This window comes from Vibrio injensis (assembly GCF_001895205.1).
GTDB classification, from domain to species: Bacteria; Pseudomonadota; Gammaproteobacteria; order Enterobacterales; family Vibrionaceae; genus Vibrio; species Vibrio injensis.
In genome coordinates this window covers 57,672-113,404 of the sequence record NZ_BDJF01000025.1, presented here as the reverse complement: position 1 = coordinate 113,404, position 55,733 = coordinate 57,672, and the positions used below count along the sequence as shown (strand labels likewise).

The 55,733-nt window shown below is 45.4% G+C and carries 66 protein-coding genes and 3 pseudogenes (2 of these 69 cut by a window edge); 56 read left to right on the top strand and 13 right to left on the bottom strand.

Annotation, left to right across the window (positions count from 1 at the left end; all coding sequences use genetic code 11):
• The 13 genes and pseudogenes from aroB to BSR11_RS11215 all read left to right on the top strand — a co-directional run.
• Positions 1-744 carry the 3' portion of a 3-dehydroquinate synthase gene (gene aroB, locus BSR11_RS11270; protein WP_072670457.1) on the top strand. 342 nt of this gene lie to the left of the window's left edge, so 744 of the gene's 1,086 nt are visible here — the last part of the coding sequence; the start codon falls outside the window, past its left edge; it ends in the stop codon at positions 742-744.
• 150 nt (positions 745-894) lie between these two features.
• Positions 895-1,290, top strand: a pseudogene (locus BSR11_RS17660) (ATP-binding protein); the annotation flags it as partial.
• 777 nt (positions 1,291-2,067) lie between these two features.
• Positions 2,068-2,346 carry an SPOR domain-containing protein gene (locus tag BSR11_RS17655; RefSeq protein WP_422636405.1) on the top strand — a complete coding sequence of 93 codons (279 nt, stop codon included), beginning with the start codon at positions 2,068-2,070 and terminating at the stop codon, positions 2,344-2,346.
• A 69-nt stretch (positions 2,347-2,415) separates the two neighbouring features.
• Positions 2,416-3,243, top strand: a complete 828-nt coding sequence (locus BSR11_RS11260) for a Dam family site-specific DNA-(adenine-N6)-methyltransferase (protein ID WP_072670455.1) — start codon at positions 2,416-2,418, stop codon at positions 3,241-3,243.
• Between the two features lie 112 nt (positions 3,244-3,355).
• Positions 3,356-4,036, top strand: a complete 681-nt coding sequence (gene rpe / locus BSR11_RS11255) for a ribulose-phosphate 3-epimerase (protein ID WP_072670454.1) — start codon at positions 3,356-3,358, stop codon at positions 4,034-4,036.
• 96 nt (positions 4,037-4,132) lie between these two features.
• Positions 4,133-4,813, top strand: coding sequence for a phosphoglycolate phosphatase (locus tag BSR11_RS11250; protein ID WP_072670453.1), 681 nt, complete (start codon positions 4,133-4,135; stop codon positions 4,811-4,813).
• 250 nt (positions 4,814-5,063) lie between these two features.
• On the top strand, positions 5,064-6,080 hold the full coding sequence (gene trpS, locus BSR11_RS11245; protein WP_072670452.1) for a tryptophan--tRNA ligase: 1,017 nt from the start codon (positions 5,064-5,066) through the stop codon (positions 6,078-6,080).
• 134 nt (positions 6,081-6,214) lie between these two features.
• On the top strand, positions 6,215-6,991 hold the full coding sequence (locus tag BSR11_RS11240; RefSeq protein WP_072670451.1) for a substrate-binding periplasmic protein: 777 nt from the start codon (positions 6,215-6,217) through the stop codon (positions 6,989-6,991).
• 103 nt (positions 6,992-7,094) lie between these two features.
• Positions 7,095-7,673 (top strand): aminodeoxychorismate/anthranilate synthase component II, encoded by a 579-nt coding sequence (locus BSR11_RS11235; protein ID WP_072670615.1) that lies wholly within the window; start codon positions 7,095-7,097, stop codon positions 7,671-7,673.
• Between the two features lie 376 nt (positions 7,674-8,049).
• Positions 8,050-9,261 carry an aspartate aminotransferase family protein gene (locus BSR11_RS11230; protein WP_072670450.1) on the top strand — a complete coding sequence of 404 codons (1,212 nt, stop codon included), beginning with the start codon at positions 8,050-8,052 and terminating at the stop codon, positions 9,259-9,261.
• Between the two features lie 97 nt (positions 9,262-9,358).
• Complete coding sequence (gene astA, locus BSR11_RS11225; protein ID WP_072670449.1) at positions 9,359-10,378, top strand: arginine N-succinyltransferase; 1,020 nt, start codon at positions 9,359-9,361, stop codon at positions 10,376-10,378.
• A gap of 19 nt (positions 10,379-10,397) precedes the next feature.
• Positions 10,398-11,858, top strand: a complete 1,461-nt coding sequence (astD, locus tag BSR11_RS11220) for a succinylglutamate-semialdehyde dehydrogenase (protein WP_072670448.1) — start codon at positions 10,398-10,400, stop codon at positions 11,856-11,858.
• Between the two features lie 91 nt (positions 11,859-11,949).
• Positions 11,950-12,747 (top strand): DUF1338 domain-containing protein, encoded by a 798-nt coding sequence (locus tag BSR11_RS11215; protein WP_072670447.1) that lies wholly within the window; start codon positions 11,950-11,952, stop codon positions 12,745-12,747.
• 98 nt (positions 12,748-12,845) lie between these two features.
• Here BSR11_RS11215 and crp read toward each other — a convergent pair whose 3' ends face one another.
• The 6 genes from crp to BSR11_RS11185 all read right to left on the bottom strand — a co-directional run bounded on the left by crp (position 12,846) and on the right by BSR11_RS11185 (position 18,395).
• Positions 12,846-13,478 carry a cAMP-activated global transcriptional regulator CRP gene (crp, locus tag BSR11_RS11210; protein WP_072670446.1) on the bottom strand — a complete coding sequence of 211 codons (633 nt, stop codon included), beginning with the start codon at positions 13,476-13,478 and terminating at the stop codon, positions 12,846-12,848.
• A gap of 290 nt (positions 13,479-13,768) precedes the next feature.
• Positions 13,769-14,638: a phosphoribulokinase gene (locus BSR11_RS11205; RefSeq protein WP_004394498.1), complete on the bottom strand. Its 870-nt coding sequence runs from the start codon at positions 14,636-14,638 to the stop codon at positions 13,769-13,771.
• 94 nt (positions 14,639-14,732) lie between these two features.
• Complete coding sequence (locus tag BSR11_RS11200) at positions 14,733-14,942, bottom strand: YheU family protein (RefSeq protein ID WP_072670445.1); 210 nt, start codon at positions 14,940-14,942, stop codon at positions 14,733-14,735.
• A 70-nt stretch (positions 14,943-15,012) separates the two neighbouring features.
• Positions 15,013-15,981: a hydrolase gene (locus BSR11_RS11195; protein WP_072670444.1), complete on the bottom strand. Its 969-nt coding sequence runs from the start codon at positions 15,979-15,981 to the stop codon at positions 15,013-15,015.
• 24 nt (positions 15,982-16,005) lie between these two features.
• Positions 16,006-16,476: a TIGR02444 family protein gene (locus BSR11_RS11190; RefSeq protein WP_072670443.1), complete on the bottom strand. Its 471-nt coding sequence runs from the start codon at positions 16,474-16,476 to the stop codon at positions 16,006-16,008.
• Positions 16,473-18,395, bottom strand: coding sequence for an ABC transporter ATP-binding protein (locus BSR11_RS11185; RefSeq protein ID WP_072670442.1), 1,923 nt, complete (start codon positions 18,393-18,395; stop codon positions 16,473-16,475). Before BSR11_RS11185 ends, BSR11_RS11190 begins: the two co-directional genes overlap by 4 nt.
• A 257-nt stretch (positions 18,396-18,652) precedes the next feature.
• On the opposite strand from BSR11_RS11185, the gene kefG reads away from it, so the two are divergent.
• From kefG to rplQ, 37 genes are all read left to right on the top strand, one after another.
• Positions 18,653-19,237 (top strand): glutathione-regulated potassium-efflux system ancillary protein KefG, encoded by a 585-nt coding sequence (gene kefG / locus BSR11_RS11180; RefSeq protein WP_072670441.1) that lies wholly within the window; start codon positions 18,653-18,655, stop codon positions 19,235-19,237.
• Complete coding sequence (gene kefB / locus BSR11_RS11175; protein WP_208604789.1) at positions 19,230-21,029, top strand: glutathione-regulated potassium-efflux system protein KefB; 1,800 nt, start codon at positions 19,230-19,232, stop codon at positions 21,027-21,029. Before kefG ends, kefB begins: the two co-directional genes overlap by 8 nt.
• Positions 21,029-21,229, top strand: coding sequence for a YheV family putative zinc ribbon protein (locus BSR11_RS11170; protein WP_072670439.1), 201 nt, complete (start codon positions 21,029-21,031; stop codon positions 21,227-21,229). Before kefB ends, BSR11_RS11170 begins: the two co-directional genes overlap by 1 nt.
• 91 nt (positions 21,230-21,320) lie before the next feature.
• A complete protein-coding gene (gene slyD, locus BSR11_RS11165) occupies positions 21,321-21,911 on the top strand; it encodes a peptidylprolyl isomerase (RefSeq protein ID WP_072670438.1) in 591 nt (196 codons plus the stop codon).
• A 138-nt stretch (positions 21,912-22,049) separates the two neighbouring features.
• Positions 22,050-22,991: an isoaspartyl peptidase/L-asparaginase family protein gene (locus BSR11_RS11160; protein WP_072670437.1), complete on the top strand. Its 942-nt coding sequence runs from the start codon at positions 22,050-22,052 to the stop codon at positions 22,989-22,991.
• A 149-nt stretch (positions 22,992-23,140) separates the two neighbouring features.
• Positions 23,141-24,439, top strand: coding sequence for an adenylosuccinate synthase (locus BSR11_RS11155; RefSeq protein ID WP_072670436.1), 1,299 nt, complete (start codon positions 23,141-23,143; stop codon positions 24,437-24,439).
• Positions 24,440-24,665: 226 nt separating this feature from the next.
• The gene (gene motX, locus BSR11_RS11150) at positions 24,666-25,301 is read left to right on the top strand and encodes a flagellar protein MotX (protein ID WP_040903975.1); all 636 of its coding nucleotides are present in this window, start codon (positions 24,666-24,668) and stop codon (positions 25,299-25,301) included.
• Positions 25,302-25,628: 327 nt separating this feature from the next.
• Positions 25,629-28,076 (top strand): ribonuclease R, encoded by a 2,448-nt coding sequence (gene rnr / locus BSR11_RS11145; protein ID WP_072670614.1) that lies wholly within the window; start codon positions 25,629-25,631, stop codon positions 28,074-28,076.
• A 7-nt stretch (positions 28,077-28,083) separates the two neighbouring features.
• Positions 28,084-28,824, top strand: a complete 741-nt coding sequence (rlmB, locus tag BSR11_RS11140; protein WP_072670435.1) for a 23S rRNA (guanosine(2251)-2'-O)-methyltransferase RlmB — start codon at positions 28,084-28,086, stop codon at positions 28,822-28,824.
• 370 nt (positions 28,825-29,194) lie between these two features.
• Positions 29,195-29,506 (top strand): 30S ribosomal protein S10, encoded by a 312-nt coding sequence (rpsJ, locus tag BSR11_RS11135; protein ID WP_001181007.1) that lies wholly within the window; start codon positions 29,195-29,197, stop codon positions 29,504-29,506.
• Between the two features lie 14 nt (positions 29,507-29,520).
• Positions 29,521-30,150: a 50S ribosomal protein L3 gene (gene rplC, locus BSR11_RS11130; protein ID WP_004394520.1), complete on the top strand. Its 630-nt coding sequence runs from the start codon at positions 29,521-29,523 to the stop codon at positions 30,148-30,150.
• A 16-nt stretch (positions 30,151-30,166) separates the two neighbouring features.
• Entirely contained in the window at positions 30,167-30,769 is a 603-nt protein-coding gene (rplD, locus tag BSR11_RS11125) for a 50S ribosomal protein L4 (protein ID WP_004394521.1), read from the top strand.
• Positions 30,766-31,068: a 50S ribosomal protein L23 gene (rplW, locus tag BSR11_RS11120; RefSeq protein WP_004394523.1), complete on the top strand. Its 303-nt coding sequence runs from the start codon at positions 30,766-30,768 to the stop codon at positions 31,066-31,068. Before rplD ends, rplW begins: the two co-directional genes overlap by 4 nt.
• A 16-nt stretch (positions 31,069-31,084) precedes the next feature.
• Entirely contained in the window at positions 31,085-31,909 is an 825-nt protein-coding gene (gene rplB / locus BSR11_RS11115) for a 50S ribosomal protein L2 (RefSeq protein ID WP_004394524.1), read from the top strand.
• 21 nt (positions 31,910-31,930) lie between these two features.
• Positions 31,931-32,209: a 30S ribosomal protein S19 gene (gene rpsS, locus BSR11_RS11110; protein WP_004394525.1), complete on the top strand. Its 279-nt coding sequence runs from the start codon at positions 31,931-31,933 to the stop codon at positions 32,207-32,209.
• 10 nt (positions 32,210-32,219) lie between these two features.
• On the top strand, positions 32,220-32,552 hold the full coding sequence (rplV, locus tag BSR11_RS11105; protein WP_004394526.1) for a 50S ribosomal protein L22: 333 nt from the start codon (positions 32,220-32,222) through the stop codon (positions 32,550-32,552).
• Between the two features lie 19 nt (positions 32,553-32,571).
• Positions 32,572-33,270: a 30S ribosomal protein S3 gene (gene rpsC / locus BSR11_RS11100; RefSeq protein ID WP_004394527.1), complete on the top strand. Its 699-nt coding sequence runs from the start codon at positions 32,572-32,574 to the stop codon at positions 33,268-33,270.
• 11 nt (positions 33,271-33,281) lie between these two features.
• Positions 33,282-33,692: a 50S ribosomal protein L16 gene (rplP, locus tag BSR11_RS11095; RefSeq protein ID WP_004394529.1), complete on the top strand. Its 411-nt coding sequence runs from the start codon at positions 33,282-33,284 to the stop codon at positions 33,690-33,692.
• On the top strand, positions 33,692-33,883 hold the full coding sequence (gene rpmC, locus BSR11_RS11090; protein ID WP_072670434.1) for a 50S ribosomal protein L29: 192 nt from the start codon (positions 33,692-33,694) through the stop codon (positions 33,881-33,883). The genes rplP and rpmC overlap by 1 nt, the downstream gene beginning before the upstream one ends.
• On the top strand, positions 33,883-34,137 hold the full coding sequence (gene rpsQ, locus BSR11_RS11085) for a 30S ribosomal protein S17 (protein WP_072670433.1): 255 nt from the start codon (positions 33,883-33,885) through the stop codon (positions 34,135-34,137). Before rpmC ends, rpsQ begins: the two co-directional genes overlap by 1 nt.
• A gap of 160 nt (positions 34,138-34,297) precedes the next feature.
• A complete protein-coding gene (gene rplN, locus BSR11_RS11080) occupies positions 34,298-34,669 on the top strand; it encodes a 50S ribosomal protein L14 (protein ID WP_004394532.1) in 372 nt (123 codons plus the stop codon).
• Positions 34,670-34,682: 13 nt separating this feature from the next.
• Positions 34,683-35,000 (top strand): 50S ribosomal protein L24, encoded by a 318-nt coding sequence (gene rplX / locus BSR11_RS11075; protein WP_004394533.1) that lies wholly within the window; start codon positions 34,683-34,685, stop codon positions 34,998-35,000.
• A gap of 22 nt (positions 35,001-35,022) precedes the next feature.
• Positions 35,023-35,562 (top strand): 50S ribosomal protein L5, encoded by a 540-nt coding sequence (gene rplE, locus BSR11_RS11070; RefSeq protein ID WP_004394534.1) that lies wholly within the window; start codon positions 35,023-35,025, stop codon positions 35,560-35,562.
• 17 nt (positions 35,563-35,579) lie between these two features.
• Positions 35,580-35,885: a 30S ribosomal protein S14 gene (gene rpsN / locus BSR11_RS11065; protein WP_004394535.1), complete on the top strand. Its 306-nt coding sequence runs from the start codon at positions 35,580-35,582 to the stop codon at positions 35,883-35,885.
• 29 nt (positions 35,886-35,914) lie between these two features.
• Positions 35,915-36,307, top strand: a complete 393-nt coding sequence (rpsH, locus tag BSR11_RS11060) for a 30S ribosomal protein S8 (protein WP_004394536.1) — start codon at positions 35,915-35,917, stop codon at positions 36,305-36,307.
• Between the two features lie 16 nt (positions 36,308-36,323).
• Entirely contained in the window at positions 36,324-36,857 is a 534-nt protein-coding gene (gene rplF / locus BSR11_RS11055; protein ID WP_004394537.1) for a 50S ribosomal protein L6, read from the top strand.
• A gap of 9 nt (positions 36,858-36,866) precedes the next feature.
• Complete coding sequence (rplR, locus tag BSR11_RS11050) at positions 36,867-37,220, top strand: 50S ribosomal protein L18 (RefSeq protein ID WP_004394538.1); 354 nt, start codon at positions 36,867-36,869, stop codon at positions 37,218-37,220.
• 14 nt (positions 37,221-37,234) lie between these two features.
• Positions 37,235-37,738: a 30S ribosomal protein S5 gene (gene rpsE / locus BSR11_RS11045; RefSeq protein WP_004394539.1), complete on the top strand. Its 504-nt coding sequence runs from the start codon at positions 37,235-37,237 to the stop codon at positions 37,736-37,738.
• Positions 37,739-37,744: 6 nt separating this feature from the next.
• A complete protein-coding gene (gene rpmD, locus BSR11_RS11040; protein ID WP_000201159.1) occupies positions 37,745-37,921 on the top strand; it encodes a 50S ribosomal protein L30 in 177 nt (58 codons plus the stop codon).
• A 5-nt stretch (positions 37,922-37,926) separates the two neighbouring features.
• Complete coding sequence (rplO, locus tag BSR11_RS11035) at positions 37,927-38,361, top strand: 50S ribosomal protein L15 (protein WP_072670432.1); 435 nt, start codon at positions 37,927-37,929, stop codon at positions 38,359-38,361.
• A 20-nt stretch (positions 38,362-38,381) separates the two neighbouring features.
• The gene (gene secY, locus BSR11_RS11030) at positions 38,382-39,716 is read left to right on the top strand and encodes a preprotein translocase subunit SecY (RefSeq protein WP_004394541.1); all 1,335 of its coding nucleotides are present in this window, start codon (positions 38,382-38,384) and stop codon (positions 39,714-39,716) included.
• 38 nt (positions 39,717-39,754) lie between these two features.
• The gene (gene rpmJ / locus BSR11_RS11025) at positions 39,755-39,868 is read left to right on the top strand and encodes a 50S ribosomal protein L36 (protein WP_000868186.1); all 114 of its coding nucleotides are present in this window, start codon (positions 39,755-39,757) and stop codon (positions 39,866-39,868) included.
• Positions 39,869-40,017: 149 nt separating this feature from the next.
• Positions 40,018-40,374 (top strand): 30S ribosomal protein S13, encoded by a 357-nt coding sequence (gene rpsM, locus BSR11_RS11020; RefSeq protein WP_004394544.1) that lies wholly within the window; start codon positions 40,018-40,020, stop codon positions 40,372-40,374.
• Between the two features lie 19 nt (positions 40,375-40,393).
• Positions 40,394-40,783, top strand: a complete 390-nt coding sequence (gene rpsK / locus BSR11_RS11015; protein WP_001118870.1) for a 30S ribosomal protein S11 — start codon at positions 40,394-40,396, stop codon at positions 40,781-40,783.
• Between the two features lie 27 nt (positions 40,784-40,810).
• A complete protein-coding gene (gene rpsD / locus BSR11_RS11010; RefSeq protein WP_072670431.1) occupies positions 40,811-41,431 on the top strand; it encodes a 30S ribosomal protein S4 in 621 nt (206 codons plus the stop codon).
• Positions 41,432-41,455: 24 nt separating this feature from the next.
• Entirely contained in the window at positions 41,456-42,448 is a 993-nt protein-coding gene (locus BSR11_RS11005; protein WP_004394549.1) for a DNA-directed RNA polymerase subunit alpha, read from the top strand.
• Between the two features lie 26 nt (positions 42,449-42,474).
• Entirely contained in the window at positions 42,475-42,861 is a 387-nt protein-coding gene (rplQ, locus tag BSR11_RS11000) for a 50S ribosomal protein L17 (protein WP_001216361.1), read from the top strand.
• Positions 42,862-43,014: 153 nt separating this feature from the next.
• On the opposite strand, the gene BSR11_RS10995 is transcribed toward rplQ, so the two are convergent.
• Both BSR11_RS10995 and bamJ read right to left on the bottom strand, forming a co-directional pair.
• A complete protein-coding gene (locus tag BSR11_RS10995) occupies positions 43,015-43,506 on the bottom strand; it encodes a DUF2780 domain-containing protein (protein ID WP_072670430.1) in 492 nt (163 codons plus the stop codon).
• Between the two features lie 177 nt (positions 43,507-43,683).
• Positions 43,684-44,304, bottom strand: a complete 621-nt coding sequence (gene bamJ / locus BSR11_RS10990) for a BamJ family beta-barrel-assembly machinery protein (protein WP_072670429.1) — start codon at positions 44,302-44,304, stop codon at positions 43,684-43,686.
• 230 nt (positions 44,305-44,534) lie between these two features.
• Here bamJ and BSR11_RS10985 point away from each other — a divergent pair, with 230 nt between their 5' ends.
• Positions 44,535-45,164, top strand: coding sequence for a LysM-like peptidoglycan-binding domain-containing protein (locus BSR11_RS10985; RefSeq protein ID WP_072670428.1), 630 nt, complete (start codon positions 44,535-44,537; stop codon positions 45,162-45,164).
• An 18-nt stretch (positions 45,165-45,182) separates the two neighbouring features.
• Here the strand turns inward: BSR11_RS10985 and BSR11_RS10980 are convergent, their stop codons facing one another.
• On the bottom strand, positions 45,183-45,635 hold the full coding sequence (locus BSR11_RS10980; protein WP_072670427.1) for a GNAT family N-acetyltransferase: 453 nt from the start codon (positions 45,633-45,635) through the stop codon (positions 45,183-45,185).
• Between the two features lie 289 nt (positions 45,636-45,924).
• On the opposite strand from BSR11_RS10980, the gene dbpA reads away from it, so the two are divergent.
• Positions 45,925-47,310 carry an ATP-dependent RNA helicase DbpA gene (gene dbpA / locus BSR11_RS10975; protein ID WP_072670426.1) on the top strand — a complete coding sequence of 462 codons (1,386 nt, stop codon included), beginning with the start codon at positions 45,925-45,927 and terminating at the stop codon, positions 47,308-47,310.
• A gap of 132 nt (positions 47,311-47,442) precedes the next feature.
• On the opposite strand, the gene cpdB is transcribed toward dbpA, so the two are convergent.
• The gene (gene cpdB / locus BSR11_RS10970; protein ID WP_072670425.1) at positions 47,443-49,404 is read right to left on the bottom strand and encodes a 2',3'-cyclic-nucleotide 2'-phosphodiesterase; all 1,962 of its coding nucleotides are present in this window, start codon (positions 49,402-49,404) and stop codon (positions 47,443-47,445) included.
• Between the two features lie 346 nt (positions 49,405-49,750).
• Between cpdB and cobA the strand changes: the two are divergent.
• The 4 genes and pseudogenes from cobA to cysC form a co-directional block, all read left to right on the top strand.
• Positions 49,751-50,542 (top strand): annotated as a pseudogene (gene cobA / locus BSR11_RS10965) (uroporphyrinogen-III C-methyltransferase); the annotation flags it as partial.
• Positions 50,543-50,608: 66 nt separating this feature from the next.
• Positions 50,609-51,520: pseudogene (gene cysD, locus BSR11_RS10960) on the top strand (sulfate adenylyltransferase subunit CysD); the annotation flags it as partial.
• A 17-nt stretch (positions 51,521-51,537) separates the two neighbouring features.
• Positions 51,538-52,971, top strand: coding sequence for a sulfate adenylyltransferase subunit CysN (gene cysN / locus BSR11_RS10955; RefSeq protein ID WP_072670422.1), 1,434 nt, complete (start codon positions 51,538-51,540; stop codon positions 52,969-52,971).
• Positions 52,972-52,979: 8 nt separating this feature from the next.
• Positions 52,980-53,588 carry an adenylyl-sulfate kinase gene (cysC, locus tag BSR11_RS10950; protein WP_375152957.1) on the top strand — a complete coding sequence of 203 codons (609 nt, stop codon included), beginning with the start codon at positions 52,980-52,982 and terminating at the stop codon, positions 53,586-53,588.
• Positions 53,589-53,658: 70 nt separating this feature from the next.
• On the opposite strand, the gene BSR11_RS10945 is transcribed toward cysC, so the two are convergent.
• The 3 genes from BSR11_RS10945 to BSR11_RS10930 all read right to left on the bottom strand — a co-directional run.
• Complete coding sequence (locus BSR11_RS10945) at positions 53,659-54,555, bottom strand: TIGR03899 family protein (RefSeq protein WP_072670420.1); 897 nt, start codon at positions 54,553-54,555, stop codon at positions 53,659-53,661.
• 299 nt (positions 54,556-54,854) lie between these two features.
• Complete coding sequence (locus BSR11_RS10935) at positions 54,855-55,310, bottom strand: DUF3299 domain-containing protein (RefSeq protein ID WP_240004066.1); 456 nt, start codon at positions 55,308-55,310, stop codon at positions 54,855-54,857.
• 58 nt (positions 55,311-55,368) lie between these two features.
• Positions 55,369-55,733: the 3' end of an ABC transporter permease gene (locus BSR11_RS10930; protein WP_072670417.1), read on the bottom strand. It continues 895 nt past the right edge of the window; the window shows 365 of its 1,260 coding nt (coding positions 896-1,260); the start codon falls outside the window, past its right edge — the gene reads right to left on this strand; its stop codon occupies positions 55,369-55,371.

Sequence of the window (55,733 nt, the reverse complement as noted above, 5' to 3'; positions counted from 1 at the left end):
GCGTGTTATCAGCGTGGCGTGGATTTTATTCAAATTCCAACCACATTATTAGCCCAAGTAGACTCATCGGTTGGTGGCAAAACGGCGGTGAATCATCCGTTGGGTAAAAATATGATTGGGGCATTCTACCAGCCTCAAGCGGTAATTATTGATACCGACTGTCTCGCGACACTGCCAGCGCGTGAGTTTGCTGCTGGCATGGCTGAAGTGATCAAATATGGCATCATTTACGATCATGATTTCTTTGTGTGGCTTGAAAACCATCTCGATGATTTGTATGCCTTAGAGTCATCGGCATTGTCTTATGCGATTGCTCGTTGTTGCCAAATTAAGGCAGAGGTCGTAGCTAAAGATGAGAAAGAGTCAGGCATTCGCGCATTATTAAATTTAGGCCATACTTTTGGTCATGCCATTGAAGCTGAGTTAGGTTATGGCTGCTGGTTGCATGGTGAAGCGGTAGCGGCAGGTACAATGATGGCCGCGGTAACGGCTAAGTTGCAAGGTTTGATCACCGAGCAGCAGCAACAGCGTATTCATGCCATACTGAAAAAAGCGCGCTTACCTGTACATACGCCGAGTAGTATGAGTTTTGACGATTTCATCAAACATATGATGCGTGATAAAAAGGTTTTGGCGGGTGAGTTACGTTTAGTGTTGCCTACCGGTATCGGGACGTCTGAAGTGGTAAAAGGTGTTTCGCAAACGGTGATTAAGCAAGCGATAGACGATTGTCGTAACCTATAGATATTCTGCCTATTTAGCGCTACAGCGGCGTGGGTGAGATGCTCTCATTGATAGTTTTTCAATCTCGATTAGAGTGAACGTCTGACCGCTGTACCGTTTCCTTGGTCAGTTTGGGTATCAGTATTAGCCATTAAACCATTAGGATCGTTGATGAGTGTGGAACATGAACTAGAGTTAGATTCGCAAACAGAACTGTTGGAGCGACTACAGTTATTAACGCGTTTTGGTTCCAATCTAGTAAGTGTGTTTGGCGGTCTAGGTGCGGGAAAATCTTGGTTAGCCCAACGTTACCTTGAGTACTGGGCGGCCGATAAAAATCAATCTTTACTCTTATGTCATCCTAATCAAAGTGATGAGCAGCATCGAACCACCATTCTCAGTCAAGTTTTGTCAGAGCCGCTCTTTAATGCTAAAGATGCGCTGCTCGATAGTTTTTCGCGTTTAATTGATGAGCGCATGACATGTGATATTGTTGTGGTGATTGATGATGCTCATCTCCTGTCTGATACGTTACTCTCCGAATTGTGGATGTGGGTACTTGAAGCCCAGACTAATCCTCGTTGGACCATTAATGTCGTATTATTTGCTCAAGCGAATCGGCTTGATGCGTTATTAACGCGCTTAACTTATGGTCAAGAGCATAAGCCGATTGAACTCGAAATCGAGCCATTATCAGAGTATGAAGCGGATCGATTATTTGAGCAGCGAGTGATGCGTTATGTTGATCCTGCCCTTGAGCGTCAAGCTCGCATCGCATATAAAAAAGTGAATTATCTTCCGGGAGAGATCATGGCGTTAGTTGATCAAAAGCGTGAGAAACGCATTATTATCCGCTCGATTATTGGTTCACCGTTGAATATTGGCTTGCTGGTGCTGTTATTGATGTTGTTTATTGGAGGCGGTTATTGGTGGTTGTGGTCTCAACCTGCCCCTAACGAGGCTTTACCTTTATTGACTCAACACGCTGAACAAACGGTCATTCCAACGTTGCCTTCTCAACAAGACAATGCTCGTGCTTATCAAAATGTCGCTGTGACGCCTTCACAACCGAACACATCCAATGCGATGGCTGATGACGCCATTGCTTTACCTCCCAAAGTGGTTGAGAGTTTAGATGGGGTCGGTATCGCTGATAGTGCTCAGCAGCGCGTAGTGATCACCTCGGATGTGGTTGATGCGCTACTGGATGGGCGTTCAGGGGCCATCGATGCTACTGAGAATCGATCTTCGACTACTCCAACGACTCATAATGATTCACCCATAACGGATGGCTCTTTGCCATCATCGGGGCCTATTCGTTTCTCCTTTGCCAGAGAAGAGTTAATGGCGATGTCACCCCGTAGTTATACCCTGCAATTAGCGGCGGTAAATTCTTTGCAAGAAGTACAAAATTTCATGGATCGTTACTCTCTGACAGAAACGCTATACGTCTATCCGACAGTTCGTGATGAGGTGGATTGGTATATCGTTACTTATGATAACTATCCAACCATCCAGTTAGCTCGTGACGCGGTGGCTACTTTACCGCCAGCGGTACAAGCGCTCGGCCCTTGGGCAAAATCACTGAGCCAAGTTCAGCGTGAAATTCAACGTGCGAAATAACGCTGAGATTCGGTGGAAAATATGTTACATTCCGCACCCTTATTTTTTGGTGATTGATTAGAGCAGTAGATGAAAAAGCAGCGTGCCTTTTTGAAATGGGCTGGGGGAAAATTTGGCCTAGTCGAAGAGATTCAACGCCATCTGCCACCTGCAAGTCAGTTGGTTGAGCCTTTTGTCGGTGCTGGTTCGATTTTCCTCAATAGCGATTTTGACCATTATTTATTGGCGGATATTAATCCGGATTTAATCAATTTATACAATTTATTAAAGCATCAGCCGCAAGAGTATATTCGCGAAGCTAAACGCTGGTTTACACCGGAAAATAATCGTAAAGAAGCTTATTTAGACGTACGTAAGCAGTTTAATGACTGCGATGACGTGATGTATCGCTCGCTGGCTTTTTTGTATATGAATCGTTTTGGCTTTAATGGCTTATGCCGTTATAACAAAAAAGGTGGGTTCAACGTCCCGTTTGGCTCGTACAAAAAACCCTATTTCCCTGAAGCCGAACTGGAGTTTTTTGCGCAGAAAGCGCAGCGTGCCACGTTTATTTGCGCGAGTTACCAACAAACTTTCCATCAAGCCATGGCATCGAGTGCTATTTACTGTGATCCTCCTTATGCGCCGTTGTCGAATACCGCGAATTTTACGGCTTATGCGGGGAATGGATTTAGCCTTGATGACCAAGCCGCTTTAGCCGATTTGGCTGAGAAAACCGCCCAAGAGCGGGGTATTCCGGTCCTTATTTCCAATCACGATACGATTTTAACTCGTCGCCTTTACCATGGTGCGCAACTGAATGTGGTTAAAGTTAAGCGCACGATCAGCCGTAATGGCGCTGGGCGGAATAAAGTCGATGAGTTATTAGCCTTGTTTACACCAGAGTCAATGAGGTAATGCTCACTCTCTGAGGGAGTGAATATCGCTTCCGGTTAGGATCTTTGTCACCCCTAGGTTAGAATGCTCAGCATATTTTGTTTGCTATGTTCTATCACCGAAGAGGTCAGGTATGAAAGATTTTCTTATTGCTCCGTCCATTCTCTCTGCAGATTTTGCGCGTCTTGGCGACGATGTTGATAAAGTGCTTGCCGCTGGAGCGGATGTGATTCACTTTGATGTGATGGATAATCATTACGTACCCAATCTGACCTTTGGTGCGCCGATTTGTAAAGCGCTACGTGACTATGGTATTACCGCACCAATCGATGTACATCTTATGGTTGAGCCGGTTGATCGAATTATTCCTGACTTTGCTAATGCAGGTGCGTCGATGATCACCTTCCATGTGGAAGCCTCGAAGCATGTCGATCGCACCTTACAACTGATCAAAGAGCATGGTTGTCAGGCTGGGGTGGTATTGAATCCCGCCACACCACTCAGTCATCTTGATTACATTATGGATAAAGTTGATTTGATTCTCCTAATGTCGGTCAATCCAGGGTTTGGTGGTCAATCTTTTATTCCGCACACGTTAGATAAGCTACGTGCGGTGCGTGAGCGTATTACGCAAAGCGGTCGCTCTATTCGTTTGGAAATAGACGGTGGTGTGAAAGTCGAGAATATCCGTGAAATCGCTCAAGCTGGCGCGGATATGTTTGTTGCCGGTTCAGCTATTTTTGGTGAGCCAGACTATAAAGCGGTGATTGATGCTATGCGCAGTGAACTAGCTGGCGTTGAATACCGTAAATAACAAAATATTTATTATTCCTTACCGCTGAGCGCCGATGACGTTAATCGGCGAGCGACTTTGATTCGTCGGTAGGGAGAGCACAAATAGGACAGAGTTTTGCAATCAATAAAATTAATCGCGTTTGATCTCGATGGCACACTGCTTGATAGTGTGCCGGATCTTGCTGTTGCAGCTGATCAAGCGGTGCGCGCTTTGGGCTATCCTGGAGTAACGGAATCTCAGGTACGTGACTATGTTGGTAATGGTGCCGATGTGTTAATCGGTCGCTGTTTAAGTCAAAGTCTCAATATCGATCCCAAGTTGAATGATGATACTCGCCAGCAAGCGCGTTTGTTATTTGATGAGTATTATGCGCAAACCGGCCACCAATTGAGCCACCTCTATCCGAATGTAAAGCATACCTTGGCAGAACTGCATCGCGCGGGGTTTATTTTAGCGTTGGTGACCAATAAGCCGAGTAAATTTGTGCCTGATGTTCTTGCTCAACACGGTTTAGCTGAGCTATTTAGTGACGTGATTGGTGGCGATACCTTTAGCCATAAAAAACCCGATCCCATGGCGCTTCATTGGTTGCTTGAAAAGCACCAATTAAAAGCTGAGCAAATGCTGATGGTCGGTGATTCGAAAAACGACATTTTAGCCGCCCAAAATGTGGGTTGTGCTTCATTTGGCTTAACCTATGGTTATAACCACGGTGAGCCAATCGCCAATGCCAAGCCTGATGTAGTGGCGGATGATATCGTTCAACTCCTCGATGTTGTTATGGTTTGCGCGTAAAAATTATCACTTGCCTCTGGTAAAATACTCATCAATGAGTACACTGCTAAACTGCGCCTATTCACTGTAAGCGCAGTTTTTTATTGGTTTCATATCCATCCTACTTGAAGCTACTGCGGTGTTGGCGATGTTTGTTCACCCCAAGCATAGAACTTATCTATGCTCATGGGATTGATTTGCCACCGACTAGCTATGCTCAGTGGTGTGGGTATCGCCTTCCCTTATTTTGAATCACAAGGAAATTATATTCATGAGCAAACCCATCGTATTGAGTGGCGTTCAACCATCTGGTGAACTCAGCATTGGTAACTATTTGGGTGCTCTGCGTCAATGGCAACAGATGCAAGATGATTATGATTGTCAGTACTGTGTGGTTGATTTACATGCGATTACCGTACGTCAAGATCCAAAGGCGCTATATGAAGCAACACTCGATGCGTTGTCTATTTGCCTTGCCGTTGGTGTCGATCCACAAAAAAGCACCCTGTTTGTTCAATCTCATGTGCCTGAACATACTCAACTTGGCTGGATTCTTAATTGTTATACCCAAATGGGTGAACTCAGTCGCATGACTCAGTTTAAAGATAAATCGGCTCGTTATGCTAACGATGTTAATGCTGGGTTATTTGGTTATCCAGTATTGATGGCGGCCGATATCTTGCTCTATGGCGCGCATCAAGTTCCCGTAGGCAGCGATCAAAAACAGCATCTCGAACTTGCTCGTGATATCGCGACACGTTTTAACAATATTTACAGTCCGGAACAACCGATCTTCACCATTCCTGAACCGTACATTCCGCAAGTGAATGCACGAGTCATGAGCCTGCAAGATGCGACCAAGAAAATGTCAAAATCGGACGATAATCGTAAAAATGTGATTACCTTATTAGAAGATCCCAAGTCGATTATCAAGAAGATCAATAAAGCGCAAACGGATACCGAAACGCCACCGCGTATTGCCTTTGATACTGAGCAAAAAGCTGGTATCTCGAATTTAATGAGCCTATATTCAGCGGCCACAGGCAAAACCTTTGCTGAGATTGAAGCACAATATCAAGGCGTTGAAATGTACGGTCCTTTTAAAAAGGACGTCGGTGAGGCATTGGTCGCGATGCTTGCTCCGGTACAAGCGGAGTACCATCGTATTCGCGATGATAGAAACTATCTCGATGCGGTAATGAAAGCTGGAGCTGAAAAAGCCTCCGCTCGCGCTGCACTGACATTGAAAAATGTTCAGCAAGCGGTTGGATTTGTGCCTCGTCCATAAGCTGTTCCTTGATTCTACGACACTGAATAAGCCCAAAGCGAATGACTCACTTTGGGCTTATTTGTCTACTGGCGACTACAAGATAAATCAACCCGGTCTACACTTAGTGGGAGTGGTACAGTAAGGGGATCGCGATGAAATGGTGGTTACTGTGTGGATTGCTGATCATCAGCAATGGGTTAGCTGCGAGCCCTTTACGGGTTTGTGTGGGCAATATGAATGTGTGGCCGCCGTTTACTTATTGGCAAGGCGCTACCGATGAAGAAAAAGCTCAATCACTAACCGGCTCAGCCACGACATTGGTATTGCAATCCCTTGAACACTTAAACGTTGATTATCAGCTTTTGTTTATGCCGTGGGCGAGAGTGCAGCATGAGCTAGCTCAGGCGAATGGACGTTGTGATTTGACGTGGAATGCCAGCTATCGTCATGACAGAGCGGAGTATAGCCACTTTTCAGTCACTCTGTATCGTATTCAACTCGGTTATTTTACCCTCGCTGATTCGAATAATCTCCTCAGTCATCATCAAGATTCTGGTGTATTGTGTGGTGTACACGGTTTTAACTATCAAGACTTTGGCTTATCTCGCGAGCCATCGCTGCGTGTAAACACCGTGCAACAAGCGTTAGATATGTTACAAAAGCAGCGCTGTGATTGGTTTTTAAGTGAAATTGAGCCAATTTATGGTGGTATTCAGCTTGGTCTTTATCAGCTTGAACGGCCAATTACGCCCCATTTATTGGGTAGAGATAAGCAGTTTCATGTGCAAATTCGCCGTGATTTACCAGAGGCATTACCCCTACTCAATGGTATTAACCAGTATTTGTTAGATGCCCAGCAAAGTGGACATGCACAAGCTGTATTTGATCGTTTTTTATTGTTCAATGCGGCGGAACATCAAGACCCTTAATGTCGATGACTCTTATTCTACTCAAGTAAAGCACTTGCCTTTCTACAACGGTGCTGCACAATATCGCCCTCTGTTTCTTCAACTGACTGGCGCGGCTGACATTATGTTGCTTCTCATCGATAACTACGATTCTTTTACCTACAACTTATATCAATATTTTTGTGAATTAGGTGCAGAGGTTAACGTTGTACGTAATGATCAGATTGATATAAAGGGGATTGAAGCCCTTAATCCGAGCCATTTAGTGATTTCTCCCGGACCTTGTACGCCGAATGAAGCGGGGATTTCTCTTCAAGCTATCGCTCATTTTGCCGGGAAACTACCGATATTAGGGGTATGTCTTGGTCATCAGGCGATTGCGCAAGTGTTTGGTGGACAAGTGGTGCGCGCCAGACAAGTCATGCACGGCAAAACATCACAGATTAAGCACAATGGACGCAGTGTATTTGTTGGCTTAAATAACCCATTGACGGTTACTCGTTATCACTCATTAGTGGTTGAGGCTCATTCATTACCAGCTTGTTTTGAGCTCACGGCGTGGACGGAATTAGACGATGGTTCTGTCGATGAAATTATGGGTTATCAACACCGAACGTTACCGATTGATGCGGTGCAGTTTCATCCCGAATCGATTAAAACTGAGCAAGGGCATCAGCTACTGGCCAATTTCTTAAATCGTTAAGCCAATCATTACCGATCTTGATCACTTTTCTTAACATTTCTTTGTGCTAAATGGCGCTTGATTGTGATGTGCAATTTTATGCGCCTTTATAGCCTCTCTTCTTATTGAATCCCTTGCCTTGCAATGGTTATCTATTCTATTTTGCATGCGAAGGTAAAAAATACTTCATAAAAGACAACGGTTAGTGCATAAATAATCAGAGGCGATATCAAGTATACTGATATTGATGTCGTGAAAAGAATATTTCGCTATTGAATTGGTTAATATTTTGTAAATACAATGCTGTATTAGTGGTAATGCCATACAAAATCTTACATTAGGGTTTTGTTGCCAAATGGCTGAGCAACTTGGCATGCGGTATAAGAAGGAATGGGTAATGACAATGGAAAAACAGATACAACGTGGTTTATTTGATGAGGTAATGGTGCCTTGTTATAACCCGATGGCGTTCATCCCAGTAAAAGGACAAGGCTCCCGTGTGTGGGATCAGCAGGGGCGAGAGTACATCGATTTTGCTGGTGGTATCGCCGTTAGTTGTTTGGGGCACTGCCATCCTGCCATGGTTAATGCCTTAACCGAACAAGCCAATAAATTGTGGCATTTGAGCAATGTGATGACCAATGAGCCGGCATTGCAACTTGCTAATAAATTGATTGAGTTGAGTTTTGCTGACAAAGTTTTTTTTGCCAACTCTGGCGCTGAAGCTAATGAAGCGGCCCTGAAATTAGCTCGTCGTTATGCGGCTGACGTTTATGGTCCAGAGAAAACGGAAATCATTGCCTTTAAACAAGGTTTCCATGGTCGGACTTTTTTCACTGTAACCGTGGGTGGACAAGCGGCTTACTCTGACGGTTTTGGACCGAAACCCGGCGATATTACTCACCTGCCTTATAACGATATTGATGCTTTGCAAGCGCATATATCGGATCGCACCTGCGCGATCATGATGGAGCCTCTACAAGGTGAAGGCGGTATTATTTCACCAACGCCAGAATTTGTTCAGGCGGTGCGTGAACTGTGTGATAAGCATAATGCGCTACTGATTTTTGATGAAGTTCAAACCGGTAATGGGCGTACGGGGCATTTTTATGCTTACCAAGGCTTAGGTGTCACGCCAGATATCTTAAGTACGGCGAAATCATTAGGTGGAGGCTTCCCGATTGGTGCGATGTTAACCACTAATAAGCTTGCCGAGCATATGAAAGTCGGTACCCATGGTTCAACGTATGGCGGTAACCCGTTAGCGTGCGCTGTTGGTCTGGCCGTCGTTGATATTGTTAGTCAACCAGAAACCTTAGCGGGTGTGAAGCAACGTGAAGCTTGGTTTCGCGAGGGATTAACCAAAATCAATGATAAGTACCATGTGTTTTCTGAAATCCGTGGTCAAGGTTTACTGCTTGGCGCAGCACTCAATGAGCAGTGGCAAGGCCGTTCTCGAGACATTTTATTAGCGGCTGGAGAGCAAGGATTAATGCTGTTGGTGGCGGGACCGAACGTGATCCGTATGACGCCTTCATTATTGATCACTCAACAAGAAATCGAACAAGGATTGGCTAAACTCGAGCAAGCGATCGCAACACTCGTGTAGTCTTTCTGCTATTCACACCCACCATGGATAGCGGTGGGTGTTTGCTGTCTTCGCTAGGCCAAACTGGCCTAGTGCTATGCATCTGGAGGGAATATTGATGCTAGTTATTCGCCCTATTGCAACGTCTGACTATCCGGCACTTCATGACTGTGCCATTGAATCGGGTCATGGCTTTACGTCACTGCCCGTTAACCAAGAACTCCTCACCAATCGTATTGAACACTCAGAATACAGCTTTGCCAAACCGTCCGTGACGCAACCAGGGGATGAAGGTTATTTAATGGTCGGTGTAGACAGTGTAACCGGAGAGGTGGCCGGTACAACGGGTATTGAAGCGGCGGTTGGTTGGGATCGCCCTTTTTATTCTTATCATATAAGTACCATTGTCCATGCCTCACATAAGCTTGGGGTCAACAATGTCGTCAAATTACTCACCTTTGGTAACAACTACACCGGATGCTCAGAAATTTGCAGCTTATTTTTGCGAGAGCACTTTCGCCAAGGTTTAAATGGCCGCTTAATGTCGAAGAGTCGTTTTTTAATGATGGCGGAGCATCCAGAACGTTTCTCTAAAACCATCTTTGCTGAGATGCGAGGTGTCTCTGATGCGGATGGTAATTCTCCCTTTTGGCAGTGGCTGCAAGAGCACTTCTTTTCGATCGATTTTACCTTGGCTGACTATTTAACTGGGATCGGTAAAAAAGGTTTTATTGCCGACTTAATGCCCAAGTTGCCGATTTATATCAATTTACTCAGTCCTGAAGCTCAAGCGGTGATTGGCCAAGTGCACGAGAATACTCGTCCAGCCCTCAAGCTATTGGAAGACGAAGGATTTACTTGTCGCAATTACGTCGATATTTTTGATGCCGGCCCAGCCGTTGAATGTGATGTCCGTAATATTGAATCGGTACGTAATTCGGTTCGAGCAAGAGTGGAAGTTGCCCGTCACTCCAGTACTCAACAGTATTTAATGTGCAATACCTCATTTACTCATTTTCGTGCTACCGCTGAAAAAGCGGCCTATAACCCTGAACGAGAAACGGTATTGATTACTCCCGAAGTGGCTCAAGCATTACAGGTTGACCAAGGGGATTGGTTAAGAATTTTGGCTCAATAGTTTAGAGAAGGAAGATAAAATGACTCAGTGGATAGCAGGTCAATGGATTGCTGGACAAGGCGATGCGTTGAGTTCAATCAGCCCTTACGATGATCAAGTGATTTGGCAAGGCAATAGCGCCACGGCAGAGCAAGTTGAACAAGCGATCAGCGCGGCTCGCCAAGCATTCATCGCATGGAAAAATCGGCCATTTTCTGAGCGTGAACAAGTGGTGTTGGCGTTTGCTGAGCAGGTCAAAGCCAACAGTGAAAAAATTGCAGAAGTGATTGCCAAAGAAACCGGCAAACCGCTATGGGAAACGCGCACCGAAGCGGCGGCGATGGCTGGTAAAATTGCGATTTCTATTCGTGCTTATCATGAGCGTACTGGGCAGCAGCAACGTGAGGTGGCAGGCAATACGATTGTATTGCGGCATCGTCCTCTTGGCGTAATGGCGGTATTTGGTCCGTATAATTTTCCTGCTCATTTGCCCAATGGCCATATTGTTCCTGCTTTACTGGCTGGTAATACCGTGGTGTTTAAACCCTCTGAGCAAACACCTTGGACTGGTGAGCTAGCGATGCAATTGTGGCAAGCGGCGGGATTGCCCGATGGTGTGCTTAACCTAGTGCAAGGTGCGAAAGAAACGGGCATTGCGCTCGCGCAATCAAAAAATATTGATGGCTTGCTCTTTACTGGTAGTGCCAATACCGGTCACCTCTTACATCGTCAGTTTGCCGGTCAACCCGATAAAATGTTAGCTCTGGAGATGGGCGGCAATAATCCGATGGTGATTTCTGAGCACTATGGCGATATTGATGCGGCGGTATACACCATTATTCAGTCAGCCTTTATTAGTGCAGGACAACGCTGTACTTGTGCTCGTCGCCTTTATTTACCTGAAGGGAAAAAAGGCGATCAGCTGCTCGATAAACTGCTAAAAGCGACCGATCAGCTGCGCATTGATCAGCCTTTTGCTGATCCTGCCCCCTTTATGGGGCCACAGATTTCACGTGCCGCCGCTGAGTTTATTTTGACGGCACAAGCGAATTTACAAGCGTTAGGCGGAAAATGTTTATTAACCGCGAAGGCTCAACAAGCGGCGTTCGTCACACCAGGGATTATTGATGTCACTGCGATTAATGATTTACCTGATGAAGAATATTTCGGCCCATTATTGCAAGTCATTCGTTATCAAACACTGCCTCAAGCTGTAGCGCTGGCTAATAATACGCGCTTTGGTTTATCAGCAGGGTTAGTGTCGACCGACGATCAAGAGTGGCAATATTTTATTGATCATATTCGCGCTGGCATCGTTAACCGTAACCGTCAACTTACCGGAGCCAGTGGCGATGCTCCCTTTGGTGGGCCGGGTGCGTCAGGTAACTTGCGTCCCAGCGCGTTTTACGCCGCGGATTACTGTGCTTACCCAATGGCGTCGATGGAAGGGCAAACGACAGAATTACCCGCAACACTATCACCAGGGTTTGTTTTGCCTTAAATCGTCAACACAGCTAAAGCGTGTCGATAATGTTTAACCCATAACGTCTCTATCGCGAGAGGCGTTATCCACCCACTGACAAGGAGGCGTCATGACGCCAAGTACGCTTTTTCAATGTTTATGGAATGACTATATTCAGCGTCTTTGCCCTGCGGCAGAAAAAGTCCATCATTTGCTGCAGGAAGACGAAGCACTGATCAATGACCACATTGCTTTACGAACCTTTAATATAGCACCACTGGGTATAGAGACTTTGGCCAAGCCGTTTCTGGCCTTAGGCTACGTTGCTTGTGGTGATTATCTGTTTGAAAGCAAAAAGCTGGTGGCGAAGCATTATGAGCATCCTGATCCTAAGCAACCTAAGGTGTTTATTAGTGAATTAAAGGTGGAGGAGTGCTCCGCAGAGTTACAATCGATAGTCGCTAAGTTAGTGGCTCAAGTGGATACCACTCGCTTTGATAATGTCGATTTTCTTTACGCTGGTCGTCTATGGGATCTCTCGTTTGCGGATTATCAAACCTTAGCTAAAGAGAGCGAATATGCGGCATGGTTGGCGGCTCATGGTTATGGTGCCAATCACTTTACGGTGAGTGTTAATCAGCTCAAGGCATTTAATGAAGTGAAAGCGGTCAATGATCATCTGCGTCAGGCTGGCTTTACTATCAATGAAAATGGCGGTGAAGTGAAGGGCACACCAGAAGTGTTACTAGAACAGTCCTCGACCATGGCTGATAAGGTGCCAGTCTCGTTTAACGACGGTGTTGAAGTAATCCCCGGTGGTTTTTATGAGTTCGCTAAACGTTATCCAATGGCGAACGGTCAACTGTATAGCGGCTTTGTGGCAGCTTCAGCAGATAAAATCTTTGAAAGTACCGATCTTCGTTCTTAATCCTCTGAATAATACCCCATGCTCGACGAGCAACAAAAAAGCTACTTTAGATGTCTAAAGTAGCTTATTCAGATTATTCGCTATGTTCAAACCAGAGGTCAACGAGTGCCGTAGACCACGATGGTTTTACCGTGTGCGGATATCAGGTTTTGCTCTTCAAGCATTTTTAGAATACGGCCAACGGTTTCACGAGAGCAACCAACAATTTGACCAATTTCTTGACGAGTGCTCTTGATTTGCATGCCATCTGGATGTGTCATAGCATCAGGTTGTTTTGCTAGGTTTAACAGAGTTTGCGCAATACGACCGGTTACATCAAGGAACGCCAAATCACCGACTTTTTGGCTGGTCACTTGTAGACGACGGGCCATTTGTCCTGATAGACGCATCAGAATATCGGGGTTAACTTGAATCAATTGGCGGAATTTCTTAAAAGAAATTTCTGCGACTTCACAAGGGGATTTAGCTCGAACCCAAGCAGTACGCTCTTGATCTTCTTCGAATAGACCAAGTTCGCCGATAAAATCGCCTTGGTTAAGGTAAGAAAGAATCATCTCTTTACCTTCTTCGTCTTTAATCAGTACCGCAACAGAACCTTTGACAATGTAGTACAAGGTTTCCGCCTTTTCGCCCGCATGGATCAGCGTGCTTTTGGATGGGTACTTATGAATATGACAATGTGAAAGGAACCACTCTAGTGTTGGGTCGGTTTGAGGTTTACCTAGAACCATAATATCTCACTTCCTCTGCAGGGTACGCTCGCTGCTGTCCGTATATCTTAGCGAAGCCTTAATGGATTAACTAGAATAAGAGGACTTCCTAATGGCTGCAAGCTATCTTGTGTTCGGTAAGGAATAGTATCCTTTTTCGAACGCGATTTCTTGATTTTAATCGTATCAAACCATGGATATTTTACGCAAAAACGTGCACATGATCACGGTATGAAAAGTAATCGTGTTAATTACACTTTAGCCTAACCCATTATGCGAATTTCTTACTCATCAGGTCAAGATGAGGTATCTCAACCAATTTTTCCCGATTCAATTAATTGCTGGAGTAAGGGCTGTACGATAAGTTCCATGGCAAAGCCCATTTTTCCTCCAGGAACCACAATTGTGTTGTGGCGCGACATAAACGAGCCGTCGATCATCGCCAGTAAATAGGGATAATCGACATTCTTTATGCCGCGTAAACGGATCACCACAAAGCTTTCATCCAAACTCGGTATGCCTTTCGCGTTGAGAGGATTTGAGGTATCGACCGTAGGCACTCGTTGAAAGTTAATGTGCGTACGCGAAAACTGTGGGGTAATGTAATTCAGATAATCGTCCATTGAGCGAACGATAGAATCCATGACGGCTTCACGGGAATGGCCGCGATCACGAGTATCGCGCACATACTTTTGAATCCACTCTAAATTGACAATTGGGACCATACCAATTAAAAAATCGACATGTTGCGCGACATTAATGTCACCATCGACCACACCGCCGTGTAATCCCTCATAAAACAAGACATTAGTATCGTCAGGCAGTTGCTGCCAAGGTGTAAAGGTTCCGGGCATCTGATTATAGGGGACGGCTTCATCGAAAGTATGTAGATAACGACGGATTTGTCCTGCCCCCGTTTTGCCATATTGGCGGAAAAAATCTTGCAGAGCAGGGAAGTCATTCGCTTGTGGCCCGAAGTAGCTAATATGTCGACCTTGTTCCCTTGCTTTGCGGATTTCAATATCCATTTCTGGTCGCGTGAAGCGGTGGAAGCTATCACCTTCCACCCAAGCGGGTTTAATGTTCATCATATTGAACATTTTACGGAAAGCTTCTGATGTGGTCGTTGTACCAGCGCCTGATGAACCGGTGACCGCAATAATGGGGTGTTTTGCTGACATGACAAACCTTGTCTAGTAATCCTTGAAGGGCGAAGCCCATGACTGCTTCACTATATCATGGAAAAAACGCAGCAGAAAACGCCGATTTTTTCTGTCAGCGAGTGGTCGTTTTAATATCGATCGTTTCGTGTAACTCAGAATAGACGATCATCGCTTGTCCACTGCGCAGTTGAGCGATAACTTGATCGATTTTATCTTGTAAGCTGATTTCACTTTCACCGTAGTCAGTGCCTTCCCTTAAGACGAACTCACGAATTAAATTGTGTAAAGTTTCACTGGCGATCTGTTGCCAAGGAACGATCATAAATACCTCATGATTTTATGAACTGATAATCTCTGTTTTACGATGTTTCGCTGCAATAGGACGCTAATTTTTATCTCTGTCGCCAATCAGCGTAGTAACTCGGCAAAGCCTGCTCTAGCCAGAACTTAGGTTGACCTAAGCTGCCAGTTAAAAAGCCAACATGGCCACCATGCTCAAACAATTGGTAATTAATCTGCGGGTTTAAAGGACCACGCGGGATAACTGCTTCAGTCATAAACGGATCATCGGCTGCATGAATGATCAGCGTGGGAATGGTAATCGCATTTAATTTGATAATACCTGAGCATTGTTGATAGTAGTCCTGTGCATCTTTAAAACCATGCAGCGGTGCAGTGATCAAATCATCAAATTGGTAGAGTTTGCTCACCCGGCGGATACATTGGGTGGTTAAGCCTAGCTCGTTTTGCAGTAATGGCGCTTTTTTTAAGGCGTTGTTTTTTAATGACGAGAGTAAATAGCGACGATAAACTTTTGAAAAGCCCTGTTCAATACGTTGCGAACACGCGGCTAAATCCAGTGGTGCGGAAATGATGGTTGCCGCATCGACAATAGGATCATCCTGATAGCGCGCCAAATAATTGACCAGCATATTACCGCCTAAAGAGACTCCAGTCGCGATGATGGTACGTTGAGGAAATTGTTCGCGTAGGTATTCAAGTACGAAACGCGCGTCTTCGGTCTCACCGGAATGGTAAGCTCGTGCTAAGCGGTTGGGTTTTCCGCTGCAACCTCGAAAATGCATCATCACCGATAGCCAACCATGTTGGGCAAATGCCCCCATCAATCCATTCGCATAAGGGCTATAAAAGCTGCCCTCTAAACCATGGAATAAAACAAAAATAGGTTTATCGACAGATGGCTTGGCCGATTCACTCCAAGCTAAATCGAGGAAATCGTTATCTGGCGTGGTTAAGGTTTGCCAAACTGGCGTAAAGCAAGCCGCTCGACGAATTAAGCGCGGTAGTAGGGTTTGTAAATGTGGATTGGTTAATCCATTCGCGGCAATAAACGGCGACATAAAAACCTCAATTCTTAATGATCGTTATGTTTGTTCTATTGGGGAAGAGAACAGAGGGATCAAATGTTCAGCGCCAAGTTGAAGACAGTAACGCTCGGTCAATGCGGAGTCTCTGGCTGGGGATAATTTGAACCCCTGGACGCAGTCAACCAGCTCCGCTTGCTGCTGTTTTTCTAACCGTAATTCAAATTGCAGTGCTTCACGGTACAGTGTTTCTGACAGATGAGACTTTAGCTTACGACGCAGCTCACGAAAAGAGTGAACTAAGCTTTCTGAATGACTTAAACGTGCCAATAGCCGTGGCCAATCTGAGTCGCTAATGTCAAGTTGTTGTTCATCTAACCATTTGAGCAGTAAAAGTAAATTTACATTTCCTTGAAACTGGTTTTGCAGACACAAGCACGCCTCTTTCACTTCATTAACCGCATAATAGTCAAGGCTAAATTGCCATAAGCCTTCTAACGTTAATGATGAATGCGCGTGTGTTGGTATCATGATTGATGAAATTCCTGTTCCAGTTGCTCAAGATGTTCTTGCTCGGCCATCCAATCACTTTCTACTTGCTCAAGGGCACTTTTTGCTGTGGCCTGATTAGCAATCACTTCGGTTAATTGGGCTTTATTCTCCGCGTCATACAAACTGGACTCAGAAAGGGTTAACTCGGCTTGAGCGAGAATCGCATTCAACTTATCCATTTTCTCTTCTAACTGTGTCAATTTTTTGCGAATTGGCGCGGTCTGTTTACGAAAATCGGCTTCGCGGCGTTTTTGTTCTTTTTTCGCTGCAGCACTGTTGGTGCTGTCTTTGACGGGTTGAGTGGCTTGGGCTTCTTTACGCGCAATTTTCTGTTGATCGGTTAGCCATTTGTAGTAATCGGTTAAGTCACCATCAAAAGGAGCGACTTGCTGATCATGCACTAAATACAGCTCGTCAGTGGTTGCGCGTAGTAGATAACGGTCATGACTGACGATCACCATCGCTCCCTCAAAGCTTTGTAAGGCAAAGGTCAAAGCTTGGCGCATGTCTAAATCTAAATGGTTGGTCGGTTCGTCCAACAACAACAGATTAGGTTTTTGCCAGACAATCAGTGCTAGTACTAAACGGGCTTTCTCGCCCCCGGAGAAAGGGGCCACTTTTTCTAGCGCTTTTTCCCCCTGAAAACCAAAACTGCCTAAATAATTGCGCAGCTCAAGTTCGGTTTTATCAGGAGCAATCTGCATCATGTGCTGTAACGGCGTTTCTTGTGGATGTAATGTTTCCAACTGATGCTGGGCAAAGTAGCCGATTTTCACGCCTTGAGAGTAAGTGAGATCGCCACTTTGCGGTTTCAGTTCACTGGAGAGCAGTTTGATTAATGTTGATTTACCCGCGCCATTACGTCCTAGCAAACCAATTCGGCTACCCGGGACTAAGTTAAGACGAATCTTTTCGAGGATCAGTCGATCGTCATATCCGGCGGCCACGTTATCCATCATTAAAATCGGATTAGGCAAGGCTGCGGGTTGACGAAACTCAAAGCTAAAGGGGTTATCAAATTGCGCTGGTAAAACTTGCTCCATTTTTTCCAGTGCTTTAATTCGGCTTTGTGCTTGGCGCGCTTTTGAGGCTTTATAGCGAAAGCGATCAATATAGCTTTGCATGTGTGCCATCTGCTTTTGCTGTTTTTGATATTGCGCTTGTTGCTGCATTAGCTTTTGCGCGCGTTGTACTTCAAACGATGAGTAGTTACCGGTGTATTCATTGAGCTGCTGATTTTCAATATGGATAATCCGATTGACGATCGGATCAAGAAAATCGCGATCGTGAGAGATCAGTAATAACGTACCAGGATAGGTTTGTAGCCAACGCTCGAGCCACATGACCGCATCTAAATCGAGGTGGTTGGTTGGTTCATCAAGCAGCAGCAAATCAGAGCGACAAATCAGCGCTTGGGCAAGGTTAAGGCGCATACGCCAACCACCAGAAAATTGGGTCAAATTCCAACTCATTTGTTGCTGACTAAAGCCTAAACCATCCAGCAGTTCGGCTGCACGCGCTTGAATACTATAACCACCAATGGTTTCAATATGACCATGTAATTCGGCGACACGGGTGCCATTATCTTGCTGTTCTGCTTCACGGAGTTGTTGTTCTAAGCGACGATATTCTCGATCACCATCAATCACATACTCTAAAGCTTGTCGCTCTAAAGCGGGCGTTTCTTGGGCAACCCAGGCCAATTCCCAATGAGCCGGTTGATTAAATGAGCCGGCATCAATCGATAGCTCCTCTTTCATTAATGCAAATAGCGTTGATTTACCGCAGCCATTTTTGCCGACCAAACCGACTTTATCGCCGGGATGAATAGTGGCTGAGGCTTTATCAAGCAGCGGTTTTCCGCCACGGAGTAATTGAATGTCAGAGAAGATAATCATAAAAAGTCGAGTCTAGTTAGCCGTGTATGTCGTCGCGAATAGTAGGAGGAATCGGTATAAATGTCGATGATTATACCGATCCATTGCGCGTCTTCCTATGTGGCTCTTCATCGTTTGGATTCGCTGGGTGAGGAGAGGCTTAGCTATCGCTTAGTCGGCTTTCATACTATAATTTTCGTCACGATTGAGCAGTTTACGCTAAGGAAATCCGTTGCTTGCTCTGATAATGGATCGCTTTTATTAAAGAGAGTCAAGGAATGACTAAGGATCGAGAAACGGTTTCTTCCCACCACGCAAGCGCCGCCCACTTACCGAAAGTATTAGTGATTTACGCTCATCCCGACCCGGATCACTCGCTGGCTAATCGTCTGTTGATTGAACGAATTATCGCTTTACCTCATGTCGAAGTGCTTGATCTGTACGCGACCTATCCCGATTTTTTTATCGATGTAAATCAAGAGCATCAACGTTTACTGGCCGTTGATGTGATTGTCTTTCAACACCCGTTATACATGTATTCGTGTCCAGCATTGTTAAAAGAGTGGATTGATAAAGTGCTCGGTAAAGGCTTTGCTTTTGGGCCAGAAAGTGCACTGCAAGGTAAGCGTTGGCGAAGTGTAATCACGACCGGTGGGCATCGAGAGGCTTTTAGTGCTGAGGGATACAATCGTTATCCATTGAGTGAAATTCTACAACCTTTTGAATTAACCGCCTCGTTATGTCGTATGCGCTGGATTGAGCCGTTAGTGATGTATTGGGCAAGGCACATCAGTGATGCTGAACGCAAACAACATGCTGATCAGTATGTCGCTTGGCTAGAAGGGTTACGTCATGATGACTGATTGGCTCTCCAGTTCGGTGATTTTTTTGACGGCTGCCGTTGTCGCAGTACCGATTGCTCAACGTTTAGGGCTTGGGGCTATTTTAGGCTACTTACTCGCCGGGATTGTGATTGGTCCTTGGGGTTTTAAGCTTATCACTGATGTTAATGCGATTTTGAACTTTGCCGAATTTGGTGTGGTACTGCTGCTATTTTTAATTGGCTTAGAGCTAAATCCTAAGCGATTGTGGCAAATGAAAGGACCAATCCTTGGACAGGGTGGGTCACAGATGTTGATCACCAGCAGCGTGCTCGCGAGTGGCTTATGGATGTACGGTTTCTCTTGGCCAGTGAGTATCACTGTTGGGTTGATTCTTGCGCAATCGTCGACGGCAATAGCGCTACGTACTATTGATGAAATGCGGTTAACCTTAAGTGATACGGGACGCACGGTATTTGCCGTGTCGCTGTTCCAAGACTTAGCGGTCATTCCAACGCTTGCTTTAGTGGCCATCTTTGCCGGCCAAACAACGGGTGACAGCTTACCATTAATGTCGATGTTGGCAGGGGTAGCAGGGCTATTGATTGCTGGGCATTTCCTATTGCAGCCTTTATTTCGGTGGGTGGTAAATAGCCAAGTGCGCGAGCTATTTACGGTCGCCTCGCTATTGTTGGTGATTGCGATTGCCTTATTGATGGAAAAGCTTGGTTTGTCGATGGCCTTGGGGGCATTTCTGGCAGGCATGCTGCTTGCGGAAAGTGAGTTTCGTCATGAGTTAAGTACAGCGATTGAGCCTTTTAAAGGTTTATTGTTGGGGCTGTTTTTTATCGCCGTGGGTATGTCGGTTAATATCGCCTTACTGTGGCAGGAGTGGTGGCTGGTCAGTCTGCTGGTGATCGGGCTAATCAGTGTCAAAATGGCGATCATGTATGGTTTAGCGCGTCTAGCTAAAGTGCGTTCGAAAGCACGCAGTCGCAGCGCGTTGATTTTGAGTCAAGGCGGAGAAATTGGTTTTGTTATTTTGACGGCAGCCACGGATGGGTATTTATTAACAGATAGTCAGTCAGCGTTGCTGGTTTTAGTGATCAGTGTCTCGATGATGACGACCCCATTATTGCTCAAACTTCAAACCTTCTATTATAGCCAGACGTTAAATAGCACTGACGAGGAGCCTGACAATACGATTGACCATCAAACTCCGCAAGTGATCATCGCTGGCTTTGGCCGTTTTGGACAGATCGTTGGCCGATTAATGTACGCCAATAAGATTAAAATTACTGTACTAGAGAGTGATGCCAGCCAAATTAAACTGCTGCGTAAATATGGTTATAAGGTGTTTTATGGCGATGCGACCCACCTTGAACTGCTGCGTGCTGCGGGGGCTGCACAGGCGGAGGCGATAGTGATCTGTACCGATGAGCCCGATCAAGTGATGCGGATTGTGACTTTGTGTCAACAGCACTTTCCACAACTGAAAATCTTAGCGCGGGCGCGAAGTCGGGTAGAGGCCTATCAATTGTTAAGCCACGGTATCGCCGGGCATTCTCGAGAGACGTTTCTCGGCGCTTTAGATTTAGGACGACAAGTGCTTGTGCAATTAGGCATGCACCCTTATCAGGCTAAACGAGCAGAAGCGCATTTTCGCCGCTTGGATGTCACCATGCTGAAAGAACTATTGCCGCAGCACAGTGATGATAAAAACTTAACGTTACGGACTAAAGCGGCTCGTAAAGAGTTGGAAGAAATTTTTGGACGAGAGATGGCAAATGATCGCCAAGCTCGTGATTATTGGGAAAAACGTAGGACGAAATAGTGAGCACAAAAAAACGTTTTATTGCTGGAGCCCGTTGCCCAAATTGTAAAACAGAAGACACACTTCGCTGGTGGATAGAGAATAACATTGAGTTGGTGGAGTGTGTGGAATGTGATTACACAGAACAACGTAAACCGCAGTCGGTAGAAAAAAGTCAACATGCCACTGAACAAATGATTGGGATTTTTAAACCAGAGTAATTGAGTTTCAGTGTATAATCTTCATAATATTGCCCATCTCTCTCTTTTAATCTGAGATGAGCAAAACAAAACCAACCTCCTTGGAGCCGTTATGAAAATTGAAAAAAACGTGGTTGTGAGCATTGCCTACCAAGTAAAAATGGAAGATGGCGTGGTCGTAGACCAATCAACAGTGGAAGCCCCACTGGAGTATTTACATGGTCACAACAACCTAATCACTGGTCTTGAGCGTGAGCTCGAAGGTAAAGTTATCGGTGATAAATTTAGCGCAACTATCGCACCAGAAGATGCTTATGGTGAACACAGTGATGCGCTGGTACAACGTGTTCCTGCGGATGTTTTCCAAGGTGTGGATGAGTTGGAAGTCGGTATGCGTTTCTTAGCTGATACTGATCAGGGGCCTATCCCGGTTGAGATCACTGAGGTAGATGGTGATGAAGTGGTGGTTGATGGTAACCACATGTTAGCGGGCCAGACCTTGACGTTTGATGTTGAAGTGATTGCGCTACGTGAAGCGACAGCGGAAGAACTCGAGCATGGTCATATTCATCATGCTGGTGGCTGTGGCCACGACCATGGGCATGACCACGACCACGATGGTTGCTGCGGCGGTGAAGGTCACCACCATCATGGACAAGAAAAAGAAGGCTGCTGCGGTGGCGGTAGCTGTGGCTCTCATTAATCGATAGCCAAAGATAACTTATTACGATGGAAACCAGCGGCTAAGACCGATTGGTATTCGGAAATCGTGTAAGTTTGTCGATGATATTGAAAGCGTTAACTGTTCTACGGTTAGCGCTTTTTTTAAAGGAACTCTACGATGAAATCTCCCTTTGCAATCGCCATTCATGGCGGAGCTGGCACGATAGTGCGTGAGCAGATGAGCGCTTCACTGCAGCAAGAAATAACCCAAACCTTAGAGGCGGCGGTGCGCGCTGGACATCAGCATTTAGAGCAAGGTGGCGATGCGCTAGATGCGGTTGTCGCTGCTGTTACTTTACTTGAAGATTCGCCGTTATTTAATGCTGGCAAAGGTTCTGTCTTGACTCATCAAGAAATGGTTGAGATGGATGCCGCGGTGATGCATGGTCAACAACGGTGCGTTGGCGCGATTGCTGGGGTAAAACACATCAAAAATCCGGTTGTTCTGGCGAGAGATGTGCTGTTGCACAGTGAGCATGTGTTTTTGATTGGTGAAGGTGCTGAGGCGTTTGCTTTTGCGCACGGCCATCCGTATACCGAACAGGACTATTTTTTTACTGAGCGACGTTATGAGCAATTATTAGCCATGAAAGCCAGTGATCAAACGGCGTTATCTGAATCGGTTTATCCAGATGATAAGAAATATGGCACCGTGGGTGCGGTTGCGCTCGATCAACAGGGTAATTTGGCGGCAGCAACCAGTACTGGCGGCATCAGCAATAAGCGTTATGGACGAGTAGGGGATTCACCGATCATTGGCGCAGGTACGCTGGCTGAAAATGGTAATGTAGCGATCTCAGCAACTGGAGTGGGTGAATACTTTATTCGCTATCAGGTTGCAGGAGAAGTGGCTGCTCGAATGCGTTACCTGCAACAAGACCTCGTCACCGCTTGTGAGACGGTTATTCAAGGTGAACTCAAGCAAGTGGGAGGCGAAGGCGGATTGATCGCTATTGATCAACAGGGCTACATTCATTTTGCGATGAACAGTTCCGGCATGTATCGTGCGGCGATTGACCGTGATGGGATTTGCTCGGTAAAAATTTATGCTGATGAATAGAAGCGCTCGCTGTCTCTGTACGAGACGGTTTTTTTTTAATTGGAGTCTCGTTGCGAGTAACCGACAAGCGCAATGCGTTTAAAAAATAACTGCAACTCTAGGGATTCGGTGCTAGAATCCTCTTTTAACTAGCAATCAGACTTGGAAAGATGGGAAATAACGTAGTCGTTCTAGGCACCCAGTGGGGTGACGAAGGTAAAGGCAAGATAGTTGACCTTTTAACAGAAGATGCCAAATATGTGGTTCGCTACCAAGGCGGCCATAACGCGGGGCATACTCTAGTCATCGACGGTGAAAAAACCGTTCTTCACTTAATTCCGTCCGGTATTCTTCGCAACAACGTGAAATGCATTATTGGTAATGGCGTAGTTCTGTCACCGGATGCATTAATCAAAGAGATGACACCGCTTGAACAGCGCGGCATTCCTGTTAAGGAGCGTCTGTTCATTTCTGAAGCTTGTCCTTTGATTCTTCCTTATCATATCGCTCTTGATCAAGCACGCGAGCTGGCTCGTGGTAAAAAAGCCATCGGTACCACAGGTCGCGGTATTGGTCCTGCTTATGAAGATAAAGTGGCGCGTCGTGGCCTGCGTGTTGGCGATTTGTTCAACATGGTTTCCTTTGCTGAAAAACTTAAAGAAGTCATGGAATTCCATAACTTCCAGCTAGAGCATTTTTATAAAGTAGATCCAGTGAGCTATGACGATGTCTTAGCTCAAGTACAAGGCTACGCTGAATTGTTGACCTCTATGGTCATCGATGTGACCGATGAATTGGATGCGGCACGTAAGCGTGGTGACAAGATCATGTTTGAAGGTGCACAGGGTACACTGTTGGATATTGACCACGGTACTTATCCTTATGTAACGTCTTCTAACACAACCGCTGGTGGTGTGGCTGCTGGCTCAGGTTTTGGTCCACGTCATCTAGGTTATATCTTAGGTATCGCAAAAGCCTACTGTACTCGTGTTGGTGCAGGTCCATTCCCAACAGAATTGGATGATGAAGTAGGCAACCACTTAGGTACTAAAGGTCATGAATTTGGCGCGACGACGGGTCGTAAACGTCGTTGTGGTTGGTTTGATGCGGTGGCTATGCGCCGTGCGATTCAAATCAACTCCGTTACTGGTTTTTGTTTAACCAAGTTAGATGTGCTTGATGGGCTGGAAGAGCTAAAAATCTGTACGGGTTATCAAATGCCGGATGGTTCTGTTGCACAGGTATCACCAATGGCGGCGGATGCTTTCGAGGCGGTAACGCCTATTTACGAAACGATGCCAGGTTGGTCAGAAAATACTTTTGGCGCGACATCAATTGAGTCATTACCTCAAGCGGCGATTAATTATATTAAGCGCATTGAAGAGTTAACGGGCGTGCCAATTGATATTATTTCAACGGGTCCAGACCGTAACGAGACGATCATCAAAGTACACCCATTTAACGTGTAACTTTTTGACTCGTTTGACAATTGTTCTATTTTAAAAAGCTGGCGCTTCGCCAGCTTTTTTTATGCTTCATTATTCATACTCTTGGTCTTGGTGGCAAAAAGTTGCCGTAAAGAGGCAATTTATCCTAAAGTGAATGCGAGGGCTGCCGATACAAGAATCAAGCCGAGCCCTTGCGCGCTGTCGCGCTATACTAGTATGGCTATCGGATTCAACCAAGAGTGCAAGTATGAAGCTACGTACGGTAGCCGCTTCTATATTATTCGCATTTCACTCTTCCTTCGGTCACGCCAACGTGGCGGATGTTAAAGAGCCTGTGCCGATTTATTCTGAAGCTGAGCTAATTAAACTGATCGAACAGAACCAACACTTGGAGCGACTGAAAGCCGATCGCTGCCAGTTGGTCGAGGACATTGTTGCTCGTGCAACGCGGATCAGTCTGCCTGCTTATGAATTTTTATATGGTGATATGTTGGCGTGGGGCGTTTGTGTTGAGCAAGATGTTGAGCTGGGCTTGTACTATATGGAAAATGCTGCCCATCAAGGATTAGCCAGTGCCCTAGAGCAGCTTGGTCGTTATTATTCGCGAGGCACGTTAGTCCAGCAAGATAGAGAGCGAGCCATTCCGTACCTTCGTGAAGCAGCGGCGATGGGCAATCTGAATGCTCGGATTCATCTTGCTGAGCTGTTATTACGTGACCATGGTAGCCCGCTAGATTATGAAGATGCCTATCGCTGGTTATACAATTCCGTGACTGCCGATCAGCGAACTCACAATCGAATTACCTTGCTACGACAAGGATTAGAAATGAGGATGCCAGAAAATATCATTGCCCGAGCGAAGCGCCGTGGCAGCTTCTGGTAAATAAAGCTTGTTTATCTTAGCCTTTTTCTCTATGATTCTTTCGCTTACTGGATGATTGTTATGCAGTAAGTGATAGATGTAGAATATTATTAATACTCAATCCTATCTTATTATTTCCTACTTAGCGTTTAACGCTCGCTTTACCACTTTCTCTCAACATCCTGTCATCATACACACGATTCAACTCTTCGTTATTTATTGTGACAACTTGATTCCGGTCACGTAATACACAAAGTTGTTGCGCTTCTGCCGGTTGGGATTAGCTATTAAGCTTAAGAACACAGTAGGATATACTTTATGTACCTTCCTAGAAAAGCAGGTCTGCCTATGTCTGATACTACCCATACTGATCCGTTTGCGGATCGCGAAGCCGATAACTACGATAACCCGATCCCAAGTCGTGAATATATTTTAGAATTCCTCACCAAAGCCAATGTACCCATGAACCGTAACGATCTGTTCGCCGCCCTTGAATTATCGGGTGAGGATCATTACGAAGGTCTACGTCGTCGCCTCAGAGCGATGGAGAGAGATGGCCAATTGGTGTTTACGCGTCGTCAATGTTACGCCCTACCAGAAAAACTGGAAATGATTAAAGGCCATGTCATTGGTCATAAAGATGGCCATGGCTGGGTTCGCCCAGAAGGTGGTCTAAACAAAGAAAACGACATTTTACTGCCACACCATCAAATGCGTACCCTTATTCATGGTGATTTCGTATTAGTGCAACCAACTGGCACCGATAAAAGAGGCCGAAAAGAAGGGCGTTTAGTGCGTATCCTTGAAGCTCGTAATGCACAAATTGTCGGGCGTTTTTTCCTTGAGCAAGGTTATTCGTATGTGGTTCCGGATGACTCGCGCATCCATAAAGATATTTTAATCCCAACCGAACACCGCGAAGGCGCTCGGATGGGCAATGTTGTGGTGATTGAAGTAACCGATCGTGGCACTCGTACCCGAGGCATGATGGGTAAGGTTGTAGAAGTACTAGGTGAAAGTATGGCACCGGGTATGGAGACTCAAATCGCTATTCGCACCCATCAAATTCCCCATGAATGGCCTGATGAAGTCTTAAAGCAAGTCAGTGGACTAAAAGAAGAAGTCCCTGAAGAAGCCAAACAAGGTCGAGTCGATTTACGTCAATTGCCTTTAGTGACCATTGATGGTGAAGATGCTCGTGACTTTGATGATGCTGTGTATTGTGAAGCCAGAAAAGAGGGGGGCTGGCATCTATGGGTGGCCATTGCTGACGTGAGTTATTATGTTCGTCCTGGTAGCGCGTTGGATAAAGAGGCGACCAATCGTGGTAACTCCGTGTATTTCCCATCGCAAGTGGTCCCCATGTTGCCGGAAGTTTTATCTAACGGACTGTGCTCGCTCAACCCACAAGTCGATCGGTTATGTATGGTGTGTGAGATGACCATCTCCGATAGCGGCAAACTTATCGATTACCAGCATTATGAAGCGGTAATGAGTTCTCATGCTCGACTCACCTACACCAAAGTTAACGATATTTTGCAGGGTGATGAAGAACTGCGTGAGCGCTATCAAGCGGTTGTGCCTCATCTTGAGCAGTTACATAACATGTATCAGGTGCTGAAAACCGCTCGTGATCAACGTGGCGCAATTGAATTTGAAACGGTAGAAACCAAATTCATCTTTAACGCTCAACGTAAGATCGAAAGCATTGAGCCTGTGATCCGTAACGATGCTCATAAGCTGATTGAAGAGTGTATGATCCTCGCTAATATCGCCTCAGCATCGCTAGTCGAAAAAGCCAAGGAAGCCGCTCTGTTCCGAGTGCATGAGCCACCGGGTGAAGAACGCCTAATGGGCTTTAGAGACTTCTTGGGCGAACTAGGACTCGACTTGAGTGGTGGACTGGAGCCATCGCCAACCGATTACGCCAATCTAATGAAACAAATCGGTGAACGTGCAGATAAAGAGCTGATTCAAACCATGCTACTGCGCTCAATGAAGCAAGCGGTTTATAACCCCCATAACGCAGGTCACTTTGGTCTAGCATTAAAACGTTATGCCCATTTTACTTCACCGATCCGCCGTTATCCGGATTTACTTTTACACCGCGCAATCAAATATTTGATTGCTAAAGAACATCATCAGACCCAAGATCGCTGGACACCAACCGGAGGCTATCACTACTCGTTTGAAGAGATGGACTTTTATGGACAACAGTGTTCAATGACTGAACGCCGCGCCGATGATGCAACACGAGAAGTATCAGACTGGCTAAAGTGCGAGTATATGCAAGATCATGTTGGGGAAGAGCTCGATGGTGTGATAGCCAATGTGACTGGATTTGGTTTCTTTGTACGACTCACTGAATTACATATCGATGGCTTGGTGCACATCTCTAATTTGGCTAATGATTATTATCAGTTTGACCCTATCGGCCAACGTTTGATTGGTGAGTCATTCGGTCATATTTATCGCTTGGGTGATGCAGTTAAAGTGAAGGTGTTATCAGTCAATTTAGATGATAGACAAATTGACTTTGAATTAGTTGAAACAAGTCGTAAGCTACGCGGCGAAGGTAAAACGGCCAAAAAGCGGGCGGTTGAAGCGCAAGCAAAAGCCAAGAGTAAAAAAGCGGGCACGCGTGGTGGCAAAGCTGTTCCAATGGTTGAGCCAACCAAGCGTCCAGATAAATCAGAGAGCGCAGACTCAGCGAAAAGTAAACGCGCTAAGTCTGATAAAGCCAGTAAAGCGAAATCTCGTTCTAAAACGGCAAAGAGCCGAGCAAAAACGAAATAGGTAAGTAATGAGTAATGAACTGATTTACGGCATTCATTCGGTTAATGCTGTGATGCAGCGTGAGCCGGCCCGTATCATTGAAGTGTATGTTTTGAAAGGTCGTCAAGATGATCGGCTACTTCCGCTATTGAATGAATTGCAGCGTTTAGGGCTATCAATTCAGGAGATGGGGCGTAAGGCACTGGATGACAAAGCTCAAGGAGCTAATCACCAAGGGTTGATAGCTAAAGTCAAGCCAGCTAAAGCCTTAAACGAACATGATCTAGACGCAATATTAAGTCAGCATCAACAACCACTTCTGCTGGTGCTGGATGGCGTGACCGATCCGCATAACTTAGGTGCGTGTTTGCGTAATGCTGATGCTGCTGGTGTGGCGGCGGTGATTGTACCTAAAGATCGTTCAGCACCGATGACAGCCACGGTAAGTAAGGTCGCTTGTGGTGCAGCAGAAACCGTCCCTTTAGTACGTGTGACTAACTTAGCGCGCACGATGCGTGCTCTACAAGAGCAAGGGGTTTGGTTTGTTGGCACGGCTGGCGAGGCGACCCATGATCTTTATCAAAGCAAATTGACTGGACCTTTAGCGATCGTGATGGGAGCAGAAGGAGACGGCATGCGCCGTTTAACTCGTGATACTTGTGATGACCTAATCAAAATCCCAATGGCTGGCAGTGTTTCCAGTTTAAATGTCTCAGTCGCGACCGGGATTTGTTTATTTGAAGCGGTGCGTCAACGCAATAACATTTAATGTTTATACCGATGCTATCGTTAAGAAACCTAGGTCTACTAACCTAGGTTTCTTGTTTCTCGCCTCATTCGTTTATTTTTCCAACACCCCCTTGCAAGTCAATCTGTGATCTGTATAATGCACCCCCACTGGTTAAGCCAGTTGTGAACCAATGAGCAGCGAGGAGCAAGCTTGTGGTAACACAGGTGAGGTAACGTATACTCAGCTTATGTTCGCAGTTAATAGGATTAGCTTTAGTTAATTTAATTAGCTGACAATGTGCCCAATCGGGGTACTACGGTTTCACATAAATCAATCGACATTCACCCGCCATGGCAGGTTCGAATGGCGATATTGTTTGTGTAATTTTTATTTATTGGAGCTCTGTCTCATGCAGAACCAACGCATCCGTATCCGCCTTAAAGCTTTCGATTACAAACTAATCGATGCTTCTACAGCGGAAATCGTTGAAACAGCTAAGCGTACCGGCGCACAGGTTCGTGGTCCAATTCCACTGCCTACTCGTAAAGAGCGTTTCACTGTTCTTATCTCTCCACACGTAAACAAAGATGCACGTGACCAGTACGAAATTCGTACTCACAAGCGTCTGATCGACATCGTTGAACCAACTGACAAGACTGTTGATGCTCTTATGCGTCTTGATCTTGCTGCTGGTGTTGATGTTCAAATCAGCCTAGGTTAAGGGAGATTAGAAGAATGATTGGTCTAGTCGGACGTAAAGTGGGTATGACCCGCGTATTTACTGAAGAAGGCGTTTCTATCCCAGTAACTGTTGTTGAGGTTGAAGCGAACCGTGTTTCTCAAGTGAAAACTCTTGAGACTGACGGCTATGCTGCTATCCAAGTAACAGCTGGAACTAAGAAAGCTAACCGCGTAACTAAGCCAGAAGCTGGTCACTTTGCGAAAGCAGGTGTAGAAGCTGGTCGCGGTCTTTGGGAATTCCGTTTAGAAAACGGCGAAGAGTTCGAAGTTGGTGCTGAACTGACTGTTGAATTGTTCAACGAAATTAAGAAAGTAGACGTTACTGGTACATCAAAAGGTAAAGGCTTCCAAGGTGCTGTTAAGCGCTGGAACTTCCGTACCCAAGATATGACTCACGGTAACTCTTTGTCTCACCGTGCTCCTGGTTCAATTGGCCAATGTCAAACCCCAGGTCGCGTATTTAAAGGCAAAAAAATGGCAGGTCACATGGGTGCTGAGCGTGTAACGACTCAAAACCTAGAGATCGTACGTGTTGACGCTGAGCGCAATCTGCTTCTTATTAAAGGTGCAGTCCCAGGTGCAACTGGCGCTAACGTGATCGTCAAACCAGCTATTAAAGCATAACGTCTAGGAGTAAGTAATGGAATTGATGGTTAAAGGTGCTAACGCACTAACTGTTTCCGAAACTACTTTCGGACGTGAGTTCAACGAAGCTCTTGTACATCAAGTAGTTGTTGCGTATGCAGCAGGTGCTCGTCAAGGTACTCGTGCTCAAAAGACACGTTCAGAAGTTTCTGGCGGTGGCGCTAAGCCATGGCGTCAAAAAGGTACTGGCCGTGCACGTGCTGGTACAATCCGTAGCCCAATCTGGCGTACAGGTGGTGTTACTTTTGCTGCGAAACCACAAGATCACAGCGTTAAAGTAAACAAAAAAATGTACCGCGGCGCTATGAAAAGCATTCTTTCTGAGCTAGTTCGTCAAGAGCGTTTAATCGTTGTTGATAACTTCTCGGTTGAAGCACCAAAAACGAAAGAACTAGCAGCAAAGTTGAAAGAACTTGAGCTAAATGACGTTCTTATCGTGACTGGCGAAGTAGACGAGAATCTATTCTTAGCTGCTCGTAACCTATACAAAGTTGACGTGCGTGATGTTACTGGTATCGATCCTGTAAGCCTAATCGCATTTGACAAGGTTCTAATGACTGCTGCTGCAGTTAAGCAAGTTGAGGAGATGCTGGCATGATCCGTGAAGAGCGTCTACTAAAAGTTCTACGTGCACCGCACATCTCTGAAAAAGCCACTATGGCAGCTGAAAAAGCGAACACTATCGTTTTTAAAGTTGCTAAAGATGCGACTAAAAAAGAGATCAAAGCAGCTGTAGAAAAGCTATTTGAAGTTGAAGTTAAGTCTGTAAATACTCTTATTCTTAAGGGTAAGACCAAACGTCAAGGTCTACGCCAAGGTCGCCGCAGCGACGTTAAAAAAGCGTATGTGACTTTGAAAGAAGGTCAAGATCTTGACTTCGTTGGCGGCGCGGAATAACAGGAGTAGTTGAATAATGGCTATTGTTAAATGTAAGCCGACTTCCCCTGGTCGTCGTCACGTCGTTAAAGTTGTTAACGCAGACCTCCACAAGGGTAAGCCATACGCACCTCTTCTAGAGAAAAACTCTAAGAATGGTGGTCGTAACAACAACGGTCGTATTACAGTACGTCATATCGGTGGTGGTCATAAGCAACACTATCGTTTGATTGACTTCAAACGTACTAAAGACGGTATCCCAGCGAAAGTTGAGCGTCTAGAATACGATCCAAACCGTAGCGCAAACATCGCTCTAGTTCTGTACGCAGACGGTGAGCGTCGCTACATCATTGCACCTAAAGGTCTCCAAGCTGGTGATACTATCCAGTCTGGTGTTGATGCGCCAATCAAAGCAGGTAACACTCTGCCATTGCGCAACATCCCTGTTGGTTCAACGATTCATAACGTTGAATTAACACCTGGTAAAGGTGCACAGCTAGCTCGTTCTGCTGGTGCGTATGCTCAACTTGTCGCTCGCGACGGTGCATACGTTACTATCCGTCTACGTTCTGGCGAAATGCGCAAAGTACTTTCTGAAGGCCGTGCAACAATCGGTGAAGTTGGTAACTCTGAGCACATGCTACGTGAGCTTGGTAAAGCGGGTGCTTCACGCTGGCGCGGCGTACGTCCAACCGTACGTGGTGTAGTAATGAACCCTGTTGATCACCCACATGGTGGTGGTGAAGGCCGTACTTCTGGTGGTCGTCATCCTGTATCTCCATGGGGCGTACCAACGAAAGGCTACAAAACTCGTAGTAACAAACGCACTGACAAGTACATCGTACGTCGTCGTAATAAGTAATCTATTTAAAGAGGAATCGCCATGCCACGTTCTCTCAAGAAAGGTCCATTTATTGACCTACACTTGCTGAAGAAGGTAGAGAAAGCGGTGGAAAGCGGAGACAAAAAGCCTATTAAGACTTGGTCCCGTCGTTCAATGATCATTCCAACAATGATCGGTTTGACCATCGCTGTCCATAATGGTCGTCAACACGTTCCAGTTTTTGTAACTGACGAGATGATCGGTCACAAACTGGGTGAATTTGCCCCAACTCGCACTTACCGTGGCCATGCTGCGGATAAGAAAGCCAAGAAGCGTTAAGGAGTAGATGATGGAAGCATTCGCTAAACATAACTTTGCTCGCATTTCGCCTCAGAAAGCTCGCTTAGTTGCAGATCAAATTCGTGGTAAGTCAGTTGACCAAGCTCTAGAAACGCTAACGTTCAGCAACAAAAAAGCAGCTGAACTGATTAAGAAGGTTCTAGAGTCAGCAATCGCTAACGCGGAGCACAACGAAGGTGCTGACATTGACGATCTACGTGTCGCTAAAATCTTCGTAGATGAGGGCCCAACCATGAAGCGTATTATGCCTCGTGCAAAAGGTCGTGCGGATCGTATCTTGAAGCGTTCAAGCCACATCACTATTGTTGTCGCAGACCGCTAAGAGACTAGGAGAGTAAGCAATGGGTCAGAAAGTACATCCTAATGGTATTCGTCTAGGCATCGTTAAGCCTTGGAATGCTACATGGTTTGCTAATACCAAAGATTTCGCTGACAACCTAGACGGCGACTTCAAGGTACGTCAATACCTCACTAAGGAATTGGCAAAAGCGTCTCTATCACGCATCGTTATCGAGCGTCCTGCTAAGAGTATTCGTGTGACTATTCACACTGCTCGTCCAGGCGTGGTTATCGGTAAGAAAGGTGAAGACGTTGAGAAGCTACGCGCAGCAGTAGCGAAGATTGCAGGTGTACCAGCTCAGATCAATATTTCTGAAGTACGTAAACCTGAGCTAGACGGCCAGCTAGTGGCTGATAGCATCGCGTCTCAACTAGAGCGTCGTGTTATGTTCCGTCGTGCTATGAAGCGCGCGGTACAAAACGCTATGCGTCTAGGCGCTAAAGGTATCAAAGTGGAAGTAAGTGGCCGTTTAGGCGGCGCTGAAATTGCACGTTCTGAGTGGTATCGTGAAGGCCGTGTGCCTCTACATACACTACGTGCTGACATTGATTACGCAACTTCTTCGGCTCACACTACCTATGGTGTGATTGGTGTTAAAGTCTGGATCTTCAAAGGTGAAATCCTAGGCGGTATGCCAGCTGCTAACGCAGTAGAGCCAAAGGCTGACAAGCCTAAGAAGCAGCGCAAAGGCCGTAAGTAAGGAGTCGACAGATGCTACAACCTAAACGTACCAAGTTCCGTAAGGTTCACACAGGTCGTAACCGTGGTCTAGCAAAAGGTACTGAAGTAAGCTTCGGCACCTTTGGTTTGAAAGCTGTAGGCCGTGGTCGTCTAACTGCTCGTCAAATCGAAGCGGCACGTCGTGCTATGACACGTCACATTAAGCGTCAAGGTAAAATCTGGATCCGTGTGTTCCCAGACAAACCAATCACAGAAAAACCACTTGAAGTTCGTCAAGGTAAGGGTAAAGGTAACGTTGAGTACTGGGTAGCCCAAATCCAACCTGGCAAGGTGATGTACGAAGTTGATGGTGTACCTGAAGAATTGGCTCGTGAAGCGTTCCGCCTAGCGGCACGTAAACTGCCATTCAAGACTACATTTGTAACTAAGCAGGTGATGTGATGAAAGCACAAGATCTACGCGAGAAAAACGTTGAAGAGCTTAATGCAGAGCTACTAGGTTTGTTGAAAGAGCAGTTCAACTTGCGCATGCAAGCAGCGACTGGTCAACTACAGCAAACTCATACTCTGAAAGCTGTCCGTCGTGATATCGCACGTGTGAAAACTGTTTTGACTGAGAAGGCAGGCGCATAATGAGCGATAAAATTCGTACCCAACAAGGTCGTGTTATCAGTGACAAGATGGACAAATCTATCGTTGTTGCTATCGAACGTTTCGTGAAGCACCCAATTTACGGTAAATTCGTTCGTCGCACGACTAAAGTACACGCACATGATGAAAACAACGAGTGTGGCGCAGGCGATACCGTTGAAATCCGTGAGTGTCGTCCACTGTCTAAGACTAAGTCTTGGACTTTGGTAAAAGTAGTAGAAAAAGCGAAAATTTAATTGAGCTTTTAATGCGAATACAGCGGCCCCGATTATTTTTGGGGCCGCTTGTTTTTTGACTACCCAATCACAAAAAAGGGTGGTACAATTCGCGTCCCTTTAAAGAGGCAGCCCGACCCGAGATGGGTCTAGTTTTTTTAATATTTAGCGGAGCACTAACATGATCCAAATGCAAAGTATGCTGGACGCAGCTGATAACTCAGGCGCTCGCAGCGTAATGTGTATTAAGGTTCTGGGTGGCTCTCACCGTCGTTACGCCCATGTTGGCGACATCATCAAAGTTACTGTGAAAGAAGCAATTCCTCGCGGTAAAGTGAAAAAAGGTGATGTATTGAAGGCGGTGGTAGTTCGCACCCGTAAAGGCGTACGTCGTCCAGACGGTTCTGTCATTCGCTTCGACCGTAATGCTTGCGTATTGCTAAACAACAATACCGAGCAACCAATCGGTACACGTATCTTTGGTCCAGTGACTCGTGAGCTTCGTAACGCGAAATTCATGAAGATTGTGTCACTAGCACCTGAAGTTCTGTAAGGAGCGGCAAAAAATGGCAGCTAAAATCCGTCGTAATGACGAAGTGATCGTTCTTGCTGGGAAAGACAAAGGCAAGAAAGGTAAAGTAACTAAGGTTCTAACAACTGGTAAAGTTATCGTTGAAGGTATCAATCTAGTTAAGAAACATCAAAAGCCAGTTCCTGCGCTTGGTATCCAAGGTGGTATCGTAGAGCAAGAAGCAGCGATTGATGCATCTAACATTGCTATCTTTAATGCAGCAACCGGTAAAGCGGACCGTATCGGTTTCCGTTTCGAAGATGGTAAGAAAGTTCGTTTCTTTAAGTCTAACAACGAAATCGTTTCTAACTAATAGAGTAATTTGGAGTTCTACTATGGCGAAACTGCATGATTACTACAAGTCGTCTGTAGTCGCTGAACTGGCCAAACAGTTCGGTTACACAAGCGTCATGCAAGTCCCTAGAATTGAGAAAATCACCCTCAATATGGGCGTTGGTGAAGCAATCAACGATAAGAAACTACTAGAAAACGCAGCTTCTGATATGGCGACCATCTCTGGTCAAAAGCCACTTATCACTAAAGCGCGCAAATCTGTAGCTGGTTTCAAAATCCGTGAAGGCTACCCAATTGGTTGTAAAGTAACCTTGCGTGGCGAGCGCATGTGGGATTTCTTAGAGCGTTTGATTTTTATCGCTCTACCACGTGTACGAGATTTCCGTGGTGTTAGCGCTAAGTCTTTTGACGGACGCGGTAACTACAGCATGGGCGTTCGCGAGCAAATCATCTTTCCGGAAATCGACTACGATAAAGTCGATCGTGTACGCGGTCTTGATATCACTATCACGACGTCTGCTGGTACCGATGAGGAAGGCCGTGCTCTGCTGGCTGCCTTTAACTTCCCATTCCGTAAGTAAGGTGAAGGGTTACTGTTATGGCTAAACAATCAATGAAAGCACGTGAAGTAAAACGTGCAAAGCTAGTAGTTCAGTACGCAGAAAAGCGTGCAACACTTAAAGCTATCATCAGCGATGTAAACGCATCTGAAGAAGATCGTTGGAATGCAGTTCTTAAATTGCAATCACTTCCACGTGATTCGAGTGCATCACGTAAGCGCAACCGTTGCAACCAAACTGGTCGTCCACACGGTTTCCTACGTAAATTCGGTCTGAGCCGTATTAAAGTTCGTGAAGCTTGCATGAAAGGCGAGATTCCTGGACTTCGTAAGGCCAGCTGGTAATTGCCACTTAATCATTTGGAGTAAAGTTTATGAGCATGCAAGATCCGATTTCGGATATGCTGACCCGTATTCGTAACGGTCAGGCAGCAAACAAAGTTGCTGTTAAAATGCCTTCTTCAAAGCTTAAAGTTGCAATTGCTGCACTACTTAAAGCTGAAGGTTATATCGCAGACTTCGCTGTTGAAGGCGAAGCAAAACCTGAGCTAGAAGTTACTCTTAAGTACTTCCAAGCTAAACCAGTAATCGAGCAAATCAAGCGCGTGTCTCGTCCAGGTCTTCGTGTTTATAAGAAGAAAGACGAACTACCATCAGTGATGGGCGGTCTTGGTGTTGCTGTTGTTTCCACTTCCAAGGGTCTGATGTCAGATCGCGCTGCTCGTAAAGCAGGTCTTGGCGGTGAAATCATTTGCTACGTAGCTTAATAAATAGGAGTAGAACATGTCTCGTGTTGCTAAAGCACCTGTCGCTATTCCAGCTGGCGTAGAGGTGAAACTAAACGGCCAAGAGATCACGGTTAAAGGTCCTAAAGGTGAGCTATCTCGTGTAGTTCATACTGGCGTCGTGATCGCACAGGAAGAAAACAACCTAACGTTCGGTCCTCGTGAGGGAATCGCAAACGCTTGGGCTCAAGCAGGTACTGCTCGTGCACTAGTGAACAATATGGTTGTTGGTGTTACTGAAGGCTTTACTAAGAAGCTCGTTCTTAAGGGTGTAGGTTACCGTGCTGCTATGAAAGGCAACGCTGTAGGTCTAACTCTAGGCTTCTCTCACCCTGTTGAGCACGAGTTGCCAGCGGGTGTTAAAGCCGAATGTCCAAGCCAAACTGAAATTGTCCTAACTGGTTGTGATAAGCAAGAAGTTGGTCAAGTTGCGGCTGACATTCGTTCTTACCGCGCGCCTGAGCCTTATAAAGGTAAAGGTATTCGTTACGCAGATGAAAATGTGCGTACTAAAGAAGCTAAGAAGAAGTAAGGTAACACTATGGATAAGAAAGCATCTCGCATCCGTCGTGCTACACGCGCACGTCGTAAGATTGCAGAACTGGGTGCAACTCGCCTAGTAGTACACCGTACTCCTCGTCACGTGTACGCTCAAGTGATTGCAGCTAATGGCTCTGAGGTTATCGCCGCAGCTTCTACTGTAGAAAAAGCGATCCGTGAGCAAGTGAAGAATACTGGTAACATCGATGCAGCAAAAGCAGTAGGTAAAACTGTTGCTGAGCGTGCGCTTGAAAAAGGCGTATCGTCAGTTGCGTTTGATCGTTCTGGTTTCCAATACCACGGTCGAGTAGCCGCGCTAGCAGAATCTGCTCGCGAAGCTGGTCTGAAATTCTAAGGTAGGGTTGGAAGATGGCTAAAGAACAACAAGTTCAAGCGAATGATTTGCAAGAAAAATTAATCGCAGTTAACCGTGTTTCTAAAACGGTTAAAGGTGGTCGAATCATGAGCTTCACTGCACTAACAGTAGTTGGTGACGGTAATGGTCGTGTAGGTTTCGGTTACGGCAAAGCACGTGAAGTACCTGCAGCGATTCAAAAAGCAATGGAAAAAGCGCGTCGTAACATGTTTACTATCGCACTTAACGAAGGCACTCTTCACCATCCAGTGAAAGGTCGCCACTCGGGCTCTAAAGTTTACATGCAGCCAGCTGCAGAAGGTACAGGTGTTATCGCCGGTGGTGCGATGCGTGCTGTACTTGAAGTTGCCGGCGTACATAACGTTCTATCTAAAGCATACGGTTCTACGAACCCTATCAACATCGTTCGTGCTACGATCGACGCTCTAGTAGATGTTAAGTCACCAGAAATGGTTGCAGCTAAACGTGGTCTAACTGTTGAAGCGATTTCGGAGTAAGAACACATGGCAACTATTAAAGTAACTCAAACTAAAAGCTCAATTGGTCGCCTACCAAAGCATAAAGCTACTTTGCGTGGTTTAGGTCTTCGTAAAATCAACCATACAGTAGAACTTGAAGATACTCCGTGTGTACGCGGTATGATCAACAAGGTTTACTACATGGTTAAAGTTGAGGAGTAATCAGAATGCATTTGAATACTCTATCGCCGGCTGAGGGTTCTAAGCCTTCTAAGAAGCGTTTAGGTCGCGGTATCGGTTCTGGCCTTGGTAAAACTGGTGGCCGTGGTCACAAAGGTCAAAAGTCACGTTCTGGCGGCGGTGTTCGTCCAGGTTTTGAAGGCGGTCAAATGCCTCTGAAACAACGTCTACCTAAGTTTGGTTTCACTTCTCGTAAGAGTCTTGTGACTGCTGAAATTCGTCTAGCTGAGCTAGCGAAAGTAACAGGTGACATTGTTGATCTAAACAGCTTGAAAGCAGCGAACCTTGTAACGAAGAATATTGAATTCGTTAAAATCGTTCTTTCTGGTGAGATCAACAAAGCAGTGACTGTTAAAGGTCTGCGCGTGACTAAAGGCGCTAAAGCTGCAATCGAAGCTGCAGGCGGTAAAATCGAGGAATAATCTCGAGGATTGAGGTACAGATGGCTAAGAAACCAGGACAAGATTTTCGTAGTGCTCAGAGCGGCTTAGGTGAGTTGAAGTCGCGCTTATTATTCGTAATTGGTGCACTTTTAGTATTCCGAGCGGGCTCTTTTGTGCCGATTCCTGGTATTGACGCTGCTGTACTTGCCGATTTGTTCGAACAGCAAAAAGGTACCATCATAGAGATGTTTAACATGTTCTCTGGTGGTGCTCTTGAGCGTGCATCTATATTAGCACTGGGCATCATGCCGTATATTTCGGCATCAATTGTTGTCCAGTTGCTAACTGTAGTTCATCCAGCGTTAGCCGAGCTCAAAAAAGAGGGTGAAGCAGGCCGTCGTAAGATAAGCCAATATACGCGCTACGGCACGCTTGTACTTGCAACATTCCAAGCTATAGGTATTGCAACAGGCTTACCAAACATGGTCAACAATCTGGTTGTTATCGACCAAACCATGTTTACCCTGATTGCGACCGTAAGTTTAGTAACCGGTACCATGTTCTTGATGTGGTTAGGTGAACAAATTACAGAGCGAGGGATTGGGAATGGTATCTCCATTCTTATATTTGCAGGTATTGTTGCTGGATTGCCTTCGGCAATAGGACATACTATCGAGCAAGCGCGTCAAGGTGAACTGCATGTGCTTCTTTTGTTGTTGATTGCGGTATTAGCTTTTGCTGTGATTTACTTTGTTGTTTTCATGGAGCGTGGTCAGCGTCGTATCGTTGTCAACTACGCAAAGCGTCAACAAGGTCGTAAAGTTTTTGCAGCGCAAAGTACTCACTTGCCATTAAAGATAAATATGGCTGGTGTTATACCTGCAATTTTTGCATCAAGCATTATTTTGTTCCCAGGAACACTCGCTCAGTGGTTTGGTCAAAATGGTGAGAGCCAATGGTTCGGCTGGTTAACAGACGTTTCATTAGCGCTTAGCCCTGGTCAGCCATTGTATGTAATGCTTTATGCTGCAGCGATTATTTTCTTCTGTTTCTTTTATACAGCGTTGGTTTTCAACCCACGTGAAACAGCAGATAACCTGAAGAAGTCAGGTGCATTCGTACCCGGTATCCGCCCAGGCGAACAGACAGCAAGATACATTGATAAAGTAATGACTCGTTTAACCCTAGCTGGTGCGTTATACATTACCTTTATCTGTCTGATCCCTGAGTTCATGATGGTCGCGTGGAACGTACGTTTCTACTTCGGCGGTACATCATTACTGATTGTAGTAGTGGTTATTATGGACTTTATGGCACAGGTACAGACTCATTTGATGTCAAATCAATATGACTCTGTGTTGAAAAAGGCAAATTTAAAAGGCTATGGCCGTTAATACGGTCGCCATTTAAGTTAGATTTACGGAGTTTAGCAATGAAAGTTCGTGCTTCCGTTAAAAAAATCTGCCGTAACTGTAAAGTTATCAAGCGTAACGGTGTCGTTCGCGTGATTTGCAGTGAGCCAAAGCACAAGCAGCGCCAAGGCTAATAAGCAGAAATTTTTACTTGAAAATTAAAGGGTGGTCGAGTATATTTCTCGGCCTACCTTTTGCGTGCAAAAGAAGTAGTATCCCGCAGCGTATCCTCGACGGGCTTTGCTGCGGATAATTCTTTTATAGAAAGTACTAGGAGTGAATAGTGGCCCGTATAGCAGGCATTAACATTCCTGATCAAAAGCATGCTGTGATCGCATTAACTGCAATCTACGGCATCGGTAAAACCCGTTCAAAAGCTATCCTAGCTGACGTGGGTATTGCTGAAAGTGTTAAGATCAGTGAACTAACTGAAGAGCAGATCGATCAACTGCGTGATGGTGTAGCTAAATACACTGTAGAGGGTGATCTTCGTCGTGAAGTTTCCATGAACATCAAGCGTCTTATGGACCTTGGTTGCTATCGTGGTCTTCGTCATCGTCGCAGTCTACCACTACGTGGACAGCGTACTAAAACCAACGCTCGCACCCGTAAGGGTCCGCGTAAGCCGATCAAGAAATAATCGGGAAGGGTAGAGTACAATGGCTAAACAACCAACTCGCGCACGTAAGCGTGTACGCAAGCAAGTTGCTGATGGCGTAGCGCATATCCACGCATCTTTCAACAACACAATCGTAACCATCACTGACCGTCAAGGTAACGCACTAGCTTGGGCTACTGCTGGTGGTTCAGGTTTCCGCGGTTCTCGTAAATCAACACCGTTTGCTGCACAGGTTGCTGCTGAACGTTGTGCTGAAATGGCTAAAGAATATGGCCTAAAGAACCTAGAGGTTATGGTTAAGGGTCCAGGTCCAGGTCGTGAATCTACAGTTCGCGCACTGAATGCTGCTGGTTTCCGTATCACAAACATCGTTGATGCGACACCAATCCCTCATAACGGTTGTCGTCCACCTAAGAAACGTCGCGTTTAACGTTTCTGGGAACATTGGAGAAAGATCATGGCAAGATATTTGGGTCCTAAGCTGAAGCTTAGCCGCCGCGAAGGTACTGACTTGTTCCTTAAGTCAGGCGTTCGTGCGATTGATACCAAGTGTAAAATTGATAACGCACCAGGTGTACACGGCGCTCGTCGCGGTCGTCTATCTGAGTATGGCGTTCAGCTTCGTGAGAAGCAAAAAGTTCGTCGTATCTATGGCGTTCTAGAAAAACAATTCCGTAACTACTACAAAGAAGCTGCGCGCCTAAAAGGCAACACGGGTGAAAACCTACTTCAGCTTCTTGAAGGCCGTTTGGACAACGTAGTTTACCGTATGGGTTTTGGTGCAACTCGCGCTGAAGCACGTCAATTGGTTAGCCATAAAGCTATCCTAGTAAACGGTAGCGTTGTAAACGTACCTTCTTTCAATGTTGCGGCTAACGACGTTGTTGCAATCCGTGAGAAAGCGAAAAAGCAATCTCGCATTAAAGCAGCTCTAGAAGTTGCAGAACAACGCGAAAAACCAACTTGGATTGAAGTAGATGCAAGCCAGATGGAAGGTACATTCAAGCGTTTGCCTGAACGTTCAGACCTATCTGCTGACATCAACGAACAATTGATCGTCGAGCTTTACTCTAAGTAAGGTTTAAACTAAAGAGAGGACACAATGCAGGGTTCTGTAACAGAATTTCTTAAGCCACGTCTTGTTGATATCGAACAGGTCAGCACGACACACGCAAAAGTAACTCTTGAGCCATTAGAGCGTGGTTTCGGCCATACTCTTGGTAATGCACTTCGCCGAATTCTTTTATCATCTATGCCGGGTTGTGCCGTAACAGAGGTAGAAATTGAAGGCGTACTTCATGAGTACAGTACCAAAGAAGGTGTACAGGAAGATATCCTTGAGATTCTTCTTAATCTGAAAGGACTGGCTGTTCGCTTAGGCGAAAACAAAGATGAAGTGTTCATTACATTAAACAAATCAGGCTCGGGCCCTGTGGTTGCAGGTGACATCACCCATGATGGTGATGTAGAGATCGTAAACCCTGAACACGTTATTTGTCATCTGACTGATGACAATGCTGAGATCGCTATGCGCATCAAAGTAGAACGTGGACGTGGTTATGTTCCTGCTTCTGCTCGTATTCATACTGAAGAAGATGAACGTCCAATCGGTCGTTTGCTTGTCGATGCAACATTCAGCCCAGTAGACAAAATTGCCTACTCTGTTGATGCTGCTCGTGTTGAGCAACGTACTGACTTAGACAAGCTCGTCATCGATATGGAAACGAACGGTACTCTAGAACCTGAGGAAGCTATCCGCCGTGCAGCAACAATTCTTGCTGAACAGTTGGATGCGTTCGTAGATCTTCGTGATGTACGCGTTCCTGAGGAGAAGGAAGAGAAGCCAGAATTCGATCCGATCCTACTGCGTCCTGTAGACGATCTTGAACTAACAGTTCGCTCTGCTAACTGTTTGAAAGCAGAAGCGATTCACTACATCGGTGATCTAGTACAGCGCACTGAGGTTGAGCTACTGAAAACGCCTAACCTTGGTAAGAAATCTCTTACTGAGATTAAAGACGTGCTTGCATCACGTGGCCTTTCTCTGGGTATGCGCCTAGAAAACTGGCCGCCAGCGTCAATCGCTGAAGATTAATCGATATTAGTTAGAAGGATTTGGTCATGCGCCATCGTAAGAGTGGTCGTCAACTCAACCGCAACAGCAGTCATCGCAAAGCGATGTTCAGCAACATGGCTAGCTCTTTAGTACGTCATGAAGTTATCAAGACTACTTTGCCAAAAGCGAAAGAGCTGCGTCGCGTCGTTGAGCCTTTGATTACACTAGCTAAGACTGACAGTGTTGCTAACCGTCGTCTTGCATTTGCACGTACTCGTGATAACGAAGTTGTTGCAAAACTATTTAACGAATTAGGTCCACGTTTTGCTGCACGTCAAGGTGGCTACACTCGTATTCTTAAGTGTGGTTTCCGTGCTGGCGATAAAGCTCCAATGGCTTACATTGAGCTTGTTGACCGCCCAGAAGTAGCTGTTGAAGCTGCTGCTGAGTAATCAGTTCGCGAATAAAAGGCCGAGCATTAGCTCGGCTTTTTTATTGCATTGTGATTAATAATTAATCGACAGATCTACTTACCATACAAGACAATTTTATTCTTTTATTTCTTGGCTGTTTTGCCTTTTATTCCGTGATCGACATTCTTATCTTTATTGCCACATACTTTGCAACGCACCAACTAAACTGCTTCCAGCCCCCTGACTTGTTAAATATTGAATAATAATTGGTGTAAATTGTGCGATCATATTGGCATCCAAACCTAATTGATTGAAGACATTCGTTACGTCTTTAAGATGAGTCATCGCTGATGGTGAAACGTTGGTTGTTGATAAGCCTAATTGAGTCAGTTGCCCAAGGTTAGGGATCACGGTGTTAAGTTCAGTTTGATTCTGCTGTGGTAATTGATTATTAGCGAGAGCTAATAATGCTGCAACTCCTCCTCCCGCTTGTTGATCTGAGATTGGGAGTTGGTTTTTTACTTGGTTAATCAGTGTGGTATGTTGCTTGGTTTCCAATAAGCCACTACCAACTAATGTTGCTAGACCTTGATTTGACTGTTCACCAAGTTTGAGGAAGGCCATGCTGGGTGCGCTACTAAGTAACGTTGAGAGCAGTAATGTATTAAGTAAAGTGTGGTTCATAATGCGATTGGTCCCTAAATCATTATTGATGTCAACTTATGACCATCAATGGATGCTACATTTTTAAACAGTGTAGCAAATGCACGATGAATGATTTACCCCTGATGACTAATCTCAGAAAATTCGTATAAAAAAAGCGGTGCATTGCACCGCTTAACAATAGCGTATTAATGATGATTAAAGAATATCAAGCAATTCTACTTCAAACACGAGTGCGGCAAAGGGTGGAATTGCTGCGCCAGCGCCGCGTTCACCATAAGCGAGATCGTGTGGAATATACAGTTTCCACTTCGATCCCACTGGCATCAACTGTAATGCTTCTACCCAGCCTTTGATAACACCAGTCACTGGGAATTCAGCAGGTTGGCCACGAGAAACAGAGCTATCGAAAACGGTACCATCCGTCAGTTCACCATGATAATGGACACGGACAGATTTATCAGAAGTTGGAATTTCACCAGAACCTTGAGTGATCACTTCATACTGTAAGCCTGAGTCAAGCACGGTAACTTCTGAGCGTAGAGCGTTATCTTTAAGGAATGTTTCACCTTCTGCAGCGGCAACTTTAGCGGCAGCTTGCATCGCCTCTTCAGCGCGCATATGCATGGCTTGTAAGGCTTGGTTAATTTCATCGATTTCGATTGCTGGCATATCACCGACAAGCGCTGTCGCGATACCTGCAGCAATCGCATCCACATTTAGCCCTTCAAGACCACTTCCCGCTAGTTGCTGGCCCATTTGTAGACCAATGCCGTAGCTGGCTTTTTGTTCTACAGTTTCAAATTTTACGTCAGACATACACGTCACTCTTTGTCACAAAAATAAAGCCCACAGAATACCAGCTTCAGCGCTATGATGAAATGTTTGGCGAGCATTCATGTTATAAAGGTGCCAAGGTGTGATTCAGATCGAGACTTCGAGCTTTAATCTTCAAGATTGTGTCAACCTTTGGTTGAAGCAGGGTCATGCTCTATACTCTTAGAGCATGAATTTTTATACTGTACCAAGTCAATGAAGGGCGGATAAAAATGAATCGTCGACACAGAAAAAAGCAACAAACATCTTCTTCTCTGAAGCAGATGGCACGGCAATTTTTGCAGCAGTGGGCGGCTATTGATTGGCGATCTTATGCTAAGCGGCTTACTCAGCATCCTATCTGGCAGAGTATAAAAGCATTTTGGGCACAGCTCCCTGTTTATCATCAACGAGCGTTAATGGTTTTGATTCCTTTATTTGTCTTGTTGTTGATTTACCCTTTCTCATCTAAAGAAGATGCTCCAACTCGTGTTTCTGCGCCAGCGAGCACTCGAGTATCCATTCCGGTGAATACCCAAGGGCTAAGTGAGCAACGTGTCGAACAAGCCACAACGGTCACAACTCTGGCTGCTCCTCAGGAAAAGATTTGGCAAGAATATATCGTTAAACAAGGTGATACCTTGTCGCAAGTGTTTAGAAGCAATCAGTTACCCTTAGCTGATCTCAACGCATTAGTGAGGATTGAAGGTAGTGATAAGCCCTTGAGTCAAATACAGCAAGGGCAACGAATCCGTTTTAAGCTGGCCGCAGATGGGCAACTGGATATTTTGCAGTTAGAACGTAATAATCAATCAGTAATGTTTTTCCGACTATCGGATGGTGGTTTCGGACGCAGCCAGTAATTAGGAGCGATAAACACGCTATTTTTCTAACCGCATATCAATATGAGGAATACCATCTTCTAAGTAGACGGCCGAGGTCGGTTGAAAGCCATATCCTTGATAAAAACTCGCCAAATAATGTTGTGCGCCGATTTCTATGTCCTTATCTGGCCATTGATGTTGGCACTCGGCCAATGCTTGTTCTAGTAATTGACGTCCGAGGCCGTTACCCCTAGCTTGCTGTTGAGTGGCGACTCGGCCAATGCTGACTGAAGGATAACTGATTCCAGGAGCCAGCAGTCTCGCATAAGCAATCAAGGACTGATCTTGATAGCCTAATAAATGCCATACGCCAGGTTGAACGTCTTTACTATCGAGCTCTGGGTAAGCGCAGGCTTGTTCGACGACAAATACATCCACTCGTAGTTTGAGTAATTCATACAGTTGGTGAGTGGTTAAACCTGTAAAGGGAAGGCATTGCCAAGTGATCATCGTAATTTTCCTTTAAAAATGAAAAGATGACTGTAGCAAGCTTAAGAATAGGATTCATTAACAAAGGTTAAAGTTGACGAAGAATTTCACCTCTATCTCCTCCCTAATTGAAGCTGCAGGGAGGGGAGGTCGCCAATGACAGAGTCTGTCTATGCTCATGGGGATGAATTCACTTACTGCCTACCTGCAACTCCAAGTTGTTTGGGTACCGATCATTAAATATTCACTAGCCACACGAAGTTAAATAACGATAATGGACGTTTAATTTCGTCTAACCAAAGGACACCCCTTGAGTAATTGTGCATTTTCGACCGTACCACTAAAGCCTGAACTGCTTTCTAACCTTGATACTTTGGGATATACCCAAATGACTCCCATTCAAGCATTAAGCCTACCTACCATTTTAGCGGGCAAGGATGTTATCGGCCAAGGAAAGACAGGCTCAGGGAAAACGGCCGCTTTTGGATTAGGTGTTTTATCCAATCTTGATGTCAAACGCTTTCGCGTGCAAGCGCTCGTGCTCTGTCCTACTCGTGAGCTGGCTGACCAAGTAGCGACGGAAATCCGCACTTTAGGTCGCGCCATCCACAATATTAAAATTCTTACTTTATGTGGCGGTATGCCGATGGGGCCGCAAATCGGTTCATTAGAGCATGGCGCGCATATTTTGGTTGGTACACCAGGGCGTATTTTGGATCATCTTGAAAAAGGACGGATTGATCTTTCCGAGCTGAATACTTTAGTACTCGATGAAGCAGACCGAATGTTAGAGATGGGTTTTCAATATGCGTTAGATGCGATTATTGCTCAAGCGCCAACAGTCAGACAAACCTTACTATTCAGTGCCACTTTTCCTGCTCAAATCAAGCAGGTGGCTGAGCGGATCATGCGTAATCCAGAAATGGTTAAAGTAGAATCCACCCACGCTTCAACGACGATTCAACAGTACTTTTATAAACTGGAAGGTGCGGAGGCGCGTGATAATGCCTTAGCCCAGTTGCTATTACATCATCAACCAGAATCAGCGGTGGTATTTTGTAATACCAAAAGGGAAGTGACCCATGTTGCCGAGCAGTTAAAGCATAAAGGCTTCAGCGTGATTGAGCTGCACGGTGATTTAGAGCAGCGCGATCGTGACCAAGCCTTGGTGCAGTTTGCTAATAAAAGTATCTCGATTTTGGTCGCTACCGACGTTGCTGCTCGTGGGCTGGATGTGGATAACTTAGATGCGGTGTTTAACTTTGAGTTGTCCCGTGACCCTGAAGTGCACGTTCATCGTATAGGCCGTACGGGGCGCGCTGGCAGTCAAGGACTAGTGATCAGTTTCTTTAGCGACAATGAGATGCATCGCGTAGCGATGATAGATGAATATATGGATATGCCCATTGAGCCTGCTCAATTGCCAAATATGAGTGGGCAGAACACTACGCCTTATCAAGCCAAGATGGTAACGATCCAGATCGATGGTGGTAAAAAACAAAAAGTTCGTCCGGGTGATATTTTAGGTGCTTTAACCAGTGATGATGGGATTGATGGCCAGTTCGTTGGTAAGATTAATGTTCTGCCAATGCGTGCTTACGTTGCTGTGCATAAATCGGTGGCTAAGCGAGCGCTGAAGAAAATGGAAACCGGCAAAATGAAAGGCCGTCAATTTCGTGCTCGTTTATTGAAATAAAACCAACCCGGCGCCATGTTGTGATAAAGCCAGCGTTTGTTCGCTGGCTTTTGATTTTCTTAGCTACTCAAAGTGCTAAATCATCATACTCATGCAGCTAATCATTCGATGCATGAGTCAACAATGAAAAACTTATTGAGTCAGGTCAATGCGATAAATGGCAAAGCCGAGTGAGTCGTTAGCCACTTTTTGCATGGGATACTGGCCTTTGGCCTCAATAAATTGTGCCGCTTTTTCACTAGGCGAGGTTTCAAAACGCACATCTAAGCGAGTATCGGTTTTGATAGGCGCAAATGACCAGTTGTTGTCAGCACTAGGGGTAACATGGCCTTGTTCTGCGCTAATGCGAGAAATATAGCTTGCTACCACGGTGCGGTTTTCATCTGGCGAATCAAAGGCAACAAACTCACTGCCCGTACCAGCAAATTTATTGCTGTAAGCACGATAGTTGTTGGTCGCGACTAAAAACGTTTGTTTAAGATCCAGTGGTTGACCTTGATAAGTCAAGCCAACTATACGTTCAGCCTCTTTGTTGATAAGTTTACAGTCACCGTCGTATTTCGCCGGTTGTGTGACATCAATTTGATAATTGACGCCATCGATGACATCAAAATTATAAGTACGGAAACCCTGCCAATTAATTAGGCTTTGCGGGGCCTCACTCTGTGGATCAATTTGGTTAAACTGGCCTGCGCTGCATTCCAACCACTCTTTGACCTCCTTACCGGTCATTTTCAGTGCCACCAGTGTATTAGGATAAAGATACAGATCGGCGGCATTACGGAAGGTCAGTTGTCCAGCTTCGACTTCAGTAAAGCCATTAGGATCATCTTTACGACCTCCGACTTTAAAAGGGGCAGCTGCTGATAAAACGGGTAATCCTGCCAGATTAGCGTCGCCTTGAATAAATTGCTCGACATAGTCTTTTTGGGCTAAGTTAACAATCTGCACCGTTGGGTCGTCTTGCACTAGGGCTAAGAAACTGTACATCACATCATCGGCTTTACCGATAGGTTGATTAACAAATTCTCGCGTTGCTTGATGGTCTTTGGCTAAGGCTTTGACGATGTTTTTATCTGCTGAAACCAGTGCTTGTTGAGTTTTACGATCGAAAATTGGCCGATCTTCTGCGCGTCCATTGACCACTTGCCATTGGCCATTTTCATTTTTTAAGGTTAAATCCATCACGCCGACATGGCTGCCCCAACGACCGGGCATCACCGCAGGAATGCCATTGATGGTACCTTGACTGATATCTGCACCCGGTAAGTTCGCGTAGTCGGCACTTGGGAATACCGCGTGTGAGTGTCCAAAGGCGATGGCATCAATGCCTTTGACTTGAGTGAGATAATACACCGAATTTTCTGCCCCAGCTTGATAAGGATCGGTCGAGATCCCTGAATGAGGGATCGCAATGATCACCTCTGCACCTTGCTTTTTCATCTGGGGGATGAGCGTTTCTGCGGTTTGCTTAATGTCTTTGGCAAACACTTTGCCTGCAAGATTTTTCTTATCCCAGACCATGATTTGCGGAGGGACAAAGCCAATGTAACCAACCTTGACAATCTGCTCTTGGCCATTTTGATCGATAAAAGTATGAGGCTTAATCAAATAGGGTTGGAAATAGTGCTCGCCTGTGTATTGATCAAATACATTGGCATTAATGTAAGGAAAGTCCGCTCCTTTAATCGCCTGCTGGAGAAAATCTAAACCGTAATTAAACTCATGGTTACCAATATTACCCACATCGTAGCCGAGTTGATTCATTGCTTTATAAGCCGGGTGAATCTCGCCTGGAGTGATGCCTTTTGCCGCCATATAGTCACCCATAGGGCTACCTTGCAATAAATCACCATTATCCACCAGAACAGAGTTGGTGACTTCTTGCTGAGCTTGTTTAACTAAGCTTGCTGCACGAGCCAATCCCAATTGTTTCGATGGCATATCTTTGTAGTAATCATAATCCATCAAGTTGGTATGAATATCGGTGGTTTCAATGATTCTCAGTTGGAGTGTTTCCGCCATTGCTGGCCCCGCCATGCTTAAAAGACCCGCTAACACAGCGATGGCTAAGGAGTGATGTTTTGAGTGCATAGGTCATTTCCTGTTGATTATCGGGATTGCTTGTTTGGCTTTCCTCGTTAGCAATAGCGGTGAATGTAACAAATTGTGATGCAATGTGTCGGACTGAACATCACAAAGTGTGAGTTATTCAGAAGCTTTTGCTATTGCAAAGCAAGGCTGACGATTGCTTATCAGCTTTTAGTATAAAAAATGAAATTTTAGAATTTCGAGCAATAACATCTACCACTCATAATAAAGCCATCAATTTGAGTTAAGGATAACAACGATGGCGGGTTTACAAAGCGTTACGACGAAAAAAGCGCATCAAGCAACGCTAGTAGCATTAGATGGAGGGGGAATTTCGAACTCCTATACCCGCTTATCGCGTAGCCAATTACGCACCGGAGAAGTCGCATTAGTTGGTGCTGGTCCTGGCGATCCTGAATTGCTGACGGTTAAAGCACTCAACTATCTACAACAAGCGGATGTTGTGCTCTATGACTATTTAGTTTCAGAAGACATTATGGCGTTGATCCCCAGCAAAACGATTTTGGTCTGTGTGGGTAAACGTGCCGGTCATCATAGTGTTCCGCAAGAAAAAACTAATCAACTGCTGGTGGATTTTGCCCAATTGGGGCATCGCGTGGTGAGGATAAAAGGCGGTGATCCTTTTATGTTTGGCCGTGGTGGGGAAGAGCTGGAAGTGTTAGCGGATGCTGGCATTCCATTTCAAGTGATCCCTGGCATTACTGCTGCGGCTGGAGCGACGGCGTACGCTGGTATTCCATTAACTCACCGTGATTATGCGCAGTCGGCTTTATTTATCACCGGACATTTAAAAAACGACACTATTGATGAGATGGAGTGGCCGACCTTAGCGCGTGGTCATCAAACCTTAGTTATTTATATGGGGTTGATGAACGCCACGATGATCACTCAGCAACTCCTCTTACATGGACGCCATGCCTCGACGCCAATTGCGATAATTGAGCGAGGTACTCAGCAAGCCCAAAAAGTATTTCGAGGCGTTTTGCAAGATTTACCCCAATTAGCGACTCAAGCGCAATCACCGGCCTTAATTGTGATTGGTGAGGTGGTCGCGTTAGCCGATAAATTGGCTTGGTTTGGCGAGCAAACTGAGCGTCCCACCCACTACCACTATGCCTAATTGATTATTTTACTCTTGCCATTTTCTTGTTCGAGATAATGACAAGGCAGCGAAAAGGAAACCGACAGAATGGATCCACAACGTTTAACCCATTTACAGCAACTTGAAGCGGAGAGTATTCATATTCTTCGTGAGGTGGCGGCAGAATTTGCGAACCCAGTGATGATGTACTCGATAGGTAAAGACTCCTCCGTGATGTTGCATCTGGCTCGCAAAGCGTTTTATCCGGGAAAAATTCCTTTTCCTTTACTGCATGTGGATACGGATTGGAAATTTCGCGAGATGATCGAGTTTCGTGATGCGGCAGCTGAAAAGTATGGTTTTGAACTTTTGGTACATAAAAACCCAGAAGGATTGGCGATGGGGATTAATCCCTTTGTGCATGGCTCCTCAAAACACACCGATATCATGAAAACCCAAGGATTGAAACAAGCTCTCAATCACTATGGGTTTGATGCCGCTTTTGGTGGTGCGCGTCGTGATGAAGAAAAATCTCGAGCCAAAGAGCGGGTCTATTCGTTTCGTGATCAAAACCATACGTGGGATCCGAAAAACCAACGTCCAGAGCTATGGAAAACCTATAACGGACAAATTAATAAAGGGGAAAGCATTCGCGTATTCCCTTTATCGAACTGGACGGAATTGGATATTTGGCAATACATCTATCTAGAAAATATCGATATTGTGCCGCTGTATTTGGCTGATATTCGCCCAGTGGTTGAACGAGATGGCATGTTGATTATGGTCGATGATCAGCGGATGCCATTACAACCGGGTGAAGAGGTTCAATACAAGCGAGTTCGGTTCCGAACTCTCGGCTGCTACCCCCTGACCGGAGCCGTAGAATCTGAAGCCGATACGTTGACCGGGATTATTGAAGAGATGTTGGTGGCAACGTCCAGTGAGCGACAGGGGCGGGCGATCGATCACGATCAGTCTGGATCGATGGAACTGAAAAAACGCCAAGGTTATTTCTAAGGATTTGAGGAAAGAAAATGAACAGTGCAGTGCATGCTCAACTTGCTGAGCTGGGTATTGAAGGATACCTCAACCAACATCAACATAAATCATTATTACGCTTTCTAACCTGTGGATCGGTTGATGATGGAAAAAGTACGTTAATTGGTCGTCTGTTGCATGATTCTAAACAGATCTATGAAGATCAGTTAGCTGCCGTTCATTCTGATAGCCAGCGCGTAGGCACCACCGGTGAACGGCCTGATCTCGCACTATTGGTCGATGGCTTACAAGCTGAACGTGAACAAGGCATTACGATTGACGTTGCTTATCGTTATTTTTCCACTCAGAAGCGCAAATTTATTATTGCCGATACACCAGGGCATGAGCAGTACACGCGTAACATGGCCACTGGAGCATCGACTTGCGATTTGGCCATTATCCTGATCGATGCACGCAAAGGCGTATTAGATCAAACCCGTCGCCATTCGTTTATTGCCCATTTATTGGGGATCAAACACTTCATTGTTGCGATCAATAAGATGGATTTGGTGGATTACTCCCAAGCTCGATTTGACGAAATTTGCCAGCAATACGCTGATTTCTCGAAAAATCTTGCCCAAGACATCGCTATTGATTTAATTCCAATCTCTGCGTTGGAAGGTGATAATGTCGTCGAGAAGAGCCAATTCATGCCTTGGTATCGTGGTGAGTCTTTGCTCGAACAGTTGGAAAATGTGCAGATTAAGCCACCGAGTATCAATGCTGATTTTCGTTTTCCCGTTCAGTATGTGAATCGTCCTCATTTAGATTTTCGTGGTTTTGCTGGTACGGTTGCCGCGGGCACAATTCATGTTGGTGATAAGGTCAAAGTGTTACCGTCTGGGAAAACCTCTGCGATTACGCGGATTGTTACCTTTGATGGAGATTTAAGCCATGCCAATGCAGGACAAGCGGTGACCTTAACTCTACAAGATGAGATCGATATCAGTCGCGGCGATCTATTAGTGTTGGCCGATGCGAACGTTTCGCTAACCTCGCAACTCGTCGCGGATGTGGTATGGATGGCGGAGCAGCCACTACAACCCGAGCGTGAATACGATATTAAAATTGCGGGTAAAAAAACTCTGGGTCGAGTAACCCACATTAAATATCAGTACGATATTAATCAGCTCAGTACCTTTCAAACTGAACAGCTACCGCTTAATGGCATTGCCCGTTGTCAATGGCGCTTTACCCATCAACTAGCAGTAGATACCTATCAAGATTGTGCGGATACTGGTGGTTTTATTATCATTGACCGTTTGACTAACGTCACGGTCGGAGCGGGTTTGATTCGTGAGCCATTGCAAGCGTTAGACGCCCCAGTTACCAGTAGATTGTCGGCTTTTGAGTTGGAATTTAATGCATTAGTCAGAAAACATTTCCCCCATTGGGAGGCGAAAGATATCAGCCAATTTAAGGGGCAATAATGCACACTATCGATAATGTTACTAAACCGACGATCGTCTGGCATGAGCACAGTGTTGATAAGACTCATCGAGCACGATTAAAGCACCAGAGCCCAGCCGTTCTGTGGTTTACTGGGTTATCTGGATCCGGAAAGTCAACCATTGCGGGAGCTTTGGAGCAACGTCTTGTTGAGCTTGGTTACCATACCTATTTGTTGGATGGCGATAATGTGCGTCATGGACTGTGTGCCGATTTAGGTTTTTCTGAGCAGGATCGCCGAGAAAATATTCGCCGTATTGGTGAGCTTGCCAAGTTAATGGCCGATGCAGGATTGATTGTTTTAACGGCTTTTATTTCGCCGCACCGTGCTGAAAGGCAACGAGTACGAGCATTAATGCCCGAAGGCGAATTTTTGGAAGTGTTTGTGAACACTCAATTAGCCGTGTGTGAGCAGCGTGATCCAAAAGGGTTGTATAAAAAAGCGCGAGCGGGTGAACTGACTCAGTTTACTGGGATTGATTCGGTGTACGAAGCTCCGTTGGAAGCTGAGATTGATTTACCCGCAGGTGAAGAGCCTGTTGAGGTATTGGTTGAGCGCTGTATTGTTGCGTTACAGCAACGAGGGATTATTCGTTAAAGCGATACGACTTTGCTATTGCTTATTCAAAGCCATTCATTTTGTGAGTGGCTTTTTTATGAGTGCAGGTTTATACCGTGTGATGAATGGTACCGCTCGCGTCACTATGAACAATAAACTTTTGCCCTAATAGAGCGATCAGTTGATCGTAATAACTACTATTGGGTTTATTGCCTAATAGTCGGCAGAGTTCATTGCCTGTGGGGGTAAAGCGATAGTACAGCAAATGTACCCCTTTGGCGGTCACGTTTAACGTGAGCTGTTTACCTTGATAGTTCAGGGTGAGGGGGGGATCAAACTCGATTGCTCCTGATTCTAATTCTGTGGCATGCAGTAAGCCAAGTTCGATTAATACCAGTAAGCTGGAGTAAGGTAATTGGTGGCTACCAATATTTAATGTTGAGGTAATATTGCGTTTACCTAAACTAAAAATACTGTTTTGTACTTTAAGACCAAACAGTAATTTCAAGCTCGGATCGCTGCCAAAGCTGCAACTGAGACCGGCGGCACGCTGTAAAATTTGCGCTTCTTTGGGAGTCATGTTTTGCAAAATACTCAGTGCTTTCATCGAAGTAAACCCTGGGTTGGTCACTTCACGTTTCAGAACTTGAGCCCACAGACGCTGCATGGATGAGTTATGAATATCTTGCGCCATATCGAAGAAACGGTATAGCCAGTCTTGATCAGGATCGCCCGCCGTTTCGTTATGACAAGAAAGGTGCGCCAGACGCACGATCTGTTCAAGGTTTTTTTGTCGTTGCTCTTTTCTCTCTCGTTCACGTTTTAGCGCTCTATCTAACGGCGTTTTTTGCGGTTTTTCATCGAGCAGTAAAGCATCTACCCCATGTTGCTGAGCAATGGATGAGATACGACTCGCGCTATCTTTTAGATAACTGGATTTTTTCTCTGTATTGGAATGGGTTGTGGTTGGATGCTCAATCACAACCGAGGATTTCAGCTCAGCCATGGGTTACCAAATTTTACCATTGAATCATATTCTAAAATGTACCGTGGATTGGCGAAGGTAACCAGTGAAACTCTTGGTGATAGCGCACAAATTTGCGCTATCATAAATGATAATAACTTGTTAAAATTGTTAACAGAGGACTTGGGGGACGCAATGAAGTACGATAAAGAAAATCGCTGGTTTAAGCACCTATCGACCACTTTACTGTTTTTGATCTATTTGGGATTACTAAGTTATTTAGCCAAATACATGATGTAACCAGTAAAGCGGTCTTCAATTAGCAATTATTTAACAACCTGTTACATGTCATCGTAATCTTCGATCGCGGTTCCCTCAATCAGATAGGCGGTTTCCGCCAATTCCGCACTGACCACTTCGGTTTTCAATGTTCCTATCACATACACCACATCCCATAGCTGTTGAATGGGAGCTCCTTGAGGGTATTTGACATAAATGATCTGATTCGGTGGCGGTGGTGGGACATGAATACAAGCCCCAAAGTAAGGAACCAGTAAAAACTCGGTAATGGAGTTTTCGTCTCCCTCAAGAGGAATGACAAAGCCTGGGATTTTTACCTGACTGCCATTGAGCTCACTGCGTACACTGCCCACTTTTATTTGCTGAGCGGGTAAATCGAGGTTGTGATCGATCATCGGCATGCCCATCGCGTTAAATTGGTTGCGCTCATTTTCCGGAATGAGATCAATCCAGTCTAATTGCAGTGGTTCACCATTGGCGTAGACGTTAAAGCTCATCGCCGTAAGTAGTGGCACCAATAAGCTCAGTAACCATTTATACATCTTATTGTTTCTCCTAGAGTCGTATCGTCATACCATCACTGAGTGATTGACGGTAGGCACGCAGCGCAGGAATAAAGCCTATCATGGTGCCAGCCGCTTGCACATAGCCAAGCAGCTGCCACTCATAATGAGTCAGGGCTTGGAGTTGTAGTTGAATACCATATTGACTCGCTACGATAGGGGAAGCGATAGCGAGAACAAGGTATAGGCCAATGAGACCGGTGACAATGCCTAACAAAGTTAAAACACTCGCTTCACTGATCAATAAAGCAAATACGTGTTTGGGTTGAGCGCCCATCGCCCGCAAAATCGACATTTCTCGACGGCGTTCTTGTAGGCTAGTGAGTAAACTACTCAACATGCCGAGTAATCCAGCTA

Excerpts from the sequence above, each read along its gene's own strand:
- BSR11_RS17655 (WP_422636405.1), top strand. The coding sequence starts at position 2,068 with ATGGCGATGTCACCCCGTAGTTATACCCTGCAATTAGCGGCGGTAAAT.
- BSR11_RS11260 (WP_072670455.1), top strand. The coding sequence starts at position 2,416 with ATGAAAAAGCAGCGTGCCTTTTTGAAATGGGCTGGGGGAAAATTTGGC.
- rpe (WP_072670454.1), top strand. The coding sequence starts at position 3,356 with ATGAAAGATTTTCTTATTGCTCCGTCCATTCTCTCTGCAGATTTTGCG.
- trpS (WP_072670452.1), top strand. The coding sequence starts at position 5,064 with ATGAGCAAACCCATCGTATTGAGTGGCGTTCAACCATCTGGTGAACTC.
- BSR11_RS11240 (WP_072670451.1), top strand. The coding sequence starts at position 6,215 with ATGAAATGGTGGTTACTGTGTGGATTGCTGATCATCAGCAATGGGTTA.
- BSR11_RS11235 (WP_072670615.1), top strand. The coding sequence starts at position 7,095 with ATGTTGCTTCTCATCGATAACTACGATTCTTTTACCTACAACTTATAT.
- BSR11_RS11230 (WP_072670450.1), top strand. The coding sequence starts at position 8,050 with ATGACAATGGAAAAACAGATACAACGTGGTTTATTTGATGAGGTAATG.
- astA (WP_072670449.1), top strand. The coding sequence starts at position 9,359 with ATGCTAGTTATTCGCCCTATTGCAACGTCTGACTATCCGGCACTTCAT.
- astD (WP_072670448.1), top strand. The coding sequence starts at position 10,398 with ATGACTCAGTGGATAGCAGGTCAATGGATTGCTGGACAAGGCGATGCG.
- BSR11_RS11215 (WP_072670447.1), top strand. The coding sequence starts at position 11,950 with ATGACGCCAAGTACGCTTTTTCAATGTTTATGGAATGACTATATTCAG.
- crp (WP_072670446.1), bottom strand. The coding sequence starts at position 13,478 with ATGGTTCTAGGTAAACCTCAAACCGACCCAACACTAGAGTGGTTCCTT.
- BSR11_RS11205 (WP_004394498.1), bottom strand. The coding sequence starts at position 14,638 with ATGTCAGCAAAACACCCCATTATTGCGGTCACCGGTTCATCAGGCGCT.
- BSR11_RS11200 (WP_072670445.1), bottom strand. The coding sequence starts at position 14,942 with ATGATCGTTCCTTGGCAACAGATCGCCAGTGAAACTTTACACAATTTA.
- BSR11_RS11195 (WP_072670444.1), bottom strand. The coding sequence starts at position 15,981 with ATGTCGCCGTTTATTGCCGCGAATGGATTAACCAATCCACATTTACAA.
- BSR11_RS11190 (WP_072670443.1), bottom strand. The coding sequence starts at position 16,476 with ATGATACCAACACACGCGCATTCATCATTAACGTTAGAAGGCTTATGG.
- BSR11_RS11185 (WP_072670442.1), bottom strand. The coding sequence starts at position 18,395 with ATGATTATCTTCTCTGACATTCAATTACTCCGTGGCGGAAAACCGCTG.
- kefG (WP_072670441.1), top strand. The coding sequence starts at position 18,653 with ATGACTAAGGATCGAGAAACGGTTTCTTCCCACCACGCAAGCGCCGCC.
- kefB (WP_208604789.1), top strand. The coding sequence starts at position 19,230 with ATGACTGATTGGCTCTCCAGTTCGGTGATTTTTTTGACGGCTGCCGTT.
- slyD (WP_072670438.1), top strand. The coding sequence starts at position 21,321 with ATGAAAATTGAAAAAAACGTGGTTGTGAGCATTGCCTACCAAGTAAAA.
- BSR11_RS11160 (WP_072670437.1), top strand. The coding sequence starts at position 22,050 with ATGAAATCTCCCTTTGCAATCGCCATTCATGGCGGAGCTGGCACGATA.
- BSR11_RS11155 (WP_072670436.1), top strand. The coding sequence starts at position 23,141 with ATGGGAAATAACGTAGTCGTTCTAGGCACCCAGTGGGGTGACGAAGGT.
- motX (WP_040903975.1), top strand. The coding sequence starts at position 24,666 with ATGAAGCTACGTACGGTAGCCGCTTCTATATTATTCGCATTTCACTCT.
- rnr (WP_072670614.1), top strand. The coding sequence starts at position 25,629 with ATGTCTGATACTACCCATACTGATCCGTTTGCGGATCGCGAAGCCGAT.
- rlmB (WP_072670435.1), top strand. The coding sequence starts at position 28,084 with ATGAGTAATGAACTGATTTACGGCATTCATTCGGTTAATGCTGTGATG.
- rpsJ (WP_001181007.1), top strand. The coding sequence starts at position 29,195 with ATGCAGAACCAACGCATCCGTATCCGCCTTAAAGCTTTCGATTACAAA.
- rplC (WP_004394520.1), top strand. The coding sequence starts at position 29,521 with ATGATTGGTCTAGTCGGACGTAAAGTGGGTATGACCCGCGTATTTACT.
- rplD (WP_004394521.1), top strand. The coding sequence starts at position 30,167 with ATGGAATTGATGGTTAAAGGTGCTAACGCACTAACTGTTTCCGAAACT.
- rplW (WP_004394523.1), top strand. The coding sequence starts at position 30,766 with ATGATCCGTGAAGAGCGTCTACTAAAAGTTCTACGTGCACCGCACATC.
- rplB (WP_004394524.1), top strand. The coding sequence starts at position 31,085 with ATGGCTATTGTTAAATGTAAGCCGACTTCCCCTGGTCGTCGTCACGTC.
- rpsS (WP_004394525.1), top strand. The coding sequence starts at position 31,931 with ATGCCACGTTCTCTCAAGAAAGGTCCATTTATTGACCTACACTTGCTG.
- rplV (WP_004394526.1), top strand. The coding sequence starts at position 32,220 with ATGGAAGCATTCGCTAAACATAACTTTGCTCGCATTTCGCCTCAGAAA.
- rpsC (WP_004394527.1), top strand. The coding sequence starts at position 32,572 with ATGGGTCAGAAAGTACATCCTAATGGTATTCGTCTAGGCATCGTTAAG.
- rplP (WP_004394529.1), top strand. The coding sequence starts at position 33,282 with ATGCTACAACCTAAACGTACCAAGTTCCGTAAGGTTCACACAGGTCGT.
- rpmC (WP_072670434.1), top strand. The coding sequence starts at position 33,692 with ATGAAAGCACAAGATCTACGCGAGAAAAACGTTGAAGAGCTTAATGCA.
- rpsQ (WP_072670433.1), top strand. The coding sequence starts at position 33,883 with ATGAGCGATAAAATTCGTACCCAACAAGGTCGTGTTATCAGTGACAAG.
- rplN (WP_004394532.1), top strand. The coding sequence starts at position 34,298 with ATGATCCAAATGCAAAGTATGCTGGACGCAGCTGATAACTCAGGCGCT.
- rplX (WP_004394533.1), top strand. The coding sequence starts at position 34,683 with ATGGCAGCTAAAATCCGTCGTAATGACGAAGTGATCGTTCTTGCTGGG.
- rplE (WP_004394534.1), top strand. The coding sequence starts at position 35,023 with ATGGCGAAACTGCATGATTACTACAAGTCGTCTGTAGTCGCTGAACTG.
- rpsN (WP_004394535.1), top strand. The coding sequence starts at position 35,580 with ATGGCTAAACAATCAATGAAAGCACGTGAAGTAAAACGTGCAAAGCTA.
- rpsH (WP_004394536.1), top strand. The coding sequence starts at position 35,915 with ATGAGCATGCAAGATCCGATTTCGGATATGCTGACCCGTATTCGTAAC.
- rplF (WP_004394537.1), top strand. The coding sequence starts at position 36,324 with ATGTCTCGTGTTGCTAAAGCACCTGTCGCTATTCCAGCTGGCGTAGAG.
- rplR (WP_004394538.1), top strand. The coding sequence starts at position 36,867 with ATGGATAAGAAAGCATCTCGCATCCGTCGTGCTACACGCGCACGTCGT.
- rpsE (WP_004394539.1), top strand. The coding sequence starts at position 37,235 with ATGGCTAAAGAACAACAAGTTCAAGCGAATGATTTGCAAGAAAAATTA.
- rpmD (WP_000201159.1), top strand. The coding sequence starts at position 37,745 with ATGGCAACTATTAAAGTAACTCAAACTAAAAGCTCAATTGGTCGCCTA.
- rplO (WP_072670432.1), top strand. The coding sequence starts at position 37,927 with ATGCATTTGAATACTCTATCGCCGGCTGAGGGTTCTAAGCCTTCTAAG.
- secY (WP_004394541.1), top strand. The coding sequence starts at position 38,382 with ATGGCTAAGAAACCAGGACAAGATTTTCGTAGTGCTCAGAGCGGCTTA.
- rpmJ (WP_000868186.1), top strand. The coding sequence starts at position 39,755 with ATGAAAGTTCGTGCTTCCGTTAAAAAAATCTGCCGTAACTGTAAAGTT.
- rpsK (WP_001118870.1), top strand. The coding sequence starts at position 40,394 with ATGGCTAAACAACCAACTCGCGCACGTAAGCGTGTACGCAAGCAAGTT.
- rpsD (WP_072670431.1), top strand. The coding sequence starts at position 40,811 with ATGGCAAGATATTTGGGTCCTAAGCTGAAGCTTAGCCGCCGCGAAGGT.
- BSR11_RS11005 (WP_004394549.1), top strand. The coding sequence starts at position 41,456 with ATGCAGGGTTCTGTAACAGAATTTCTTAAGCCACGTCTTGTTGATATC.
- rplQ (WP_001216361.1), top strand. The coding sequence starts at position 42,475 with ATGCGCCATCGTAAGAGTGGTCGTCAACTCAACCGCAACAGCAGTCAT.
- BSR11_RS10995 (WP_072670430.1), bottom strand. The coding sequence starts at position 43,506 with ATGAACCACACTTTACTTAATACATTACTGCTCTCAACGTTACTTAGT.
- bamJ (WP_072670429.1), bottom strand. The coding sequence starts at position 44,304 with ATGTCTGACGTAAAATTTGAAACTGTAGAACAAAAAGCCAGCTACGGC.
- BSR11_RS10985 (WP_072670428.1), top strand. The coding sequence starts at position 44,535 with ATGAATCGTCGACACAGAAAAAAGCAACAAACATCTTCTTCTCTGAAG.
- BSR11_RS10980 (WP_072670427.1), bottom strand. The coding sequence starts at position 45,635 with ATGATCACTTGGCAATGCCTTCCCTTTACAGGTTTAACCACTCACCAA.
- cpdB (WP_072670425.1), bottom strand. The coding sequence starts at position 49,404 with ATGCACTCAAAACATCACTCCTTAGCCATCGCTGTGTTAGCGGGTCTT.
- cysN (WP_072670422.1), top strand. The coding sequence starts at position 51,538 with ATGAACAGTGCAGTGCATGCTCAACTTGCTGAGCTGGGTATTGAAGGA.
- BSR11_RS10945 (WP_072670420.1), bottom strand. The coding sequence starts at position 54,555 with ATGGCTGAGCTGAAATCCTCGGTTGTGATTGAGCATCCAACCACAACC.
- BSR11_RS10935 (WP_240004066.1), bottom strand. The coding sequence starts at position 55,310 with ATGAGCTTTAACGTCTACGCCAATGGTGAACCACTGCAATTAGACTGG.